Genomic DNA, 56,398 nt, shown 5'->3' with positions numbered 1-56,398 from the left:
AGACAGCCGCGCGCGGGGAGATCCAGCACCGCCCGCGGCAGGATCAGGCCATAGGCGGCAACCACCATCAGTTCGGCATCGATGGCGGCGAGCATGGCCAGGGCCTCTTCGCTCTTCAGCGTCAGCGGCTGCTCGACGCGCAAGCCGTGCTCGAGCGCCAGCGCCTTGACCGGGCTTGGCCGCAGCTTCATGCCGCGGCCGGCCGGCCGGTCGGGTTGGGTCAGCACCAGCGCGATATCGTGTCCGGCGGCGATCAGTGCCGCCAGCGCACCCGCCGCGAAGTCCGGGGTTCCTGCAAAAATCAGTTTCATGGCCTGCCTGCTATCGGTTGCCGCACTCACATCGTGCTGTGTTCACGCTTTTTCATCTTGGTACGGATGCGATTCTGCTTGAGCTGAGACAGGTATTCGACGAACACCTTGCCTTCCAGATGGTCGGTTTCATGCTGCAGACAGATCGCCAGCAAGCCACCGGTCTCGAGCTCGAAACTCTTGCCGTCCCGGTCGAGCGCGCGCACGCGCACCCTATCGGCGCGCATGACTTTGTCGTAGATCCCCGGCACCGACAGGCAACCCTCTTCGTATACCCGCTCGCCGTTTTTCTCGAGGATCTCGGGATTGATGAAGGACATCGGCTGGTTTTTTTCCTCGCTCAGGTCGATGACGATCACGCGCTCGTGTACATTCACCTGCGTCGCAGCGAGTCCGATGCCGTTTGCCGCATACATGGTCTCCACCATATCGTCGATCAGTTGCCGCACGCGGTCGTCGACAACGGCGACCGCTTTGGCCACCGTATGCAGACGTTCGTCCGGGTAATGCAGAATATTCAAGAGTGCCATGGTTATGGGTCGCTCCAAGTTGTCGTAATCGCTCCAGCACACCGATAATAGCCGTACTCGCGCCGCGGGGGTATGCGGCCGGTCGGGTGTGCGAGCCTGGTTTTGAAATATGGGGGCATTTCTGATGAGCAAAAGTAGTCCATCTCCGGCCGCGATGCCAACCGTAACGGCGCGATGAAGCAAATCGATCCCGACTGGCTGCGCCTCGCGCTCGCCCCCGGCGTCGGGCCGCGCCTGTTTCTCGACCTGATCCGGTTTTTCGGATCGGCGCAGGCCGTCGTCGCCGCCCCGCGGCGCGAGCTGGAAAACCGCCTGCCGCCCGCCGCCATCGACGCGCTGGTCGCGCGCGCCGCAGACGCGGCAGTCGAAGCCGCTCTCGAATGGGCCACCCGCCCTGGCTGCCGTCTGCTGACCCTTCTGGACGCAGAGTATCCGACACCGCTGGCCGAGGCGCCAGGGGCTCCGCCGCTATTGTTCGCCCGAGGCCGCTGCGAACTTCTGGCCTCGCCCATGCTGGCCGTGGTCGGCAGCCGCCACCCGACGCCACAAGGCCGGTCCACGGCCCGCGACTTCGCCGCCGGCCTCGCCGCCAGCGGCTACACCGTGGTCAGCGGTCTCGCCCACGGAATAGACAGCGCGGCCCACGAGGGCGCCCTCGGCAGCCAGGCGTCGACCGTGGCCGTGGTCGGCACCGGCATCGACCGGGTCTATCCGGCGGCCAACCGCGACCTCGCACACCGCATCGCCGCACAAGGGCTGATTCTGTCCGAATTCCCCCTGGGCAGCCCGCCGCTGGCCGCACATTTTCCACGGCGCAACCGTATTATCGCCGGTCTGGGGCGCGCCTGCCTCGTCGTCGAAGCCGGTATCGCGTCCGGTTCGCTGATCACCGCGCGCTACGCGCTGGAGGCCGGGCGCGAAGTCATGGCCTTGCCCGGCTCCATCCACAACCCCCAGGCTCGCGGCTGCCACCGTTTACTCAAGGAGGGCGCCCGGCTGGTCGAGAGCCTGGACGACATTATCGATGAAGTCGGCCAGGCCGGCTTCCCGGCCGCCAGCGAATCGGCCGTCGAAACGCCCCCCCTGCTCGCCGCCATGGGCTTCGACCCGGTCAGCGCCGACCAGTTGGCGCCCAAGCTCGGGTTGACGGCGCCCAAGCTTTACGAGATGCTTCTCGGGCTTGAACTGGAAGGCCGGGTGGCAAGCCTGCCGGGCGGTCGTTTCCAGCGCCTGTTCTGACAAGGGATCCAGGCGTTTCAAGCCCATGTGATGTGAGCCTCATGTTTGACGTTCTCGCTTTTCTATTTGAACAATACCGCGATCCGGAGTCATGCGACGACCGCGGCGCACTGATGCGCGAACTGACCGCCGCCGGCTTCGATGACGACGAAATCCAGGACGCGCTGGATTGGCTCGAGAGTCTGTGCAATATGTCAGATGGCCTGTTCGTTGCCATCAACGAATCGTCTGGCATGCGTCTATACAACGATTTGGAGCAGGAGCGCATGTCCATCGAAGTGCGCGGCCTGTTGCAGTTTCTGGAAGATAACGCCGCCCTGTCGCCGGCGCAGCGTGAAATGGTGATCGACCGCCTGCTGGCCCTGCCCGCGGACGAAATCACCGTCGCGTCGGCAAAACTGGTCGCACTGATGGTGTTGTGGGTCCAGAAGGCCGAGCTGCCCATTCTGCTGGGCGAGGAATTACTCGACGCCGTACACGGCGAGCCGACCATGCAATAGCTTGTCAAGCGACAGCGCGCCGCATAGTATCGCGGTCTTTTTGACTGTCTGACGCACCTTCGCCATGAGCGCCACCTTGCGCTCTTGTTTCATTTGACGGATACAGGATGTGTCAGCCCGGGACTGCCGGGTTTGCGATTGAATATAAAAATGCCCTCAAGCCTCTTGATCGTTGAATCGCCGTCCAAGGCGAAAACGCTGAAGAAATACCTGGGTCAGGACTTCGAAGTCCTGGCGTCCTACGGCCATGTCCGCGATCTGGTGCCCAAGAACGGGGCCGTCGATCCGGACAAGAATTTCGCCATGAAGTATCAGTTGATCCCGAAGAACGCCAAGCATGTGGATGCGATTCTCAAGGCGGTGGCCGAAGTCGACAACGTCTACCTGGCGACTGACCCGGACCGCGAAGGCGAAGCCATTTCCTGGCACCTGGTTCAGATTCTGACCAGCAAGAAACTGCTGAAGGGCAAGACCACGCAACGCGTGGTCTTCCATGAAATCACCAAGAACGCGGTGCTGGAAGCGATCGCGAATCCGCGCGAAGTGTTGCAGCCGCTGGTCGATGCGCAGCAGGCTCGCCGTGCGCTCGACTATCTGGTCGGCTTCAATCTGTCGCCGCTGCTGTGGAAGAAAATTCGTCGCGGCCTGTCGGCCGGCCGGGTGCAAAGCCCGGCCTTGCGGCTGATCTGCGAGCGCGAGAACGAAATCCGTGCCTTCGTGGAACAGGAATACTGGAGCGTCCACCTCGACAGCCACAAGGGCCGCCAGAAATTCCGCGCCAAGCTCAGCCAGTTCGAAGGCAAGAAACTCGACCAGTTCGATATTCCCGATACCGCGCGCCACAGTGAAATCCTGGCCCGCATCGAGGGTTGCCCGGCAACGGTCGGCCCCATCGAGAAGAAAAAGAAATCGCGCAATCCGGCCGCACCGTTCACCACCTCGACGCTGCAACAGGAAGGCGTGCGCAAGCTCGGCATGACCACCGACCGCACCATGCGCACGGCACAGCAACTGTACGAAGGGGTCGATATCGGCCAGGGTACGGTCGGTTTGATCACCTACATGCGTACCGATGCCGTTGTGCTGGCGGCAGAAGCCGTCACCGAGATCCGCGATTACATCACCGCCCAGTTCGAACCCGATTTTCTGCCGAAAAACCCGGTCACCTACAAGAATAAATCCAAGAATGCGCAAGAGGCGCACGAGGCGATCCGCCCGACCTCCATCCTGCGCACACCGGAATCGGTCAAGCCCTTCCTGACAGCCGACCAGTTCAAGCTCTACGACATGATCTGGAAGCGGACCCTGTCCTGCCAGATGTCGCCGGCCCGCTTCGACACCACCGGCGTCGACATCACCGTCGGCGACGCCGTATTCCGCGCGAGCGGTCAGGTCCAGGTGTTCGCCGGCTTCCTTGCGATCTACGAGGAAGACGTCGACGACGCCGAAGATGAAGACAATGCCAAGTTGCCGCTGCTGGAAGAAGGCGAAACCTTGCCGGTCGACAAACTGTCCGGCGAGCAGCATTTCACCCAGCCGCCGCCGCGGTTTTCGGAAGCGAGCCTGGTCAAGGCGCTGGAAGAGTTCGGCATCGGTCGCCCGTCGACCTACGCGAGCATCATCTTCACGCTGAAGGACCGCGAGTATGTCACGCTCGACAAGAAGCGTTTCATGCCGACCGACACCGGCGACATCGTCAACAAATTCCTGACCGAGCATTTCAGTCAGTACGTCGACTACAACTTCACGGCCAAGCTGGAAGACCAGCTCGACGAGATCGCCAGTGGCCAGCGTGAGTGGGTCCCGGTCATGGATGCCTTCTGGAAAGGCTTTTCCAAGCAGGTCACCGAAAAAGAGAGCATTTCACGGGCAGAAGTCACCACCGAGAGTTTGGATGAAGCCTGTCCCAAGTGCAGCAAGCCCTTGATGATACGCTTCGGCAAGCGCGGCCGTTTCGTCGGGTGCTCCGCCTATCCGGAATGCGACTACACGCGCAATATGAACGAAACCGCCGAATCGGCGGCGGAGCCGGAAGAACCGGAAGTGATCGAAGGCCGCGTGTGCCCGCAGGACGGCGGCGCACTGGTGATCAAGAAAGGGCCCTACGGCAAATTCATCGGCTGCGCGAACTATCCCAAGTGCAAGCACATAGAACCGCTGGAAAAACCGCGCGATACCGGTGTCGAGTGTCCGGAGTGCAAGGCCGGCTCGCTGATAGAGCGCAAGAGCCGCTACGGCAAGCTGTTCTACAGCTGCAACACCTATCCGAAGTGCAAGTATGCGACGTGGAATCCGCCGATCGCCGAACCGTGCCCGCAATGCGGCTGGCCGATTCTGACGCTGAAAACCACCAAGCGCCGTGGCACCGAAAAAGTCTGCCCGCAGAAGGAATGCGGCTATAGCGAAGTCGTGACCCCGCCCGAAGCCAAGGCGGAGTGAAACCCGGCGGACGGATGCCGGCCGGCGTCCGTCCGCTGCGCCCGGCCGGGCGCGCCTTCACGTCGCTGTCATCAATAAATCATTGATTTCATTCTGCAAGTCCGGACCGGCAAGAATATACTCGCTGCTTGGATGACGTGCCGGCATGGCACGGCGTTTGCATTGTGTCTCCCGTGTTCCGCCCGCCCTGCGTCGAGCGACTGTACGCAGAGGCTTCACTGCCTATTTTTCGATGATGAAACTGACAAGCCGATTTCTTTTTACCGGGGCCGCTGTGCTTGCCCTCGTCTTTTCCGTCAACGCCAGCTGGATTTTGCTGCCGCTCGCGCTGCTGGTCGCTTTTCTGGGACTGATGAGCGCCGATCGCGAACAGATAGAAGCCATGGATAGCGCAGCCATCGGCATGCTGCTTGCGCGCCACGAACGACCGCTGCTGCCGCTCGACCCTTTTTGCGGCCAGGAGTTGCTGTTCTATCAGGCAGGAACGCCGGTCTACCGTTACCTGATCGCCAGCGATTCGCGCTGGTCACTGGTGGGAGAGCAGGACGAGGTTGCCGCGGAGCGGGGGACGATCCGGGTATTTCCCGGCTTCGTCTACCGCCGCGAAGAAGAACGCGCGCCCGCCCGGCACGCCTGAGCAGCCCCGCTCAGGCGAACAGGACGATAGCCCACACCACGGCCAGATTGCACAAGCCGAGCAACTGCGCGGCGCTCCCCATGTCCTTGGCGCGCTTGGCCAGTGGATGACGCTCGAGCGAAGTATGGTCGACCGCCGCCTCGATCGCCGAATTGAGCAACTCGATGATCAGCGTGGCAAGGGACGATGCCACCAACAGGGCCCGCGCCAACGGCGCGGTATGCACGACAAAAGCCAGTGGAATCAGCACCAGCGCCAGAACCACCAGTTGCCGGAACGCATCCTCGTGGCGAAACGCTGCGCGAAAACCGTCGATGGAATATCCGAGCGCATTGATGAGCCGGCTGAGGCCGGTCTTGCCTTTGAACGGACTTTCTTGCTGCATCGTCGCTCCAGGTGGTAGCGCCCGTCCGGCAACCTGCGCGCTCAGTGTCCGCAGGCGGCCTGCAGGGCGTCGATATAGAGACCGGCGACATTGACGCCGGTCTGGTCCATGATCTCGCGAAAGCAGGTCGGGCTCGTGACATTGACCTCGGTCAGGTAGTCGCCGATCACATCCAGCCCGGCCAGCAGGATCCCGCGTTTTTTCAGCTCCGGCCCCACGGCCTCGGCGATCTCGCGGTCGCGCGGGCTGAGCGGACGGGCTTCGCCGCGCCCCCCGGCGGCCAGATTGCCGCGGGTTTCGCCTGCGCGCGGAATACGCGCCAAACAGTAATCGACCGGCTTGCCATCGATCACCAGAATTCGCTTGTCCCCATCGCGAATTTCCGGAATATACCGCTGCGCCATTACAGTTCGACTTTCGCGCTCGGTGATTGTTTCAAGAATCACGGAAAGGTTGGGATCGTCCGGGCGAACCCGGAAGATACTGTCGCCCCCCATGCTGTCCAGCGGCTTGAGGATGGCGTCCTGGTGCAGACGCACAAAATCGCGCAGACGCGGGGCATTGCTGGTGACCAGCGTGGGCGCCGTCCATTCCGCAAAGCGCAGGATGGCCAGCTTTTCGTTGAAATCGCGCAGTGCCTGCCCGCTGGTAAAGATGCGGGCGCCCTGCTCTTCTGCCAGCGTGAACAGCTGCGTCGCGTACAGATATTCCATGTCGAAGGGCGGGTCCTTGCGCATCACTACCGCGTTGAACGCCGTCAACGGCAATCGCTGGCTGTCCGTGGTACGGTACCAGTCGTTTTTGTTCCCTGTCAGCGTCACGCCGCAGGCGGAGACCAGGATGCGCCCCCCCTCCACCGACATCTGCCCTGCTTCGGCGAAGGACAGCGCGTGTCCGCGCGCGGCCGCTTCCTCCATCATGGCGAAGGTGGTGTCTTTGTAAATTTTGAAGTGCTCGAGCGGGTCGGCAATAAACAGTATTTTCATGATTTCTCCAGACGCCGGTTCAGACATTATCGGGATCGGTCGCTTCCAATTCCATCGCGCCGGCCAGCAGTGCCAGGCGGGCGATCACGCCATAGGCGTAGAAGCGGTTCGGCGGACAGTCGGGCTCTCCCTTGCGATCGGGCAGGCAAGCCGATTCGAACGATAACGGGACGAATCGGGCCCCGGGCGCGTTCAGGTTCTCATCGATGCCACGGTCGGTATGAACACGATAGAAGCCGCCAATGACATATCTATCCATCATGTAGACAACCGGCTCCGCCACGGCCTCCTCAATGGTCTCGAACGTGTAGACCCCTTCCTGCACGATGACCTCGGACACCTCCAGTCCTTCCTTGACCACGGCCATCTTGTTGCGCGCCTTGCGGTTCAAGCCGACCACTTCGGCCCCGCTCTTGACGCTCATCACCCCCATGCCGTAAGTCCCTGCGTCAGCCTTGACGATGACAAAGGGATCCTGCTCTATTCCATATTCCGCATATTTGACACGGATGCGCGCGAGCAGGGCATCCACGGTATCCGCGAGTTCCTGTTCGCCCTGGCGCGACTGGAAGTCGAGATTGCGGCACTGGGAAAAATAGGGATTGACCAGCCACGGATCGATCGAAATCAGCTCGGCGAAACGGGCCGCAACCTGGTCATAGGCCTGGAAATGGTTGGTCTTGCGCCGTACCGCCCATCCCGCATGCAACGGGGGCAACAGGCTTTGTTCCAGATTGGCGAGCAAGGGCGGCAGGCCGGCCGACAGATCGTTGTTCAGCAATATCATGCAGGGATTGAAACCGTCTTCCAGCACCAGCCGGTTTCCACGGCGCTGGACAGGCTCCAGGACCACCACGGCGCCGTTGGCCGCCACAAGTTCGGTCGGGGCCGTGATGTCCGGATTGATCGACCCCAGGCGCACTTTGAGTCCGGCCTGTTCGAAGATATGCACCAATGCGGCGACGTTTTGCAGGTAGAAAGTATTTCGAGTATGGTTTTCTGGGATCAGAAGCAGGCTGCGCGCTTCGGGACAGACTTTTTCAACCGCGCTCATCGCGGCTTGCACTGCCAGCGGCAGAAAATCGGGATTCAGATTGTTGAAGCCCCCGGGGAACAGATTCATATCGACCGGCGCCAGCTTGAAGCCGCTGTTGCGTAAATCGACGGAACCGTAGAACGGCGCCGCGTGTGCATGCCACTGACTGCGGAACCAGTGTTCGATTTGTGGCTGGGCAGCCAGAATACGGCTTTCCAGTTCCAGCAACGGTCCGGTCTGCGCGGTTGCCAGGTGAGGCACGGTCATGGTTTTCCCCTAATTGGTCGAGATTCGGCACTTTAAGCTAACAATGGTTGGGTCGCGCCCAACATATTCAAGACCACCCGTCAGTTCGGGTGTCGTTCCCACGCAGGAGGGCTTATGCAATCTGGGATTTTACGGCAACGCCTGGCGGCGTGCGCCGGTGCGCTTTGGCTCGTTTTCGCCCCTGCGCGCGCCGATGGCCTGGCTGCGCAGCGCTTCATCGACCTCGCCGGCCGCCCCGTCGCGCCGCAAGCCTTGCGTGGCCATGTCAGCATCGTCAATTTCTGGGCCACGTGGTGCGCACCGTGCCGACAGGAAATGCCGATGCTCAATGCACTGCGTGCCAAGCTGCACCCGGGAGGCACTGAAGTGGTCGGCATCGCGCTCGATGACCGCGCCGCCGTCACCGGCTTTGTCTCCGCGCTGAAGATAGGCTACCCGGTCTGGCTCGACCGCGAAGACACTCTGGCCCTGATGCGCGAGCTCGGCAACGCGCGAGGCGTTCTGCCCTTCACCGTGCTCCTGGATCGGCAAGGGCGCCCGCTGGCGCGCTTCGCCGGCACGCTCGACGAGTCTGCCCTGCGCGCGGCGCTCCGGGACGCGCGCTAGCCCGGCCTGGCGCATTCTCCATCACTCCGGATAGATACCATGGACGCTACCTCTCCACGGCTCGATTCGCATTTGCTGCGGGTGATGCAGATTCTTCTGCTCGAATGCAATGTCTCGCGGGCGGCAAGACGCCTCAATCTGTCGCAGCCTGCGGTCAGCGCCGCGCTCAAGCGGCTGCGCCATATCACGGGCGATCCCTTGCTGATCCGCTCCCGCAACGGCATGGTCGCGACCGAGTACGGGCGCGAACTGCAAATCGCGGCAAGCATCGCGCTCGAGCAGATTGAACGCATATCCGGGCGGCGGCGGCGCTCCGAAGCGGGGGCGCCACACCGTCACTTCGAACTGGCCTCGCCCGATTTGTCCATCCCCGACCTGCTCGGCGAACTGAGCGGGGACCTGCGCCGACTGGCGCCGCAATCGCGCATGACTTTTCGGGCACTGGGTCCGGACGAAGACTATGCGCAGGCACTGGAAACGGGGGAGCTCGACCTCGTACTCGGCTGTTGGCCGCACCCCGCACCCAAGTTGCGGCTGGCGCCGCTGTTTCGCGACCGCCTGGTTTGCCTGATGAGGCGCGGCCACCCGCTTGAGAAGCGCCTGGACACCCTGGCCTATCTCACCTCGGAGCATCTGGGGATGGCCGCTGGCGCGACAGCGCCGCGCGACACGCTGGACCAGTTTCTGGCGCGCGAACGGCTGCGGCGGCACGTCGTCATCCGGATATCGGCCACCGGCTACGCACCGGCCATACTGACGCGCAGCGACCTGCTGTACACCTGCCCGCTGCACTTCGCCATATCGCACCGCCACACGCTCGTCATCGTCGAACTGCCTTTTGCCTGCCCCATGATCGAATACTACCTGTTGTGGCATGAACGCACGCATGCCGACGTCGACTGCAGCTGGCTGCGGGAAAGGGTGATGGCAGGGATGGTGACGCTGATGGCGAATCGTGCCTCGCGCTGAGATGGCGGAAGCCGGGATGGCCCCGCCCGTGGCGATGCGGGCGCCGGACGGCGCCCGCGCTACCGACCGTCTTATTGCGGGACGGTGCCTTGTACGCCTTCGACGTAGAACTTGATCTGGCGCAGCTGGGCATCGGGCATGACCTTGCCGGCAGCCAGAATCACTTTGCCCTGCTGGTCTTTCAGCGGACCGGTGAAGGGATGCAGCTTGCCCGAGCGCAGCGCATCACGACGTTGCAGCACCAGTTTCTTGACATCGGCCGGCACGCGCGAACCGAAGTTCTCGATGTTCACCGCCCCCTGCTTCACCCCCCACCAGATGTCGCCCGGCTTCCAGGCATTGGCCGCCACATCCTGAACCGTCTTGTTGTAGATCACGCCCCAGTGGATGACGGCGGCGGCAAGCTGAGCCTTGGGACCGAACTTGGTCATGTCGGAATCCCAGCCGAAGCCCATCACCCCCTTCTCTTCAGCCGCCTGAACCACGGCCGGCGAGTCGGTGTTCTGCATCAATACATCGGCGCCCTGCGAGATCAGGGTCAGCGCGGCCTCGCGTTCCTTGCCCGGGTCGAACCAGCTATTCACCCAGACCACGTTGGTGCTTGCCTTGGGATTGCTGCTGCGCGCGCCCAGGGTAAAGGCATCGATATTGCGGATCACTTCGGGAATCGGGATTGACCCCACCACGCCGAGCTTGCCCGTCTTGCTCATCTTGCCGGCAACCACGCCAAGCAAGTAGGCGCCTTCATAAGTGCGGGCATCGTACAGGCCGAGGTTCTTGCCCTGCTTGTACCCGGTCGCGTGCATGAAGACCGTGCCCGGGAACTGTTGCGCCACGCGGGCTTCCTGGTTCATATACCCGAACGAGGTGCCGAAAATGATCTTGTTGCCTTGCTGGGCCAACTGGCGGAACACGCGCTCCGAGTCGGCGGTTTCCGGTACGTTCTCGACAAAGGTGGTCTTCACTTTGGAGCCTTGCGCCGCTTCGAGCGCCTTGCGCCCTTCGTCGTGGGCATAGGTCCAGCCGTGATCACCGACCGGGCCGATATAGACGAAGGCCACTTTGAGCGGGTCGGCGGCCTGCGCCACCGAGGCCAGCCCGCACAACATCAGTGCGGGCAGTAATTTAAGCAGACAGCGGTATTTTTGCATGGGAGAAATCTCCTGGCTTTAGAATGGATGCGTATTTGTTCATTAAAATCCGGAATACAGCTGCCATTCTAGCAAGAGTTATGCTATCTGCCGTATCTCAATGATAGCAAAGCGGATTCTTATCCCGCCAAAACGCAAAATATATTTTAACGTAGAGATAATTATATTCTGGGCCCTGCCCGTCATATCTCCACATAAAGACAAACCATAATCAGGCATAAACCACAAACATATGCACCAGATTATGGCATTGGCGCGATAATGGGCACCCCGACGGTGCACACAGACATCCGCTTCGTTCTTTCCCGATTAATGCGTGACGCCACCCCTGCCAAACGCTAAGATGCGGGCGCGGTGCAACCGCGCTGTGCCGCGCCCCATACCGCACGGCCCGAATATTGCTACAGGCAGCCTGTCGCGCTCGAACCTTCGATACGCCGCCCCACCATTTCGCATTGGAGTCCATCGATGAGCATCCCCAGACTGGAGCTCCTCAATATCAGCAAGCGCTACCCCACCGTGGTGGCCAACGACGATATCAGTCTAGCGGTCGCGCCCGGCGAGATTCACGCGATTCTGGGCGAGAACGGCGCCGGCAAGAGTACGCTGATGAAGATCATTTACGGCGCGGTCACGCCGGACAGCGGCAGCATCAGCTTCAACGGCAAAGAAGTCGCCATCGCCAATCCGGCCGCCGCGCGCGCGCTCGGCATCGGCATGGTGTTCCAGCACTTTTCTCTGTTCGAGTCGCTGACCGTGGTCGAAAACATCGCCCTGACCCTGGGTGGCCGTCAAGACATGAAGAGCCTGGGGCGCAGGGTCAGCGAAGTGTCGCAACGCTATGGCCTGCCCATCGACCCCGCGCGTCTGGTACACCACCTCTCGGTCGGCGAACGCCAGCGCGTCGAGATCGTGCGCTGCCTGCTGCAGAACCCGCAGCTGCTGATACTGGACGAGCCGACCTCGGTACTGACTCCACAGGCGGTGCGGCAACTGTTCCATACCTTGCGGCGTCTGGCCGACGAAGGGGTCAGTTTGCTGTACATCAGCCACAAACTGCATGAAATCCGCGATCTGTGCCATAGCGCGACGGTGCTGCAAAGCGGGCGCGTCACCGGTACGGTCGACCCGACACGCGAATCGCCGCAGAGTCTGGCGCGGCTGATGATAGGCCGCGATCTGCCCGTGTGCAGCGCGCCGCCGTACCAGGGCGTGATCCGGCCGCGGCTTGAGATCTCCGGCTTGTCGCTCACGCCGGACGACCCGTTTGCCCCCAGCTTGAAAGATATCCGCCTGACACTGTCGGCCGGCGAGATCATTGGCATCGCCGGTGTGTCCGGCAATGGCCAGGCCGAACTGCTGGCTGCGCTCTCGGGCGAGACCACGGTCGCGCCCGAAGCCATCCGTCTCGACGGACGCCCCATAGGCCACTACCACGCCGGGCGCCGCCGCAAGATCGGGCTGGGTTTCGTCCCGGAAGAACGTCTCGGCCGAGGCGCCGCCGCCAATCTCAGTCTGGGCGACAATTCGCTGCTTACCGCGCACCGCCGCGGACTCGTGCGGCACGGCCTGATCGATCACAAGGCCGTGCGGGCCTTTGCCGCCGCCGTGATCGCACGCTTCGACGTGCGCGGCGCCAGCCCCGCCAGCGCGGCGCGTCGGCTGTCGGGCGGCAACCTGCAGAAATTCATCGTCGGACGTGAAGTCGCGCAGAACCCGCAAGTCATGATCGTTGCGCAACCCACCTGGGGCGTCGACGTCGGGGCGGCGGTCTTCCTGCGTCAGACCCTGCTCGACCTCGCCCGCAGCGGGGTGGCGATTTTGGTGGTTTCGGAAGAACTGGAGGAACTGTTCGAAATCTGCGACCGCATCGCGGTCATGGCCGACGGACGCCTGAGCGAGGCCATCCCAACCCGTGAAACCGATAGCGAGAAGATCGGCCTGATGATGGCCGGCGCGCAAGAACCCGCTTCGAACGAGGAAGTCCCCCATGTCCCTGCTTGAACCGCGCCCGGCACCCTCGCAATGGATGCGCCTGCTCTCGCCCTTGCTGGCCTGCGTGCTGACCTTGTTCGGCGGCGCCATCCTGTTCTGGCTGCTTGGCCACAACCCCGTACTCGCCTTCCGTGTTTTCTTCATCGATCCGCTGAATAGCGCCAACGGCTTGAGCGAATGGCTGCTCAAGGCTTCACCTCTGATCCTGATCGCGCAAGGCCTGGCCGTCGGTTTTCGCGCACGGGTCTACAATATCGGCGCCGAGGGCCAATTGATCGCCGGCGCCACGCTGGCAGGGGGAGTCGCCTTGTGGCTGGATGGCAGCGGCAACCCTCTCGTCGCGCATATCACACTGCCGTTGATGATCGTCGCCGGCGCCGTCGGCGGCGGCCTGTGGGGCGCCCTGCCCGCCCTGCTCAAGACGCGGTTTCGCGCCGACGAGACGCTGACCACATTGATGCTGACTTATATCGCCAGCCTCGGGCTTGCCTGGCTCGTCAACGGCCCCTGGCGCGATCCGAACGGGATGAACTTCCCGCAGACCATCCTGTTTTCTGACAAGGCCTTGTTCCCTTTGCTGTTCGAAGGCCTGCGGGTCAACGCATCCGTGTTCATCACGCTGTTCGCCATCGTCGGCTTCTGGTTTTTCAATGCAAGAAGCTTCCTGTCCTACCAGCTGACGGTAGCCGGACAGGCGCCTCATGCCGCGCGCTACGCCGGCTTTTCCGGCGCGCGCACCGTCTGGTTCAGCCTGGTGATATCCGGCATGTGCGCGGGTCTGGCCGGTGTCGGCGAGGTCGCCGGCCCGGTCGGGCAGCTCAACCTCAATCTATCCCCAGGCTACGGTTTTGCGGCCATCATCGTAGCCTACCTCGGTCGCCTCAACCCGATCGGCATCGTCGTTTCCGGGCTGCTGATGGCACTGATCTATCTCGGCGGCGAAGCCGCCCAGGTGACGCTGCAGTTGCCCTCCGCCATTACCGGCCTGTTTCAGGGAATGCTGCTGTTTTTCCTGCTCGGCGCCGATGTCCTTGTCGATTTCCGACTACGCCGTCCGCGGCGCCATCCAGCCTGAGAAAGCAACCCATGATCGAATATCTGGTTCCCATCCTGGCCGGCACGCTGCCCGCCGCCACACCGCTGGTACTGGCCGGACTGGGCGAGCTCGTCACCGAGCGCGCCGGCGTACTGAATCTCGGCGTCGAAGGCATGATGCTGATGGGGGCGATCGCCGGCTTCGCCTGCGCGGCCACCACCGGCACAGGCGTAGCCGGCGCCCTGATCGCCGGCGCGATCGGTGGCGCGGCGGGCAGCGCCATTTTCGCCGTGCTGGCAGTCTGGCTGGCCGCCAACCAGGCCGCTTCCGGCATCGCGTTGACGATTTTCGGCACCGGTCTGTCGGCTTTCATCGGCCAGCATTTTGTCAGCTACAGTCTGCCCGGCCTGCAGCCGGTCAACCTCCCCCTGCTGTCGGGACTGCCCTTGCTCGGTCCGGTACTGTTCCATCAGGATCCGGTCGTCTACTTCACCCTGGCCTTGTTCGCTGCGGTGTCATGGATACTTGCGCGCACCCGGGTTGGTCTGGTGCTGCGCGCCGTGGGCGAAGCGCCCGAGGCCGCTCACGCGCTCGGCTACCCGGTACTGTGGATACGCACGCTGGCGGTACTGGCTGGCGGCGCGCTCACCGGCATGGCGGGCGCCTACCTCTCGACGGTCTATACGCCGCTGTGGGTCCAGAATATGACGGCGGGTCGAGGCTGGATCGCTGTGGCGCTGGTGGTATTCGCCGCCTGGAAACCGGGTCGGCTCTTGCTCGGCGCCTGGTTGTTCGGCGGCGTCACCATCCTGCAGTTGCAGGCGCAAGGGCTGGGTATAGCCCTGCCCTCGCAACTGATGTCGGCCTTGCCCTACCTGGCCACCATCGTGGCGCTGGTGCTGATGTCGCGCAAGCAGCGCTTGTTGCAGACCAGCGTGCCGGCCGCGCTCGGCAAGCCCTACCTTCCCGGCGCCTGACAGGGTCTGCGGCAAGCCGGGCGCTTGCCGCAGCGGCTAGATTGCCGCGGCCAGGCGCGTGCCCTGATCGATCGCCCGCTGTGCGTCGAGTTCGCCGGCCTCAGCCGCTCCGCCTATCAGGTGGACCTTGACCCCGCGAGCGAGCAGGGGGGCCAGCAATTCGCGCTCCGGCTCCTGCCCGGCGCAGACGACCACGCTATCCACCGCTAGCCGGCGTTGCACGCCATTGTGGCTAATCAGCAATCCCTCGTCATCGATGCGGTGATACTCGACTCCGCTCAGCATTTCCACGTTTTTCTTCGTCAGACTTGCCCGATGTATCCATCCCGTCGTCTTGCCGAGATTCTCGCCCGGGCGCGTGCTCTTGCGCTGCAAGAGGTAAATCTTGCGGGCGGCAGGCGCCGGCGCGACACCGGCCGCAGCGAGCCCGCCGCGCGCGCCTAGGGTCATATCCACCCCCCACTCGCGCATGAAGGCAGCCAGCTCGTCCCCGGCCCCGACCGCAGCATGAGCCAGGAATTCGGCGGTATCGAAGCCAATGCCGCCAGCGCCGATGATCGCCACGCTGGCGCCCACTTGGCGTCCATGCTGCAATACATCAAGGTAGGACAACACTTTGGGATGCGCGATACCGGCAATCGGCGGCCGCCGCGGGACGATTCCGGTCGCCAGGATGACCTCATCGAAACCGGTCAGCATCCCGGCGTCGACGCGACGTCCAAGCCGCACCTCGACGCCGGTGCTTGCCAAGCGGTGCCGGAAGTAGCGCAGCGTCTCCGCGAACTCGCCCTTGCCCGGAATCTTGCGCGCCACATTGAATTGTCCGCCGACCTCGTCTCCGGCATCGAACAGCGTGACCCGGTGCCCGCGCGCCGCCGCCGTCGTTGCAAAGGCCAGTCCGGCCGGTCCGGCCCCGACCACGGCCAGCCGCCGTACAGCGGTGCTGGCCGTCCAGTTGAGTTCGGTCTCGCGCCCGGCGCGCGGATTGACCAGACAGGATACGGACCGTCCCTCGAAGATCGCATCGAGACAGGCCTGGTTGCAAGCGATGCACACGTTGATATCGTCTCGCTCTCCTGCCGCCGCCTTCGCGACAAAGGCCGGGTCGGCGAGAAAGGGGCGGGCCATGGAAACCATGTCGGCGGCCCCCGAAGCCAGTATCTGCTCCGCGACTTCCGGGGTATTGATTCGGTTGGTGGCGATCAGCGGGATGCCGACCTCGCCCATCAGACGCTGCGTCACCCAGCTGAAAGCCGCCCGCGGGACCCGGGTCGCGATGGTCGGCACCCGCGCTTCGTGCCAGCCGATGCCGGTATTGATCATCGTCGCGCCCGCCTGTTCCACCGCACGCGCCAACGCCACCACCTCTTCCCAGTTGCTGCCGCCGGGCACCAGATCCAGCATCGACAGCCGGTAGATCACGATGAAATCGGCGCCGGCGGCGGCGCGCACCGCACGCACCACGTCCAGCGGAAATCGGATGCGATTTTCGAAGCTGCCCCCCCACTCGTCCTGGCGGCGATTCGTCTCGGCGGCGATGAATTCATTGAGCAGATAGCCTTCCGAGCCCATGATCTCCACGCCGTCATAACCGGCCTCGCGCGCCAGCGCCGCACAGCGGGCAAAGTCGGCCACCGTGCGCCGGATGTCGTCGCCGCTCATCTCGCGCGGTCGGTACACATTGATGGGAGCGGTCAACGCCGAAGGCGCAACGCAGTCTGCCTGAAAACTGTAACGACCGCTGTGCAGGATCTGCAGGCAGATCTTCCCGCCGTGGGCATGCACGGCCGAACTCACCAGACGATGACCGTCCAGGTGTTCGGCACGGTCCAGCATGGCGGCCCCGTCGGCCACCCGCCCGTCGCGATTGGGGGCGATGCCGCCCGTCACGATCAGGCCGACGCCGCCGGCCGCACGTTCGGCATAGAAGGCGGCCATTTTCTCGAAACCCCGTTCGGCCTCTTCCAGGCCGGTATGCATCGATCCCATGAGCACGCGGTTTTTCAGGGTGGTAAAGCCGAGATCAAGCGGTGCCAGCAGATGCGGAAAGGCGGTCATGGAGTCTCCAGGCGTGTGGATGGCGGCAGTCACGACCATACTTACCAATAGGTAAGTTGTCAATGGCATGGGCGCTTCGCGCATCGCCTGGCCGCCTGATTGACAGAATCGCCCGCACGCGCGACAGTGCCGACGACCTGCTAGCGTAAAGGAATCACGATGAACGACCTCCTCTCCCTCGCCCTGACGAAACTGGAAAGCGGCCTGCTCGAGCGTGGCTTCGCCATCGGCAGCGACTTGCTGCTGGCGGTGCTCTTTCTATGGGTCGGCTGGAAACTCGCGCACCGCATCGAGCGCGCGCTGGAAAAGATGATGAATCTGTCGGGCCGGGTCGATGCCACCTTGCGGCCCTTGTTGCTGAGCCTGGCAGCCTGGTCGCTCAAGATACTGGCGCTGGCCATGGCACTGGCCCAGATCGGTGTGCAGATGGCGACCATCGCCGCCGTGCTCGGTGCGGCCGGCCTCGCCGTCGGCCTCGCCTTGCAGGGGACGCTGCAGAATATCGCCGCCGGCATCATGCTGGTCCTTCTGCGTCCGTTCAAAGTCGGGGATTACGTCGAATGCAGCGGCACCCTTTCCGGCACCATCCGCGAAATCGGACTCTTCAGCACGCTGATAGAACGCTTCGACGGCATCCATCTGTTTGTCCCGAATAACCAGATATGGGGCAGCACCATCGCCAACTTCAGCCGCAATCCGACGCGAAGGCTCGATCTGCCGCTGCGTCTGGCGCCGGACAGCGACACGATGCACGCGCTGGCCATATTGCGCGGCTATGTCGATACACTAGAGCCGGTGCGGCACGATCCGGCGCCCCAGGTTTTCGTCAGCGAACTCGGCAGCAACGGCCCCGAATTCACGCTGCGGCTGTGGAGCGATACGGCGGACTACTGGGACCTGCGCTGGCGCATCGCGGCCGAGCTTCCGCAGCTACTGCTCGACGCCCACCTCGAACTGGCCCGCCCGCTGTGGCCCGAAATACCGGCCACGGCACGTTGATACGCATGCTGGCAGTGCTGCCGCTGATCGCCGCCGCCGCCTGGATGGCCGCGCAGGGAAACCCGTGGCCGGCCGCCGTCTATCTGGCGGCAAGCCTTGTCGCGGCCGGGCAGCAATGCAGCGACAAGCGGCGAGCGCGCGAAGGCGGCTTCCGCATCGCCGAAACGGCCCTGCATGGCGTGGAATTGATGGGGGGCTGGCCGGGCGCGCTACTGGCGCAAGCCGTGCTGCACCACAAAACCCGCAAGTGGAGCTACCGCATTCCCCTATGGGGCATCGTCGCGCTGCACTACGCGGCCTGGGCGTTCTGGTTAGCACGCTGATCGAGCCAGGTCGCCAGGTCGGCCATGACTTCGTCCCGGTTCAGTTCATTGTGCATCTCGTGGCGACCGCCGCGGTAGACTTTGACCGTCACATCGCCAGCGCCCGCGCGGCGGTAACGACGCGCGAGCTGCTCGAGGCCGAAGCGGCCCAGGCTGACCGGATCGCGGCTGCCCGCCAGCAGCAGCAGCGGGCAGTGCTTCGGCAGCCGCGAGCCGTTTTTCTCGGCCCGTTCCATCTCGATCACGCCATCGAAGAGATCTATCCACATGGCCGACGTCGGCGGAAAACCGCACAAGCGGTCAGCCAGATAGCGATCGACCTCGGCAGTATCCCGGGTCAGCCAGTCGACCGGGCTACGCGACGGGATGAAGGTCAGATTAAAGCTGCCGAACACCAGACAGCCCATCACGCGGCTCGGGTCTTCCTTGTTGCCGAAGCGCGCGGTCAACCGCGCGATCTTGCGCATTGCGCGCGCAACCACCCCCTGCCGATAGCCGGTCGCGGACAGAATCAGTCCGGCCAGGCCGTCGCCGTGGCGTACGACATAACTGCGAGCGATGAAAGAACCCATGCTGTGGCCGAACAGAAACACCGGCAGCCCCGGATGCTGCGCGACGGCCCATTCGCGCACGGCATGCAGATCGTCGACCACCCGCTCCCAGCCGTCGCGCTCGGCAAACCAGCCGCGAATGCGCGCGCCAGCTCCGTGGCCGCGGTGGTCATGGGCGTAAACGATCCAGCCCGCCAGAACCAGAGTCCGGGCGAAGGTATCGTAGCGGGCCCCATGCTCCGACATGCCGTGTGACAGCAGAACCACGCCGCGAGCGGCGGCGTCGGGCATCCAGCCGTGTAGAGTGATCGCTTCGCCGTCGCCGGCGGTCAATAGTCTGGTCTGCATGGGGCCTCTTTCATGCCGCCTCACGTCATCAGACGTGCGCCGGCAAATTCGGGATTGAGCCGTGCGGTGAGCACATGATCGCGCCAGGCACCGTTGAGATAGAGGTAATCCACCGCATAGCCTTCGACATGAAAACCGAGGCGTTTGAGCAGGCCTGCGCTGCGCACATTGTGGGGCTGGTAATTCGCCTGGACCCGGTGCAGGTTCTGCTCGCGGAAAGCGAAGTCGAGCACGGCCTCAAGCGCCTCGCGCATCAGCCCGCGGCCCTCGTGGCGCTCATCGATGGAATAACCGAGATAGGCGGACTGAAACACGCCGCGCACGATATTGGAAAGTGAGGCCACGCCGATGACCGTGTCCGGCTCGTCCGCCATGGTCAGCAGAAACGACATGCCGCGCCCGTCGTCCCATTCGCGGCTGCGCTGATGCAGGCGCGCATTCCAATAATGTTCGGTGAAAAAAAGATCGCCAGGCGCGGGATCCCACTCGGTAAAATGGGCACGGTTGCGACGCTGATAATCGAGCATCGCAGCCGCCCATCCCGAGTCGGACGGCATCAAGCGCAGGCGTCCGGTAGACAGGGGGGTCTGACCCCGGGTCAGCTTCATCGTTGTTCTCCCTATAGCGGCACACCGCATTCTAAGCCGCGGACACGGACGATGTCACCGCCCCCCCGGGGCCGCTGGACGTCAGACTGCGGTAAGGCGGGTCAGGGCCTCGCGGTACTTGGCCGCCGTCTTTTCGCGTACATCGAGCGGAACCTGCGGCGCGGGCGCCTGCTTGTTCCAGCCGCTGGCTTCCAGCCAGTCTCGTACGAACTGCTTGTCGAAGCTCGGCGGATTGCTGCCGGGACGATAGCTGTCTGCCGGCCAGAAACGGCTGGAATCAGGCGTCAGCACTTCATCCATCAAGGTCAGCGTACCGTCTTCGTCCAGACCGAACTCGAACTTGGTGTCGCAAATGATGATCCCGCGCGCGGCGGCAAATTCGCTGGCAGCGCGATAGAGAGCGATCGCCGTGTCGCGCAGCCGTACGGCCAGATCGGCGCCGATCAGCTCGCTGCAGGCGGCAAAGCTGATGTTTTCGTCGTGGTCGCCAACGGCGGCCTTGGTCGACGGGGTAAACAGCGGCTGCGGCAGGCGGTCGGCCTCGCGCAAGCCGGCCGGCAGCGCAATGCCGCAGACGCTGCCGACCTGGCGGTATTCCTTCCAGCCCGATCCGGCCAGGTAGCCGCGCACGATCGCTTCGATCGGCACCGGTCGCAAGCGTTTGACCACGACGGCGCGGCCTTCTACCAGCGGCAGATCGGCGGCGGACACGACATCCTCGGGACGATCTCCGGTCAGGTGATTGGGTACCAGCTCTCCCAGCGTCTCGAACCAGAAATTGGAGATCGAGGTCAGGATCTGCCCCTTGCCGGGAATCGGATCGTCGAGAATCACATCGAAAGCGGACAGGCGGTCCGAGGCAACCATCAGCATGCGTTTATCGTCGATGGCGTACAGATCGCGAACTTTGCCGGAGTAGATTTTCGGCAGGCTCTGCAAATAAGGAGTGGTGCTGGCGGTCATGAATTCGGTCCTTGTCGATAATCCTGCGCCGGGCCCGACCGGGCCCGGCTTACAACGTATCCTGCAATGCCTCGGCCTGCTCGAGCGCGGCATCGGCGCTGGCGGCCAGGACGGTGAAATGCCCCATCTTGCGACCGGGCCGCGCCTCGCGCTTGCCGTACAAATGCAGATGGGCATTGGGAGCCTCCATCAGCACGGCCCACTCGGGCTGACCTCCGTCCTCTCGCCAGGAATCGCCGAGCAGATTGACCATCGCGGCCGGGCGCAGCAAGGAGCAGTCGCCGGGCAACAGCCCGCACATCGCGCGCACCTGTTGCTGGAATTGGTCGGTCACGCACGCATCGAGCGTATAGTGCCCGGAGTTGTGCGGACGCGGGGCCATCTCGTTGATCAGCAAGGAGCCGTCGGCAAGAACGAAGAACTCGACCGCCAGCACGCCGACATAGTCCAGCTCCTCGGCCAGGCGCACGGCCATCTGCTGCGCGCGCGCGGCCAGCGCGGCGTCGATGCGCGCCGGCACCAGGCTGATGTCCAGGATGCCCGCGCGATGCCGGTTTTCCGCGACGGGGAATACGGCACACTGGGCCGTGCTCACGCGCGTGACAATCGCCGAGATTTCGCAAGCCAGCTCCACCCGCTTCTCCAGCACGCACGGCTGGCCGCCGAAGTCGGCGAAAGCGGCGCGCGCCTCGGCCGGGGTGGCCACCCGGACCTGTCCCTTGCCGTCATAGCCAAGGCGGGCGGTTTTCAGAATTCCGGGCAGATACGGCTCCAGCCGCACATTGAGATCGCTGACGCTCTCCAGCGCCAGATACGGTACCGTCTCCAGGCCGGCGCGTCGAATGTGCGCTTTTTCCACGATACGGTCCTGGGCAATGGCGACACTGTCCCCGGAAGGGGACACCCGCACCCGCTCGGCCAGCCAGCGCATGGCATCGGCATTCACGTTTTCGAATTCGGTCGTGATCGCCGCACACTGCGCGGCCAGGGTCGCCAATGCTTGCGGATCGTTGAAAGCGGCGCACACATGCAGATCGGCAAACGCCGCCGCCGGGGCTCCGGCATCGGGGTCGAGCACTGCCACGCGATAGCCCATGGTGCGCGCGGCAACAGCAAACATGCGGCCGAGCTGGCCGCCACCGAGAATTCCCAACATGGCAGGGGGCAGAATGGCCGGCATGCTCATTCGACCTCCGGCAACGTCATGGCCAGCACCGCGCGCTCCTGTTCCTGACGGAAGGCACTCAGCTGCGCCGACAGCGCCGGCCGCGTCAGCGCAAGCTGAGCGACGGCGAACAGTGCGGCATTGGCCGCACCGGCCTCGCCGATAGCAAAGGTGGCGACCGGAATGCCTTTCGGCATCTGAACGATGGACAGCAGCGAGTCTTCGCCGCGCAGATAGCGGGAAGGGACCGGGACACCGAGCACGGGAACGATAGTCTTGGCCGCCAGCATGCCAGGCAAGTGCGCGGCGCCGCCGGCGCCGGCGATGATGGCCGCCAGGCCACGCCCGGCGGCAGCGGATGCGTAGTCGAACAAGAGATCGGGAGTCCGGTGCGCGGAGACCACACGCGTCTCGAAGGCAACGCCGAAGGTCTTCAACACGCGAGCAGCGTGCTGCATGACATCCCAGTCGCTGTTACTACCCATTACGATACCGACTTCGATCATGGGGAAAGCCCGTCAAATTGCGAAAACGGGATTTTACCCGATCCGTCACCACCGCCGGAAACGTTTTATCTCTCGACTTGAAGCGAATCAGGCACTTAGCGCCTCAAGGCCCCGCATCACAAATGGGCGAGCATTTCCTTGGCCTTGATCGCCGCCGAGGTCTTCGGATACAGCTTGATCAGACGCTTGAGCGTTGCCCGGGCCTGGTCGACCTGGCCCAGGTCGCGCTGGCAGTTGGCGATATTGCGCATGGCGTCCGGGGCATGCGGGTTCTCCGGGTGCGCTTCGACAAAACGGCGATGGATGTCGATGGCGGCATCGTACTGGCGCTGGGCCGCGTGCGAGACACCGAGCCAGTAAGTCGCATCCAGCGTCTGCGGCGACTCCGGGTTCTGCTCGATATAGCGCTGCAAGGCGACGCTGGCATTGGCAAAATCGCGGTTGCGCAACAGATTGAGGGCACGATCATAATCGGGGCTGGCCTGTGCGGCTCCGGCCGCAGCGGCAGTCTGGGCGGCGGGTGCCGAGGCGCCGGCAGGTACGGGAGGTGCGACCCGGGCTAGCGGAGCCGATGCGGATTCAAGCTTGGCCAGGCGCGAATCGAGGTCGTTGTACAGATCGTTCTGCCGCTTTTGCGTCGTCTGCACAGTGTAGTTCTGTTCTTCCAGCTGGCCGCGCATATGCGCGACTTCGGCCTTCAGCTTGTCGATTTCGGTTACCAGATCCAGCAGCTTGTCGTTGGACAACTTGCTTTCGACATCGCTCAGACGCCGATTGGCCTGCTGGGTGACCTGGTCGAGCTGTTGACGGGTCGCGTCGAGGTCCGAGCTCGTCGCGCACCCGGCCAGGGAGACCACGAGCAGACTGCCGATGGCAAACCGTTTCATATCGAACTCCGGAGAAAAAGGCGTTGCCCGCCAGTGTAGCAGGCCGGGTTGATGCCGACAGCCCCTCGGCCGTCGGCGAAAGACTTACTGACCCTGGTAGACGATATCGTCGCGACGGTTCTCGGCGTTGGCCGCATCGCTATTGCCTTCGGCGCGCGGTTTTTCCTTGCCGAAGCTGACCGCTTCAAGCTGCTTGCCGTTCACACCCAGGACTTCCATCGCCTTCTTGACGGTTTCAGCGCGGCGCTGACCGAGGCCAAGGTTGTATTCGCGGCTACCGACGGCATCGGTATTACCCTGAATCACGATCTTCTGTTCGCCATGCTGTTTCAGATAATCGGAATGCGAGGCCACCAGCGGCTTGAACTCGTCCTTCAACTCGGACTTGTCGAAATCGAAGTAAACACTGCGCTTGGCCAGCGGGCTGTTCGGGTCTTTCAAGGGATCGAGCACGGTCTTGCTGCTATCGGCGGCCGCGGCCTGGGAGGTGCCGGCGGCGGAGCTGGCGGTCGTCGGGGCCACCGGCGCGGGAACCGGCTTGGTGCTGGCGCAAGCGGCCAGCAGGGTGACAGTGGCGGTTCCGATGAACAACTGTTTCAAATTCATTTTTCTGACTCCAGATTGGAAAATCGATCAACAGCGCCTGGTCTCGCGGCCAGCGCAATACTCAGGGATTATTAAACGGCCCCCATGCCGGATCTTGCACATCGCCGTTGATGACGGCGAGTTTCACCTTGCTGCCACCATCCTGGGTGGCGGCATACAACACACTCTTGCCCCCGACCACACTGGCGTACAAAACCATGCGCCCGTTCGGGGCAAAACTCGGACGTTCGTTATACCCGGTCGACAGGACACGCCCTTCGCCGCCAGCGATATCCTGGATCACGACCCTGAATTCGCCGCCATTCTTGCGGATATACGTAAAGCTCTTGCCATCCGGCGATATCCGCGGCGACACGTTGTAGCTCCCCTGCCACGTCAGGCGCCGCGGCGTCCCGCCCTCCGTGTCGACGCTGTACACCTGCGGCCCGCCGCTGCGATCGGAGACGAACAGCAGCGTGCCGCCATCGGGTGCCCAGACCGGTTCGGTATCGATGCCATCGCTATAGGTAAGCCGGCGCGGCGATCCGCCAGCCGCCGGAACCAGATAAATCTGCGAGTTGCCGCTGGTGGTCAGCACCACCGCCAGCCGCTTGCCATCCGGCGACCATGCCGGTGCCGAATTGCTGCCCTTGAAGTTGGCGACGGCCCGGCGCGAACCGGTCGCCAGATCCTGCACCCACACCACCGGCTTGTGCGTTTCGAACGACACATACGCGAGAAAGCGCCCATTGGGCGACCATGCCGGCGACATGATGGGTTCTCGCGAGCGCAGGATGGTCTGCAGGTTGGAACCGTCGACATTGGCGACCTGCAGCTGGTAGCTGCGACCCTGCTTCAGCACATAGGCGATACGGGTATTGAATATCCCCGGCTGCCCGAGAATCGCCTGATAAATCATGTCGGCGATCGTGTGCCCGACCTCGCGCACCCGCTCCTGCGGCACGGTAAACTGGCCCGATGTCAGCTCCTTCTTCCTGCCCACGTCCATCAAACGAAAGCTGATGGTGGATTGACCGCCGGCGCCCGCCACCACTTTCCCCACGGCAATGGCCTGCGCTCCGGCAGCCTGCCATTTGGCATAATCGATCTGCGTCGGGTCGAACGGCACATTGGCCACACTGCTGCCATCCACCATGCGGAACTCGCCGGACAAGGCCAGATCCGTTCGCACCACGGGCGTCGGGGCGGTGGGCAATGCAGCCTCGTCCTTGAAGGGAACGATCGCGATCGCATAGCGCCCGGCGCTGCCATCGACACTGAACTCGACGTTCATCTCGGCGCGTGCGCCGCTGACCACACCCAGTACCAGTGCCAGGGTCATCAGACCTTTTACTAGAGTCTGCAACTTGAGCATTAGTTCCCTCTAATATCCAAATATTTATTTATACCACTATCACGTATCTAGTTTGCCGTAATGGTGAGCTTGAGATCGCGGATATCGTCGAACGCCATCCCCGGCAGCAGGTGCGGGAAACTGCCTGCGTCGAGGACGGCCTGCCGCACCGCATTATCAAACGCAGGATTGCCGCTCGAACGCAACACCGTCACCGACCGCACTTCCAGCGAAGGCAGCAGATGAATCCCCATCACCACCTTCGGATTGCCCTGAGTGCCGGGCGGAACCGCCACCAGCGGTTTCACCCGCGAAATCACCAACTGCTCATAGCCTTTGCCCGCGCGCGCGCTACCGTTTTGGCTCCCGCCGACCACGCCGCTGCTTTTGCCGGCCTGGGTCACTTTGCCGGTGGCCGGGTGGTTGCCACTGCCGAGATCTGCCAGCATGTCATCGGTCGCCGGATCGGCGTGCGCGGCTTTGTCCCTGGGCAGGCGCGCCGGTTTGGGCGTTGGGGCGGGCGCGGCCGCCGGTCTTGTCGCCGCGGGCGGCGCTTTCGGAACGGCAGCGGGCTTGGGCACCGGCTTGGGCACCGGCTTGGGCACCGGCTTGGGCACCGGCTTGGGTGCGGGCTTGGGTTCCCGTTTCGGCACAGGCGTGGGCGCGACTCTTGCCGGCGCGGGCTCGGAGGCGACTTTCTTCGGCCTGACGGGATGGCGGACATGGCCGAGGTTGACATCGGCCGGAGCTTCCGGCGGCGACACCGCCTGCAGTTGCGGCCGCGGCGTTTCGACCGGAGCCGGAGCGGGTGCGGCGGGCGACGGCAGTGTCGGCGCACTACTCCACAATTCAACCGCAACCGGTGGCGGCTCGCGGGTCACACGGCTTTGCACACCGGCCCACAGCAACAAGGCGGCGACACCGGCATGCAACAAAACGGACAGGACGGCAGGGGCGCCCAGGCGGCCACGACTCATTGCTTCACCGTCAAGGCCACGCGTTTGATGCCGGCCTTGTGCAAGGCATCCGCGACTTTGATCACGTCTGCGTATTTAAGCTCCCGGCTGGCCGAGATCGCGAACGGCTGATCGTTCGCAGCCATGCTCCGTACGAGATCGGCCAGTTCCTCGGCCGATGCGACAGTCGCATCGGGCGCGCTGCCGCTACGCACGACGATGCGATCGGCACGGTCCATTACGATTTCAACGGGATGCGAATCCATCGCTCTGGCGTGCGATACGCTGGGAACGTCGACGACGCCGGGGGAAAACATAGGCGTCGTCACCATGAAGATCACCAGCAAAACCAGCATGACGTCGATATAAGGCACAACGTTCATCTGGTTCATTTGGCGGCGGGGTCTACGATTGAGCATGTCTGGGGAAAATTCCGACGGGGAGAGTGCTCCGCGGCCGTAAAGAATTCGATTGAAGGCAAGGTTCTTTGAGTTGCGAGAACCGGGAAAAGTTCCGCAGCACGCGGATGCGCGTCACAATCTCGTCGCCAGCGTCATGCCGTCGCCCATGGGCAGCACGCACAGCCGCACTCGCGGATCGCGCACCAACTCGGCGTTGAACGCATGGATCAGATGAACGCCGGGCGGGTCCTGCGGCTGCGGCGCCATCGCACGACCGGAGAGAAAGACATTATCGATGGCGATCACGCCACCGCGACGCACCAGCTTCAGGCAGGCTTCGAAATACGCACGGTAATTCGGCTTATCGGCATCGATCAACGCAAGGTCGAAGCTGTCTGCCTGCCCCTCGGCCAGCAGGGCATCCAGCGTATCGAGCGCCGCCTGCAGCCGCAATTCGATACGGTCGGCCACCCCTGCCCGCTGCCAGTATTCGCGCGCGATGTCGGTAAAGGCCGGCGTGATGTCACAGGCCACCGCCGTTCCGTCGGCCTGCATCGCCTGCGCCACGGCCAGGGTGCTATAACCGGTGAAGACACCGATTTCCAGGTAGCGGCGCACGCCGGTCAGTTGCGCAAGCCAGCCGAGAAACTGCCCCTGCTCCGGGGCGATCTGCATCTTGGCCTGGCGATGCGTCGCCGTAAATTCGCGCAGTTCGCGCATCACCGGCGTTTCGGTCAATCCGATTTGCAACAGGTATTCACTCAGGGCGCCATCCAGCGCCACGGTACGACGGGTCATGGCAGCGTTCAGTCGGGCTGATAGACGTAGGGCTTCTGCGCGACGCGCGATTCCTTCCAGCGGCGCTGATCGTCCAGGTCCAGCGTCGTATCCCACAGCTTCAAACGCAGCTCGCGGCGCTCGCTGTCGACGGCCGGGTGCTGCTCAAGGTACTCATCCATGAACTTGGTGAATTCCGAAACGTACATCCGATTCTCCTTCTGTTTTCGCTAGTGTAACCGATGCACGGCCATTCAGAGCACAATGACCGGCTCGTGCCGGTCGCCGTACATGGCGCGATCGGCGGCCGTCAGCAATTCTTCGACCCGTTCTCCGTCGTCGGGGTAGTAGGCCGTCCCGATGCTGACCCCCAATTGCAGCGAGCGGCCATCTTCCAGCGCATAGGGACGTTCCAGTTCCTGCTTCAACCGCGCCAGCACGCGTTCGACCTGCTGATAACCGCCGATATCTTCAAGCATGACCACGAATTCGTCGCCGCCGAAACGGGCCACCGTGTCCTCGCCGCGCAAACACGTCCGCATCCGCCCGGCGACCGAACGCAACACCTGGTCTCCGCCCGCCTGGCCGAGCGTGTCGTTGACGGCGGTGAAGCGGTCAAGATCGAGAAACACGATCGCCAGCTGACGTCCGTTGCGCTGCAGACGCGCAATGGCATGCTGCATGCGGTCATAAAACAGATTGCGATTGGCCAACCCCGTCAAGCGGTCGTGGTTGGCCTGGTAAAACTCGCGCATCTCATGCTCGAAACGGTCGCCGCGGCAGTGGCGACGTACGGCGGGTGCGAACACCAGCAGACCGGACAGCGCCAGCGACAGGCAACTCATCGCCGCCCACTCGAAGCCGTCGACAATCTCGAAGCCCGGCTGCCAGTCCAGCCGCAGCATCGGGGCGGTCATCGCGGGATGGCGTTCGGCCTCGAGCCGTGGCAGCAAGCGGCGCGCCAGCCAGCCGCCATCGAATGCGCGACGCTCGAAAAAGCCCGCCCCGGCAGCCGCGTGCGCGCCCGGCGCCAGACTCAGACGCACGCCAGCCCCGGCCGGCAGGGCCTTCAGGTCCGGCGTCAAGGCGTCGGCCGCAGCCAACACCGCGATGACGGCTCGCGGCCCCTGAGCCGTCGCAGCCGCTCGTGGCCGCAGCCGCAGGTAAACGCGCCGGCCGCCAGCCGCGACAAAAGGCGGCGAGACGGCAACACCCGCGCCTCGCACCAGGGCGCGGCCGGTCGCGCGCACCATCGCGCCGACAGCGGGGTCGGGGCGGACCGACCCATCCACGGAGGCCACCGCGACATAGTCGGCTGTCGCGAAATCCTCTGCCCGCAGCAAAGCGAGACCGGCCTTGCCGCTTCCGCGCAACAGGTCTCCGCCAGCGTCGCGTCCGGTCTTTCCGCGCGGCGCGCCGCTCATCCCGTCGAGAATGGCATAGCTATCGAGTAGCGCCGACCCGCTCTGCCATTGCAGCGCCAGCTCGCCGCCAAGCCGGTCGGCGAGAGACTGGAGACGCTGATCTGCGCGGGACACGGCGCGATTGACGAAGGCCTGCGCGATCAGGCCGCTCAACACCAGCCATAGCAGCGCAGAGGCAAGATGGAGCGGCTTCATGCGCATGGGCAGACCTCGTTCGCGCCGGGAAATGAGAAAAACGGGGGACGCACCGGTTCAGACGCCCCAGTGCGGCTTGCCCAGTTTTTCGGTCAAAATACGCCACGACTGCAGCATTTTCTGGAATTTGTTGTTCGCTGGCGCGACTTCGCGCACGCGCTGCAACATCTCGCTGGCCCGCCGCATATGGCTCTCATGCCAGCCATTGCGATGAACATAAGCCATCGTGGCATTGACTAGATTGAGCATCACCTGAATGTTGTACGGCATTTCGGTATGCGCACGCGCGAAGCGTTCAAGCGCGGCATCCAGCTGCCCCGCCTGCGCCTCGCGCACCGCCACGTTGTTGAGATCGACCACCGACTGCACGTTTTCGGCGATCAGTTGGCGGCCGTTTTCGCCGCGCCCAACCTGCTCGAACACATCGCCCATCCGCGCCAGCAGGCTCTCGTCATCGTGATGGTTGCGCACGAGGGCGCGCATCGTCTCGTCGCCGGCCGCGTGTTTCCCCTGCTGGTAACAGGCGCGCGCGAACTCCATCTGCGCCTCGGGCGTCAACTGCCCCGTCAGCCCGGCCAGCCTTTCCTCGGCCAGCCCCAGCAACTGCTCCGCCCGGTTGCGATTGCCCGCCTTGAGCTGGATCTGGCTGTCGACGACATCGGCCATCCATGCGCCGGCCTCGTTGTAGCGATAGTCTCGCCGCAGATTGGACAAGGTGCGTCCGGCACTGCCGGCTTCGCCCAGCTCGAGCTGGACCCGGGCCACCATCGCATACTGGGTCGGGCTGCGATGCCAGGTATATTTGGCGATTTCCAGCGCCTCGCTGCTCGCCTTGAGCGCGGTATCGAGATCATTGTTCAACAGCGCCACTTCGGCCAGTTGCTGCTGACGGCGGATCACCACCGGCGACAGCTCGGTTGCGCGCGCCAGCACGTCCTGCGCGCGCGCCAGATCGTGACTGCCACGCGCGAGTTGCGCGAGCCAGTCATATGCCTCCATAACCCTGTCGTTGTCGGCCAGCACCTCTTCGAACAACATGCGCGCTTCGTCGTACTGTCGCAGACCGGTCAGAGCCTTGGCCAGGCCCAGCTTGGCCCAGGCCACACCCTTGATGCGCAGCACGTCGAGGTAGAGTCCGCGCGCCGTGTCGAAGTCGCCGATTTTCAGCGCGAGCGAGCCTTTCAGCTTCATGAAATCGAGGGTGAATTCGCCGCGCTCGGCGATCTTTCCGTCGCAGGTCTCGATCGCGAGCAGGTATTCGTTGCGCATGATCGCTTCGTCGATGGGCCGGAATGCCTCGCGCCGGCGCATCGCTTTATTCAGTCGCAGCCGCAGCACCTCGCCGGTGAACGGCTTGAGCAAATAGTCGTCCGGAGCCAGTTCGGCAGCGGAAATCACGCGCGGCGCGCGCCTCTCGCCGGTCACGATCATGAACACGCAGGACTGTTTGATCAGATTGCGTTCCTTGACCTCCTCGAACAGATAGAGCCCGTCGTAACCACTGCCGAGGTCATAGTCGCACAACACCACATCGAAATCGTAACGGCTCATCTTGGCCAGCGCGTCCCCGGCCTTGCTCGCGAACTCGACCTTATCGGCGCCGAACGACGACAGGGTCATCGCCAGCGCGCGCTGCATCTCCGGCACGCTGTCCACAACCAGAAACAGCCGCCGGGAATACGGATCCTCGTGTGCGGCATGGCCGGATTGCTCGCCGCTACCCGGCAGGGGAAACTGTTGTTCCATCGCGCTCCGTTCGAATGATTCTGTCCCGCGACCGCTTATTCGGCCGTGAGTCGCGCATATCTAAGATCCAGCCACTTCAATCCCTGCTCGGCGAAGTTGATTTGCAGCCGCACATCGTCCCCCGCGCCTTCCGCATTCACCACCACACCCAGTCCGAACTTGGCATGGCCGACCGACTGCCCGATGCGGAAACCCATATAGTCGTGCGAACTCAGCGGCGCGGCCGTATTGTGCCACGGTGCTCGCGCAGGCGGCCGCGGCGGCGCTTCGGGACGCGGTTTCGGCGACAGCTCGTGCACCAGTTCTTCCGGTATCTCGTCGAAAAAGCGCGAGCGGATCGGAAAACGGCTCTGGCCATGCAGCATCCGTGCCTGAGCACAACTCAGGTATAGCCGCTTGCGCGCGCGCGTGACTGCAACGTACATCAGCCGCCGTTCTTCTTCCAGCCCTTTTTGATCGTTGAAACTGTTTTCATGCGGGAACAGCCCTTCTTCGAGTCCGGTGACGAACACGGCATCGAATTCCAGCCCCTTGGCCGCATGCACCGTCATCAACTGCAGCGCGTCCTGTCCGGCCTCGGCCTGGTGTTCGCCCGCTTCGAGCGATGCGGCACCGAGAAACTCGATCACCGCCATCTCGCGTTCGTCGGCGATGAAGCCGGCAGCCGCATTGACCAGCTCATCCAGGTTGGCGATGCGCTCCTCGCCATCCTTGCGATCCTGTTCGTACATTTCGCGCAAGCCGGAATCGGCAATGGCCAGGCTCACGCACTCGGCCAGAGACAAGCCTTCCGCACGCTGCCGCATCGACTCGATCAACAGCACGAAGCGACCGAGGCTGGCCGCACTGCGGCCGCCGCCTGCGGCGCAGGCAACCTGCCACAGCGGCAAACCCTGCTCGCGCGCATTGACCTGCAACGTTTCCACGGTGCGGGCACCGATGCCGCGTGCGGGAACGTTGATCACGCGCAGCAGGGCATTGTCGTCTTCGGGGTTCGCAATCAGGCGCAGATAGGCAAGCGCGTGCTTGACCTCCTGGCGCTCGAAGAAACGCAAGCCGCCGTAGACGCGATAGGGCAAGCCCGCGTTGACCAGCGCGTGTTCAAGCACGCGCGACTGCGCATTGGAACGATAAAGCAGGGCGATGTCGACCAGAGAAGCGCCTTCGCGTTTCAACGCGCGCACTTCGTCGACGATGAACTCGGCCTCGTCGCCATCGGACCAGGCCTGATACGTGCGGATCGGCTCGCCCTCTCCCGCCTCGGTCCACAGGTTCTTGCCCAGACGGCCGTCGTTGCGCTCGATCAGCGCGTTGGCCGCCTTGAGGATGGTCCCCATCGAGCGGTAGTTCTGCTCCAGCCGCACCGGTTCGCCGATGCCGTAATCGGAAAGCAGCGACCGCATATTGCCGACTTCGGCCCCCCGGAAGGCGTAGATGGACTGATCATCGTCGCCGACGGCGAATACCGCGTTGTCACGCCCGGCCAGCAGGGTCAGCCACTTGTATTGCAGGCGATTGGTATCCTGGAATTCGTCGACAAGAATGTGATGGAAACGCTCGCGATAATGCTCGCACAAAGCCTGGTTGGCGCTGAGCACCTCGTAGCTGCGCAGCAGCAACTCGGCGAAATCGACCACGCCTTCGCGCCGGCACTGGGCGTCATAGGCGGCGTAGACTTCGACCAGCTTGCGCGTATACGCGTCCGCCGCATCCAGCGTGTCGGCGCGGCGTCCGGCCTCCTTGTTGCCATTGATGAATTGCTGCACGGCGCGCGGCGGGAATTTTTCGTCGGAAAGCTCGAGGCTCTTCAGCAGCCGCTTGACGACCGCCTGCTGATCGGCGCTGTCCAGAATCTGGAACGTCTGCGGCAAGCCGGCGTCGCGGTGATGGATGCGCAAAAACCGGTTGCACAAACCGTGGAATGTCCCGATCCACATGCTCTTGATGTTGACGGGCAATTGCGTGGACAGCCGGGTCTGCATTTCGCGCGCGGCCTTGTTGGTAAACGTCACCGCCAGCACGCCGGCCGGGCTGACCTGCCCGCTCTGGATCAGCCAGGCGATGCGAGTCGTCAGCACCCGGGTCTTGCCGCTTCCGGCCCCTGCCAGCACCAGCGCAGAACGCGCGGGCCACGTTACGGCGCGGAGTTGTTCGGGATTGAGACCTGCCAGAAGATCTGAGCTCATTGTCGCCACGGAAGAATCGTCGAAACCCCGATTTTAACAGAGCGGGAGCCCGATCCGTGCGTTTTGCGCAGCAGGCGGGCCGGCACTCGGCGTGCCGTCCGCTAAACGCGCTGATCCATCTCCAGTGCAGGCGTACCCGGCACGTCCTGGCGCACGATGCGCGCCGGCACCCCGACCACGGTGCAATGCGCAGGCACATCTTCCAGCACCACGCTGCCAGCGCCGACCTTCGCACAGCGACCGACGCGGATATTGCCCAGGATGGAGGCGCCGGCCCCCAGCATCACGCCGTCGGCGATCTTGGGATGGCGATCGCCGGATTCCTTGCCCGAACCGCCGAGCGTCACCCCTTGCAGAATGGAAACGTTATTGCCGACCACCGCCGTCTCGCCGACCACGATGCCGGTGCCGTGGTCCAGCATCACGCCTTCGCCAAAGCGCGCCGCCGGGTGGATATCGGCGCCGGTCACTTCAGAAATGCGGTTTTGCAGGAAATAGGCCAGCGTGCGCCGGTCGTTATTCCACAGCCAATGCATGATGCGCTGGCTCTGCAAGGCGTGGAACCCTTTGAAGTAGAGCAAGGGGATCGAATACAGATCGCAGGCCGGGTCGCGATCGTAGCAGGCACGGATATCGTTGCGCATCGCAGTACAGATGGAGGGCTCGCTGCGCAGCGCCTCGCAGAACAGTTCCATCAACGCACGGGCATCCATCACCGGGCTGGCCAGTTTGCTCGACAGGTGGAAGGCGAGCACGTCTTCCAGCGAGCCGTGGCGCAGCACGGTCATATGCAAGAAGCTGGCCAGCAGGGGCTCGGTGCGGGCCGCTTGGGCCGCCTCGCACCGTATGGTTTCCCACAAGGGATCTTGGTCGGTATCGGACATCGATTTACTCCGCAACGGCATCGGACGCCTCATAGCAATACTACGTCAAACTGTTCCTGCGAGTACGTGGCTTCGACCGACAGGGAAACCGGCTTGCCGATGAAATCGACGAGCAGGGCCAGGCTTTGCGACTCCTCGTCCAGAAACATGTCTATCACCGGCTGCGCGGCCAGGATGCGGAAACCCTTGGCATCGAACTGCCGGGCCTCGCGCACGATTTCGCGCTGGATTTCGTAGCAGACGGTCTGCGGCGTCTTGATCTCGCCGCGGCTCTGGCACATGGGACACGGCTCGCACAGCACATGGGCCAGGCTTTCGCGCGTCCGCTTGCGGGTGATTTCGACCAGCCCCAGGCTGGTGAAGCCGTTGAGCGTGACGCGGGTACGGTCGCGCGCCAGCGATTTGGCCAGTTCGTTGAGCACGGCCGAACGGTGCTCCTCGCTGTCCATGTCGATGAAATCGACGATGATGATGCCGCCCAGATTGCGTAGCCGCAGCTGGCGCGCAAGCGCGTGCGTGGCTTCCAGGTTGGTCTTGAAGATGGTCTCGTCGAAGTTGCGATTGCCGACGTAGCCCCCGGTATTGACGTCTATCGTGGTCATCGCCTCGGTCTGGTCGATGATCAGGTAGCCACCGAACTTCAGATTGACCCGACGCGCGAGCGCGCGGTCGATCTCGGCTTCGATGCCGTGCAGTTCGAACAGCGGACGCTCGCCGCTATAGCGCTGGATCTTGCTCGCCGCCGACATCACGTATTGCTCGGCGAAATCGACCATGCGGCTGTAATTCTCGGTCGAGTCGACGATCACCTGTTCGGTGGACTCGCTGACCATGTCGCGCAGCACGCGCACCGACAAGGGCAGATCCTCGTACAGCAACGACTGCGCCGGCAGCGTGTTGGCCCGGGTGCGGATGTCGGACCACAGCCGCGACAGGTACTCGATATCGGCCGCCAGTGCCGCATCGTCGGCGGTCTCGGCGCTGGTGCGGATGATATAGCCGTGCGGCGCATCGGGCGACAGCAGCTTTTCCATGCGCGACCGCAGCGACAGGCGATCTTCTTCGTTGTCTATCTTCTGCGAGATGCCGATATGTTCTTCCTGCGGCAAATGCACGAGGAAGCGGCCGGCCAGGCTGATCTGCGTGCTCAGCCGAGCCCCCTTGGTGCTGATCGGGTCCTTGATCACCTGCACCAGCACCGTCTGCCCTTCGAACAGCATTTTTTCGATGCGCTGCGGCTCGCCGGGGTGCTGCCGCTGCTCGAGCACGTCGGCGATGTGAAGAAAGGCCGCGCGTTCAAGCCCGATTTCGATAAAGGCGGATTGCATGCCGGGCAGCACGCGCTTGACCTGCCCCAGGTAGATATTGCCGACGATGCCACGGCTGGCCGCGCGTTCCACGTGCAGCTCCTGCACGATCGCGTCCTCCAGGACAGCCACCCGCGTCTCCTGCGGCGTGATATTGACCAGAATCTGTTCTTTTGGGCGCGGCAGATCGCGCGGCAAAGCTATCGATTGATGCAGCATGACGTGTCTTTTCACGGGAAGGAGAAGCCGAACTCGGCGAGCAGAGCGGCCGTCTCGAACAGCGGCAGGCCCATCACTCCAGTGTAGCTCCCCGCGATGCGTTCGATAAACACGCATGCCTTGCCCTGGATGCCGTAGGCGCCGGCCTTGTCGAAGGCTTCCCCGCTATCCAGATAACGGTCGATCTCATCCGCGCTCAAGGCGCGGAAGCTGACATCCGTGATCGAAGTCCGCTGCAGCATCCGCTCACCTTCGCGCACGGCCAGGGCCGTGACCACCTGATGGGTGTTTCCGGAGAAGGCGAGCAGCATGCGCCGCGCGTCGGCGGCGTCGACGGGTTTACCGTAGATCACCCCATCGAGCACCACGGTGGTATCGGCAGCCAGCAGCGGACGCACCGGCAGGCCGCTCTCGACCACGGTGCGCCAGCCTTCGACCGCCTTCTCGCGCGCCATGCGTTCGGCATAGGCCACGGCCTCTTCTCCCGGGCGCGGGGTCTCGTCGATCTCGGCATGGATGCGTTCGAAATGCGGGCACAGTTGCGCGAGCAGCTCGCGGCGGCGTGGGCTGGCCGAAGCCAGATACAGAGTCGTGGTCATGAAGGATTCCCTAGTGTCCCCGCCCCGGCGCCAACATCAGAGGCCCGCCGCGGGCAGGGGAGGGAAAGGTTCCGCGGCGGGACCGGGGGCAGGACTCAGCCCAGACGCCCGTGGCACTGCTTGTACTTCTTGCCGCTGCCGCACGGGCAGGGATCGTTCCGGCCGACACGCAGACCCTGCGCGGCCAGCGTTTCCGGAGACAGGGGATTATCGGCATCGACCGCTTCCGGCTCCGCGTGGCTCATCTCCATGCCCGCCGGTTCGTGCTGCTCGATAACCGCGTCTTCCTGGCTGCGCACCTGTACCGTCAGCAAAACACCGACCACACCGCGTTTGATGCGCTCGAGCATGTCGGCGAACAGTTCGAAGGCCTCGCGCTTGTACTCCTGCTTCGGGTTCTTCTGCGCATAACCGCGCAGATGGATGCCCTGGCGCAGATGGTCCATCGCCGCCAGGTGCTCGCGCCAATGGTTATCGAGCATCTGCAGCAGCAGCGAACGTTCGAACTGGCGCATGCCCTGCTCTCCGGCCAGCGCGACCTTGGCCGCGTACGCATCGGCCGCGATCTTGATGATGCGCTCGCGCACGTCGGGAATATCGAGCGTCGGTTCCGCCTTCAGCCATTCGCCCACCGGCGCGCTCAGCAGATACTCGGACGTCAGCGCCTTTTCCAGCCCGGCGACGTCCCACTGCTCTTCCATCGACTCGGGCGGCAAGTGCTCGTCGACCATATCGGAGAGCACGCCCTCGCGCATATTGATCGCCATCGCACTGACATCCTCGTCCTCGAGAATCTCTGCGCGCTGCTGGTAAATCACCTTGCGCTGGTCGTTGGCGACATCATCGTATTCGAGCAGCTGCTTGCGGATGTCGAAGTTGCGGCCCTCGACCTTGCGCTGGGCGTTTTCGATCGAACGGCTGACCCACGGATGCTCGATCGCCTCGCCTTCAGGCATCTTGAGGCGGTCCATGATGGCCGCCACGCGATCGGAGGCAAAGATGCGCAGCAGCGGATCTTCCAGCGACAGGTAGAACCGCGAGGAGCCCGGGTCGCCCTGACGGCCGGAACGACCGCGCAGCTGGTTGTCGATACGGCGCGATTCGTGACGCTCGGTGCCGACGATATGCAGGCCGCCGGCGGCCAGCACCGCATCGTGGCGCAACTGCCACTCGCTGCGCAATTGCGCGATGCGCTCGGCGCGAGCGGCATCGGTCAGCGAGGCATCGTCCTCAACCGCGCGGATTTCGGGTTCGGGATTGCCGCCGAGCACGATATCGGTGCCGCGCCCGGCCATATTGGTGGCCACCGTGATCACGCCGGGACGGCCGGCCTGGATGATGATGTCGGCTTCCCGCGCGTGCTCCTTGGCGTTGAGCACGTTATGCGCAAGCTTGGCCCGGGTCAGCAGTTCCGCGATCAATTCCGAGTTTTCGATCGACGTGGTCCCGACCAGCACCGGCTGGCCGCGCTCCTGGCAATCCTTGATGTCGGCCAGGATGGCCTCGTATTTCTCGCGCGCGGTCCGGTAGACTTTATCCTGCGCGTCCTTGCGCACCATCGGCTTGTTGGTCGGGATCACCACGGTCTCGAGGCCGTAGATTTCCTGGAACTCGTAAGCCTCGGTATCGGCGGTACCGGTCATGCCCGACAGCTTGCCGTACAGGCGGAAATAGTTCTGGAACGTGATGGAGGCGAGCGTCTGGTTCTCGCGGTTGATCTCCACCCCTTCCTTGGCCTCGACCGCCTGATGCAGACCTTCTGACCAGCGGCGGCCGGCCATCAGCCGGCCGGTGAATTCGTCGACGATCACCACCTCGTTGTCCTGCACGACATAGTGCTGGTCGCGGAAGAACAGCGCATGCGCCTTCAGCGCGGCGGACAGGTGGTGCATCAGGGTGATGTTGGTCGCGGAATACAGGCTGTCGCCTTCGCGCAGCAGCCCCAGCTCGCTGAGAATCTGCTCGCTGTGCTCGTGCCCGGCTTCGGACAACATGACCGAATGCGCTTTTTCGTCGACCCAGTAATCGCCTTCGCCCTCTTCGGTCTCCTGACGCTTGAGGCGAGCCGGCAATTCGTTGATGCGGCGGTACAGATCGACGTTATCTTCGGCGGGGCCGGAAATGATCAGCGGCGTGCGCGCCTCGTCGATCAGGATGGAATCGACCTCGTCGACCACGGCGAAAGACAGCTTGCGCTGCACCTTCTCGCCCAGCGAGAACACCATGTTGTCGCGCAGGTAGTCGAAGCCGAACTCGTTGTTGGTGCCGTAGGTGATGTCCGAGGCATAGGCGCGCTGCTTGTCGTCATGAGCCATCTGGCTCAGATTGACGCCGACGGACAGGCCGAGGAAGTTGTACAGCCGTGCCATGATGCCGGCATCGCGGCTGGCCAGGTAATCGTTGACCGTCACCACATGCACGCCGTTGCCGGCGAGCGCGTTGAGGTAGACCGCCAGCGTCGCCACCAGGGTTTTGCCTTCGCCGGTGCGCATTTCGGCGATCTTGCCGTCATGCAGAACCATGCCGCCGACCAGCTGGACATCGAAGTGTCGCATTCCCAACACGCGGCGCGACGCCTCGCGGCAAACGGCGAACGCTTCGGGCAACAGATCGTCGAGCGTCTCCCCGCCGGCCAGGCGTTGTTTGAATAGGGCGGTCTGGCCCGCAAGCGCCTCGTCGGACAAGGCGAGCATGCCGTCTTCCAGTGCGTTGATACGCAACACCACCTGCCGATACTGCTTCAGGAGCCGATCGTTGCGGCTGCCGAACACTTTTTTGAGTAGCGTGGAAATCATCTATCGAATCCAGAAGCCCTGCGGGCCGGGAAAAATGGAGAAAAGTGTAGCACATCCAATGGAAGGGGGATGGGGGCGAGCACAATCTGCGTCAAGTCCCTGTGCAAAAACATCGTGCGCCACCCGTGCGGCTTTCGTAGGAAAGCGGGCGTCCGTGGGCTAGAATGGGGACGTTTTCATCATTCCGGCCGCAGCAGCGCATGAGTTGTCTATCGTTCAAGGATATAGCGGGCAAGGACCAGATGCTGGCCCGTCTGACGACGGCCGCCAGGGCGATGCTGGAGATGGATCGCGCCTTCCGCTCCCTGCTGCCGGCCGGACTCGCTCCCAGTTGCCGTGCCGTATGCATCCGCGACGGCGAGCTTCAATTGCTCGCGGACAGCGGCATGGTCGCGGCCCGGCTGCGCATCCTCTCCCCGGGTCTGTTGCCGGCGCTGGCCGCGCTCGGTCACGAAGCGGTGCGGGTCAAGGTGAAGGTCGACATCCGCCTCAGGCAGGCCGCCCCGCCCCGGGCCGCCGGGATCAGCCCGCACGCGCTCGACGAAATGGAACGGGCCGCCGCACGGGTCGGCAATCCGCTGGTCAGCGCCGCGCTGGCAAGGATGGTCGCCAACCAACGCAAACGCTGACCCTCAGATCACGTAATCGGATGCATCGCCGTTGAATACCGACAATTTTTTCGGTCGGACGAACGCGGTATCGCCTGGCGTCAGCCCCAGCTCCCGATAGCGCTCCTTGCTCAAGGCGACATCGATGACAGAGCCGTCGTCCTGGCGAAGTTCGAGCCTGACCACGGGACCCACCGCATGGATATGCTCGATCCGTCCCTGTGCCAGCGCCTGCGCAGCCGACATAGAAACATCCAGATCGTGCGGCCGCACATAGGCCAGCGCCTGATCGCTGTCGTCGTGCCCCGCCAGCGGATGGGCGAAGTCTCCCACCCTGAACAAACCCCTCTCGACCCGCCCGTGGAACAAATTGACGTCGCCGAGGAACTGGGTAACGAAGGGCGAAGCCGGATTTTCATAGATTTCATCGGGCCGCCCGACCTGTTCGATATGGCCGTGATCCATCACGACCACCCGGTCGGAAACTTCCAGCGCCTCCTCCTGGTCATGCGTGACGAAGACGCTGGTCAGATGGATTTCATCGTGCAGCTCGCGCAGCCAGCGGCGCAGATCCTTGCGCACGCGCGCATCCAGCGCCCCAAAGGGCTCATCGAGCAATAACACGCGCGGTTCGACCGCCAGCGAGCGCGCCAGGGCGATGCGCTGGCGCTGGCCGCCGGACAGTTGCGGCGGATAAGCGTCGGCCAGCCATTCCAGCTGCACCAGCCGCAGCAGCTCCATCACCCGTTCGCGTATCGCCTCCGGCGACGGTCGCGTGCGCCGCGGTTTCACCGTCAGCCCGAAAGCGACATTGTCGAAAACCGTCATATGGCGAAAGAGGGCGTAATGCTGGAACACAAAGCCGACCTTGCGCTCCGCGACGTGGCGATGGGTGGCGTCCTCCCCTCCGAACAACACCTGCCCGCCATCGGGACGTTCCAGGCCGGCAATGATGCGCAGCAAGGTGGTCTTGCCGCAGCCGGACGGCCCGAGCAAGGCCAGCAACTCGCCATCGTTGACCGTGAGATTGACGTCATCCAGCGCCACGAAGTCGCCGAACTGCTTGCGGATATTCTGGATCTCAATGCTCATGCGTGCTCTCCCGCGCGACGGACCCGTGCCAGTTGCACCCGTCCCGACGCCTGGTTCTGCTCCCTGGCCTGACGCCATTCGATCAGCGACTTGATCACCAGCGTCAGCAGGGCGAGCAGGGCCAGGATCGAAGCGCAGGCAAAGGCGCCGACAAAATTGTATTCGTTGTAGAGGATTTCCACGTGCAGCGGAATGGTATTGGTCTCGCCGCGAATATGGCCCGACACCACGCTGACGGCGCCGAACTCGCCCATTGCGCGGGCATTGCACAGGATCACGCCATACAGCAGGCCCCACTTCACATTCGGCAGCGTGACGCGCACAAAGCTCTTCCAGCCGGATGCGCCCAGCACCAGCGCCGCCTGCTCCTCGTCCGCGCCTTGCGACTGCATCAAGGGAATCAGTTCGCGTGCGACGAAGGGAAAGGTCACGAACACCGTCGCCAGCACGATGCCGGGCTCGGCGAAGATCACTTTCATCCCGTGGGCCGCGAGAAAGGCGCCGACCGGCGAATTCACACCGAACAGCAGCACGAACATCAGGCCGGCCACCACAGGAGACACCGAAAACGGCAGGTCGATGAGCGTAGTCAGCAGGGTCTTGCCGCGGAACTCGAAACGCGCGATCGCCCAGGCCGCCGCGATACCGAAGACCAGGTTGAGCGGCACCGCGATCGCAGCCGAACGCACCGTCAACCCGATCGCCGCGCGGGCATCGGGCTCGGTCAGCGCCGCCAGGTACAGGCCGACGCCGTGCGACAGGGCCTGCTGAAAGACCGACAACAGCGGAATCAGCAGGAACAGAAACACGAATGCCAGAGCCACACCGCACAGGCTCCAGCGCACCCAGCGCGCCTCGGCGGTGGCGCTATACGAATCGGACATGGCGGGCTCCTCTCATCAGCGCTGCGCGCCGTTACGCCGTGCAGACCACCATTGCAGGGAATTGATCAGCAGCAGCAACGCAAAAGAAATAAGCAGCATGACAACGGCTACCGCGGTCGCGCCGTTCTGGTCGTACTGATCGAGTTTGGATACGATGATCAAGGGCGCGATCTCGGACACCAGCGGAATGTTGCCGGCGATGAAAATCACGGAACCGTATTCGCCTGTCGCGCGGGCAAATGCCAGGGTCGTACCGGTGATCAGCGCGGGCAGCACGGTCGGGAAAATGACCCGGCGCACGGTCTGCCAGCGATTCGCGCCCAGGCAGCTGGCCGCCTCCTCCAGCTCGCGCTCGAGTTCCTGCAGCACCGGCTGCACCGTACGCACCACGAAGGGCAGGCCGATGAACGTCAATGCCACGACGATGCCTAGCGGCGTATACGCGACCTTGATCCCCAACGGGGCCAGATACTGTCCGACCAGGCCATTGGGCGCGTACAAGGTCGTCAGGGCGATCCCGGCCACCGAGGTGGGCAAGGCGAAGGGAAGATCGACCATCGCGTCGATGAAACGCTTGCCGAACAGGCGGTAGCGAACCAGCACCCAGGCCAGCAACAGACCGAATACCGCATTGATGGCTGCCGCGATGGCCGCCGCGACGAAGGACAGCCGCAAGGATGCGAGCACGCGCTCGTCGAGGACCGTACCGAGAAAGGCCGGCCATCCCATGCGGCTGGTCGCGACGATCATCATCGCGAGCGGCAGCAGCACGATCAGCCCCAGCCAGGCCAGGCTGATGCCGAAGCCGAGGCGGAAACCCGGCAAGACGCTGTAACTCCGGTTCAATAAACTCATGCCGCCCCCGTCATTTATGCGCCATCAAGCGATCGAACTCGCCGCCGTCGGCAAAATGCTTCTGCATGGCCGACTGCCAGGAGCCGAACACGGACGGCACATCGAAGGTGCGGGCATAGGGAAACTGCGCGGCGTAACGGGCCGCGACCTGCGGATTCGCCGGACGCAGGAAATAGCGCGCGGCAAGCGCCTGCGCTTCCGGGCTCCACAGATAGTCGAGATAGGCCTGCGCCTGGCGACGGCTGCCCTTCTTGTCGACCACGCTGTCGACCACGGCAACCGGGTTATCGGCGCGCGCCGACAAGGTCGGGTAGACCAGTTCGAACTGACCGCGACCGAACTCGCGCGAAATCATCTCCGCCTCGTTTTCGAAGGTGATCAACACATCGCCGATCTGGCGCTGCATGAAGGTGGTGGTCGCGGCGCGACCGCCGCCATCGAGCAAGGGAACGTTGGCAAGGATATGTCCGACCAGCTGCCGCGCGCGGGCGTCGCTGCCTCCGGGCTGCCGCAAGGCCCAGGCCCAGGCCGACAGGTAGCCGTAGCGGCCGTTGCCCGATGTTTTCGGATTGGCCAGAATCACTTGCACACCGGGCCGGGCGAGATCGGGCCAGTCGCGGATATGCTTGGGATTGCCCTTGCGCACCAGCAAGACCATGGTCGAGGTGAACGGCACGGAGTGATCGGGGAAGCGTTGCGCCCAATTGGCCGCCAACAGATGGCGTGTGGCCAGGACGTCGATATCGGAGGCCTGGTTCATGGTGACCACATCCGCCGGCAGGCCGTTGACCACGGCCAATATCTGCTTGGAAGAGCCGCCGTGCGACTGCTGCACGGTAACCGTCTCCCCGCTCTTCGCGCGCCATGCCTTCTGGAACAGCGGGTTGTAATCCTTGTAGAAATCCCGCATCACATCGTAGGAGGCGTTGAGCAATACCGGCGCCCCCAGTGCGCCACGCGCGAGCAGCATGACCGCGGTCAAAATCAGGAGGCGACGCTTCATGAACAATCCTTTCCCCGTTACGGGTTGACGATTTGCTCACTATACCGCGCCAGGTTATTCCCATTAATACTAATGTGAAATACATTAATATCATATCGTTATATAGGCAGAATGTTCCGTTCCATCCGGCATTCCCTTTAAAATCGTGCCGCCGGCATTAACAGCCACGCCATGCTTAACCTGGCTGTTACGGAAATGAAACAATCGCCCGCTAGACTGCGGTGATCTTGTGAATGTCAGGAGTTCGGATCATGCCTCTGGACAGTAGCGCCCCCGCCGGGAGCAGCGGTCATGTCGCCGGCGACCTGCTGGAAAGTCCCATTACTGTCGCCTCCAGCAACACCAACTACGACATTCTTGAACTTTTCACTGCCACACCCGAGCTCGGCAATATCCCGGTCGTCAACGATGGCCACCCGATCGGCATCATCAACCGCAATACCTTCATGAGCACGCTCGCGCGGCCGTTCCACCGCGAAATATTCGGCCGCAAGTCCTGCACCGCCTTCATGAATCCGTCGCCCTTGATCGTCGATTACCACACTCCGCTGACCGAACTGTCCTACCTCGTGCTCGATATCGGCGAAAAAGGCTTGTCCGATGGTTTTCTGATCACATCGGAGGGGCGCTATCTCGGCATCGGCCAGGGGGTGTCCCTGATGCAGGCGCTGGCCGACCAGCAAGCGGCAAAGCATCGCCAGATGATGGAAAGCATCCACTACGCCTCGGTGATTCAGCAGTCTTTTCTGCAAAGCTCGCGCCGCGACATGGCCGGCGCCCTGTCCGACTATTTCATGTTCTGGGATCCGCGCGATATCGTCGGCGGCGACTACTATTACTTCGTCAAACGCAACGACGGCTTTTTCGTCGCGGTCATCGATTGTACCGGCCACGGCGTGCCGGGCGCCTTCATGACCCTGATCATGGCATCCGCGCTGAAGCAGGTGCTGACCACGCACGATTTGCAGGAGCCGGCCGAACTGCTGGCCGCGATCAACCGCCAGGTCAAGGAGTCGCTGGGCCAGCTGGCTCGCGACGACCTCGGCGGCGAGGATGTGCGCAACGAAGACATGCATTCCGACGATGGCATGGACTGCGCGTTCTGCTGGTACCACGCCCCCAGCCGCACCTTGTCCTATGCCGGGGCCAAAACGCCGATTTTCCTGCTTGAAGAAAACGGGGACGGCATCATTACCATAGACGGAAACCGCAAGGGCGTCGGCTATGTCTCCACCGCGCTCGACTATCGCTGGGACACGCATCGCGTCCAGCTGCAGCCGGGGACCCGCCTCTACATCTGTACCGACGGCATCATCGACCAGATCGGCGGCGCCAAGCGCATCTGCTATGGCAAGAAACGTTTCAAAGAATCGCTGCTCACCCATCGCCATCTGCCGATGGCGGAGCAGCAACACAAGCTGATCCAGGCCTTCCGTCAGTGGCAAGGCGAAAATGCCCGCCGCGATGACGTGAGCCTGTTCGGCGTCCATATCGCCTAAGCGCCTCCAGTTCCGGCCCGGGAATCCAGCATGCAATTGAACGTCTTCAACGAGTTTCAGAAAAGCGCCATCGATCAGGGCGTCCTGTTCTACTACAGCGGCTATTTTTCTCAGACCATCATCACGGCCATGGGCGATGCCCTGCGCCAGCGCCTGAACAACCACCTCGACGCCAGCAATGTGGCGCGCCGACGCCTGTTTTCCACTTTCGTCGAGCTTGCGCAAAACGTCGTGCATTACTCGGCCGAACACCTGACGCCCATGAATGCGTCCAACCACGAGATCCGCCGTGGCGCGGTATGGGTGGGAGAACGCGACGGCCGGTTTTTCGTCGTCTGCGCGAATCCTCTGCAACGCTCGGAACAGGAGCGGATGCGCGAAAAGCTGGAGCCGCTGCGTCAGATGAGCAACGAGGAAATCAAGTCGCGCTACCGGGAACAGCGTCACCTCGACAGCGAAGCGCAGAGCAAGGGAGCCGGCCTTGGCTTTCTGACGGTGGCGCGGGATGCGTCGGAACCGATCGAATTCGAGTTCGTCGATAACGGCGACAGCGAAAACATCATGTTTTATCTGAAGGCGACCATCTGATCATGAACAGAATCCAAATCGCGGCCACCGCGGCCACCCCTGAAATCGATTTCGACTTCGCGGCTCATGTCCTCTCGCTGCGTGGCGAGAGTTACCCGGAAAACGCCCAGGCATTTTACGGCCCCGTGCTGGCCGAGTTGGAAGCGTATCTGGCCACCCATACCGACCGCCGTATCACCGTCAACGTGCAACTGGCCTACTTCAACAGTTCCAGCACCAAGCTGCTGATGAGCCTGTTCGAGCGGCTGAACACCGCAGCCCTTGCCGGCAACAGCATCACCCTGAACTGGCACTATGACGAGGACGACGACACGATTCTCGAATTCGGACAGGAAGTCGCGGACGACAACGCCGCGCTCGACTTCCATGCGATGGCGCTGGCCTGACGCTCAGCGCGCAGCGCGCGGGATCGGCAAGCAGAGTGGTCGTTTTTCGGTTAATCTGATCTAATCAACTGCCACCACAACGACTCAGCAGAGCCCGCAATGGACGTGAAAGACTATATGCAGCGGGTCGGCCTCGCCGCCCGCCAGGCCAGCCGCGCGATGGCGCGCGCCGAGACCTCCCAGAAGAACCAGGCCTTGCTGGCCATGGCCGAAGCCATCGAGCGCGAACAGGCGGGCCTGCTGGCCGCCAATGCCCGCGACCTCGAAGCGCCCCGCCGCGACGGCCTCGACAGCGCCCTGATCGACCGTCTGACCCTCAGCGCAAAGACGGTAGCCGGCATGGCGGAAGGACTGCGCCAGGTCGCCGCGCTGCCCGATCCCATCGGCGAGATGAACGATTTCAGTTACCGCCCCTCCGGCATTCAGCTCGGCAAGATGCGGGTTCCGCTCGGGGTCGTCGGCATCATCTACGAAGCCCGTCCCAACGTTACCGCCGATGCCGCCGCGCTCTGCCTGAAATCGGGCAACGCCACCATACTGCGCGGCGGCTCCGAAGCCTTCCACAGCAACCAGGCCATCGCCGCCTGCGTGCACGAAGGCCTGGCCCGTGCCGGCTTGCCGCAAACCGCGGTCCAGGTTCTCGCGACGACCGACCGCGCCGCCGTCGGCGAACTGATCACCATGCCCGACTATGTGGACGTGATCGTCCCCCGCGGCGGCAAGGGCCTGATCGCCCGCATCAGCGCAGAAGCGCGCGTACCGGTCATCAAGCACCTCGACGGCAACTGCCATGTCTACATCGACGATACGGCCAATCCCGACAAGGCGGTCGCGATCGCCGTCAATGCCAAGACACACCGTTACGGCACCTGCAACACGATGGAAACGCTGCTGGTGCACAGCGCCTTCGCCGAATTCATCCTTCCGCGCGTGGCCGCGGCGCTGGCCCCGCATCAGGTCGAACTGCGCGGCTGCGAGCGCACCCGCGCCATCCTCGGCGACAGCGTGACTGCCGCCAGCGATGACGACTGGTACACCGAATATCTGGCACCGATTCTCGCCGTGCGCGTCGTGCGCGACCTCGACGAAGCGATCGAGCATATCAATCGCTACGGCAGCCACCACACCGATGCCATCGTCAGCGAGGACTACAGCCGCAATCGCCGTTTTCTGCGCGAGGTCGACTCGTCCAGCGTCATGGTCAATGCCAGCACCCGGTTCGCCGATGGCTTCGAATACGGCCTCGGTGCCGAAATCGGGATCTCCACCGACAAACTGCATGCGCGCGGCCCGGTCGGCCTGCATGGCCTGACCAGCCAGAAATGGATAGTCCTCGGAGACGGCCAGGTGCGTTCCTGAACAGTCTTTTACCTGCCGCCCGGCGCTGCGCCGGAACTTGCGCCATCGGGCACGGACAAACTCCCACCTGCCATTGTGGATGAGAGTTCGATGATCAAGCGCTTCCTTGCCCCGCTCATGCTCGCCGTGGCGTTCTCGGCCTCCGCCTCCGAGCCGCCGTATACTCTGCAGGGCCCGCGTTCCCCGGCCGCCGTTGCCGACTGCCTCGATGCCGGCCTGCATCGTCTGAAGCTGCCGGCTTCCTTTATCTCCCCGCTGCGCCGCGACGACAGCAGCGCCTCGCTCGGCCTGATCAATCCGCTGACCGGCAGCGTCGGGCTCGGCATCGCTATCGTCGCACACGAACCAGGCAGCCAGGTCACGGTCACCTCCAACGGAATGCCCCTGTCGCCGAGCTGGCGTCAGATGATTCAGCGCTGCATGGACTGACGCTGTGGATAAGTGCGCTTCATGACGCGAAGCGGTGGATAGTGTGCACACTCCGGGATAACTCTGTGGATAAAGCGGCAGGCGGCGTTGTGGACAAACCGGCTGTCGCGCGGGTCGCTGTGCATGGTGTGCATAAGCTGTGCAGCGTTTTGTGCATAAGTTGCGGGCGGATTCCAAAGGCCTAAGTAGTATCACCTATCACAACTGTTTAACCTTGCGCCGGCGCTTCCGGCTACATACAAAGGAAGTGAGCATCTACTGGATTGCTCATTGGCCCCCGCAAGCCAGTTTCCTGCCCGCGCTCACGCGCGGGCATTTTCTTGTTCCGGTCGCACCGCGCTGCCGCGAGGCGGTAGAATTCCCGTACTCACGCTACAGGAATCGAACATGGCCGCAGACCACCCGTTGTTTGCCGAGTATTACGCCAAGGGCAAGGCCCGCCGTCAGATCTGTCACCGCGTCGATCAGGCAGAGGTTGTCCTGGCACCCGGGCGCGATCCGGTGGCCGTTCTGGCCGCCAGCTCGCAGGGCCGCGTCCCGGAACTGATACCCTTGCGCTATGGCCGGATGCAGGCCTCGCCTTTCGCCTTCTTCCGCGGCATGGCCATGATGCAGGCCGCCGATCTCGCGAACCGCCCGTCCAGCGGCATCGTTCTGCAGCTCTGCGGCGATGCGCACTTGATGAACTATGGCTTCTACGCTTCGCCCGAGCGCAATCTCGTCTTCGATATCAACGATTTCGACGAAACCCACCCCGGACCATGGGAATGGGATGTCAAACGGCTCGCCGTCAGTCTGGTACTGGCCGCCCGCTCGCGCGGATTCAGCGAGGTCGCCGCAGCCGAGGCGGTGCGCCTCGCGGTACGGACCTACCGCCATCGCACCCACCATTTCGCCTGCATGGGGCAGATGGATATCTGGTACAGCCGCATCAGCTATGGCGATCTGCTCGACATGGCACAGGACCCGGCCTTGCGCGAGACTCTGCTCAAACTGGCCGAACGCGCGCGCAACCGTACCAGCGAGCGCTTGCTCCCCAAGATTACTGCCGATGAAAATGGATTGCTGCGCCTGAAGGACAACCCGCCGGTGCTATTCCATACCGGCGATACCACGCTGATACGCTCGGTCACCTGGCCCGCCGGTTCCGACTGGCGCGAACAGGCCGAAGCGATGCTGCAAACGTATATCGGAACGCTGAAAGAAGACCGGGCGGAACTCGCACGCCGGTTCCGTCTGGTCGATCTGGCCTTCAAAGTGGTCGGCGTCGGCAGCGTCGGAACGCGCTGCCTCGTCGCGCTGCTGCAGGACAGCTATGATACGCCGCTGTTTCTGCAGCTCAAGGAAGCGCGCGCCTCGGTACTGGAACCCTTTACCCAGGGCTGTATCCATGGCAATCAGGGCAAGCGCGTGGTCTTCGGCCAGCGCCTGATGCAGGCGGCCAGCGACCTGTTTCTCGGCTGGACGCGCGGCCCGGACGGCTGCGACTACTACGTGCGCCAATTGCGCGATATGAAGGTCACCATCGCCGCGGAAGATTTCAGCGTCGAAACGCTGACCGCCTATGGGCAAGCCTGTGCCTGGGCGCTTGCGCGCGCGCATTCCAAGTCGGGCGGACGTGCGGCCGAGATCGCGGGCTATCTCGGACAGACTTCGCGTTTCGAAGATGCGCTGGCCCTGTATGCCACCCGCTACGCCGACCAGGCCGAAGCCGATTACGAGAGCTTCCGCCGGGCCGTGCGCGACGGCGTGCTGCCCGCCAGCGATTGACGGCGCCAGAACCCGCCGCGACGCGTTCGCGACGGCACAACAGACATGTGGGGGCAATTATGTATCGTCATATCATCGCCGCCGTCGACGGCAGTCATAACGCAGACAAAGCCTTGCTGCAGGCGGCCGGACTGGCCGCCCAGTGCCATGCGGCGCTCACGCTGGTGCATATCGCCAACCTGCGCGATCTGGCGGAAGAAGAAGTCAGCCTGCTCGGCAGCCACGAACTGCACGAGCGCGCGCACCGCCATGGGCATGAAATCCTCGCGCGCGCGCGTGACATGCTGGTCGAGCACGGCCTGCCGGGCGGCAAGGACCATGTGGGCGAAAGCTGGGAAGGGGGCAAGGAGATGGCCCGGGTGCTGCTGCAATACGCGGCCGCCCACGACGCCGACCTGATCGTGCTTGGCACCCACGGGCGCAGCGGCATCAGGCATCTGTTGCTCGGCAGTTTCGCCGAGAACGTGCTGCATCATGCGCACTGTCCGCTGCTGGTGGTCACTCAGCGGCAAGATGAGCCGCCGCACGCGCTGCGCGCGCCGACCCTCTAGTCGGCGCCGGCGCGCCGGGCGAGCACGAAGAACTCGCGGTTGCCGTCGCCGCCGCGAATGGGGCTGTCGAACCAGGCGCACTCTGCCCAGCCGGCGGCGAACAGGGCATCGCCTATCTTTTCCCGCACCCGCGGGTACAGATTTTCATTCTTGACGATGCCCCCCTTGCCCAGGCCCTCGCGTCCGACCTCGAACTGGGGCTTGACCAGCGACAGCAGGCAGCCGTCGCGCGCGAGCAAGGGCAAGGCGGCAGGCAGAACCAGCGTCAGCGAAATGAAGGAGACATCGCAGACCATCAAGTCGAAGGCTTCCCCCCCGTTGGCCTGCAACAGGGTGGCGGCATCCAGCGCACGCGCGTTCACACCCTCGAAATAGCGCAGCCTCGGCTCATTGCGCAGACGGGCTGCCAACTGGTCGTGCCCGACATCGACGCCGACGACATGCCGCGCACCGGCCTGCAGCAGACAGTCGCTGAAACCGCCGGTCGACTGCCCCACGTCGAGCGCGCTCATGCCGCTTACATCGAGCCCCGCCTGCGCCAACGCGCCCTCCAGCTTCAGCCCGCCGCGCGACACATAGCGATCGGCCGCATCGGGTCTAACCCGCAGACAACTGCCGGGGTCGAGTTTCAGACTGGGCTTGCTCACAGGCTGCAGACGCCCGTTGCATTCCAGGCTGACGCGCCCGCAGGCGATCAGGTTCTGCGCCGCGGTACGAGATGCCGCCAGCCCTTGTTCAACAAGCAATAGATCGCATCGAATCATGGTCGTCATACGGAAGAAAAATCGCCTGCAAGCGTGGCGCTCGCCACTCGCGCTGTCAAGTCCGTTGGCCCTGGAGCGTAATGATGCGATCATGATCGCCTGATGGAGTCCGTCGCCGCGGTCTCCTGTGCATTCACCCGGAGAGCCGCCAATGGATACGTACGAATTTTCCCCCGCCGAAGTCCGCGTACTGGGGGTTCTGGTCGAAAAGCAAGCGCTGACACCAGACGCCTATCCGATGACGCTCAACGCCATCATCAACGCCTGCAATCAATTGACGAGCCGGGAACCGGTCCTCCAGCTGGACGAGCCGGACGTCGTCGCCGCGATCGACGCGCTGAGCGCGCGCCGTCTGATCGCCGAGCGTCAGCCCTCCGGCAGTCGCGTGGTGAAATACGAGCACCGTCTGCCTTACGAATGGAATATAGAAGGCGCGCGCTCGGCCACGCTCGCGCTGCTGATGCTGCGCGGCGCGCAGACCGCGGCCGAAATCCGGGCTCGCAGCGGTCGCCTCTACCCGTTCTCCAGCGTTGCGGAAGTCGAAAACGCTCTGCAGCAACTGGCGGACAAATACCCGCCACTGGTGCAGTTGATGGAGCGGCAACCCGGCGCCCGCGAAGCGCGCTGGGCCCACCTGCTGTACGGCGAAGCGCAGATCGCAGCCACGGCACCCGCCGCCGAAAGCGGACTGGCGGCGCGCGTAAGCAGTCTGGAGGCCGAAGTCGAAGCGCTTAAAGCGCGTATCGCCGAACTGGAGAGCCGCTAGCGGCCCGGCCGCCCATCAATCGTCCATCAGTTGCTGGTAGAGATAGACCAGCACGCGCGCGAGTTCCTGCGCCGTCTGTTCCTGTCCGGCGTTGCCACCGTGGCCTCCGCTTCCACTTTCGTAAAACAGGGCCTGATAGCCGAGCTCGTTGAGACGGGCCACCATCTTGCGCGCGTGGCCGGGATGCACGCGATCATCGCTGCCGCTGGTCGTGAACAGCGCCTTCGGATAGCGTTGACCGGGCTGCAAACGGTGATAGGGCGAATACGCCTCCAGATGCGGGCGCTGCTCCGGATCGTCGGGATCGCCATACTCGTCGATCCAGCTGGCTCCGGCAGACAGCCGGGTGTAGCCCAGCATGTCCAGCAGCGGCACCTCGCACACCACGGCCTGAAACAGCTCCGGGCGCTGCACCATCGCCGCCCCGACCAGCAGGCCGCCATTGCTTCCGCCCTCGATGGCCAGCCGGCGCGGCCGCGTCACGCCACGGGCGATCAGATCCTCGGCCACGCAAATGAAATCGTCGAAGCCGACCTGCCGGCGCACGCCTTGTGCCGCCTGATGCCAGGCAGGGCCGAATTCGCCTCCGCCGCGGATATTGGCCAGGACGAAGGCCCCGCCTCGTTCCAGCCACTGCGGGCCGAAATTATCGACATAGTAGGGCAGCATCGGGACTTCGAAACCGCCATAACCATATAACAGCGTCGGCTGCTCGCCATCGAAGGGGGCATCGCGTCGCCGCACCAGAAAATACGGGATCGCCGTGCCGTCCGCCGCGATCGCCTCGGCTTGCTCGACGCAGAACGGCGCGGCGTCGAAACTGGCGGGCTGCGAACGCAGGCATTCCGGTTCGCCCGCGGGCAGCGTCAAGCGGTACAAGCCGGTCGGCGTCAGAAAATCGCTGAAACTGTAATACAGCACATCGCTCGCCCATGGCTGATCGACCCACTCGATCACGCCCCCGCGCGGCGCGGCCGTCTCGAACCGCTGCCAGCATCCGTCGCGCCGCTCGAAACCGATCAGCCGGCTGTTGACGTTTTCCAGCAAGCCGACCAGGATGAAGGAAGCGCTGGCCTCGACGGTTTCGATGGAAAGACGGGCATCGGGGGCCACCAGGCATTGCGCGGCGCCCAGCGCGCCGCCAGGATCGACGGCAACCGCCAGTAGCGAACCGGCCGCGTAGTCCTGCTGCTGCCAGCGCCAGTTCTCGGCCAGCTTGACCACCAGGTCGCCATCCAGCCACGCTTCCACGTCACAACGCGCGGGCAGCGGCAAGGCGCTCGTCCGGCCGTCGCCGTCGATGCGGTAGTAGGTCTTGCGATAGAAGCTGTCCGAAGCCTCGATCATGTCGAGCACCCCGCCGTCGCGCGCGAGAAAACGCCAGGCGGCGACCATCATGCCGGCTTGCGCGGCGCGAAACAGGTGCCGGGCATCGCTCAGCGCCTGGCCGCGTTGCAGCAGCCACACCTCGCGCGGATAGCCGGCGCGGCTGAGTTGGCTGGCCTCCCATGCCGGGCAGACGAACAGACTGTCGCGATCGCGCCAGGCGAAATGATTCTTGCCCAGCGGCAAGGAGAATCCGTCTGCGACGAATTCGCCACGCTCGAGATCGAATTCACGCGCGACCGTGGCGTCCCCGCCGCCCGGGGTCAAGCTGACCAGGCAGCGCCACGGTTCCAGCGTGTAGTGGGAAACGCCGTCCAGATACCAGTCCTGCCCTTCGCTTGCGGCCAGCGCATCGATATCGAGCCGCATTTCCCATTCGGCATCGGCCGCGCGGTAGCTGGCCAGACGAGTGCGGCGATAGATCCCGCGCGGGTGCTCGGCATCCTGATGAAAGTTGTATAACCAGCCGTCGTGTTCGCTGAAGAAAGGAATCTGCCGCGTATCGCGCAGCGTGGCAAGGATGTCGGCGCTTAGCGACTCGAATCGGGCGTCGCCGTCCAGGCGAGCCTGGCTGAGCGCATTCTGGCCTTCGACCCAGCGCCTGGCATCGTCGTCGTCAAGGTTTTCCAGCCACAGATAGGGATCCAGAATTTCGGACATGTTGAACCCGGGTTTGATCGTTTGCGCCGAGCTTAACACAGCTTCACCTTTCGCGCGGCTCCGCGCGCGCAGGGCTGTCAGGGCAGCGCATGCGGCGCTTTGATCCAGTCGGCCGCATCGCGCACGACACGCTCTTCTATGCCGTTGTAACCGTGGTAGGCGAACGCCTCGCACGGCTCGCCGCGGCTGATGCCGCCTTCTTCCGCGATCCTGGCCTTGACCGGCGCGGCAGACAGGGCACGCACAATCTCTTCGGCGCCGGCCGGCGGCGTCGCCTTGCAGCTGTCGTCGCGGTGATACATCAGCAACACCGGCCGGGCCAGGCGCCCGAGTTCCAATCCGGCGACATTGCCGCGACCGCGGGCGACGGTGGACGTCAACACGACGCCCGCGATGCGCGATTGCAGGCGGATGCCCGCAGCGGCAGCCGAGGTCGTGCCGCGGCTGGTCCCCACCAGCCATACCGGCACATCCGCCCGTTGCCGCAGGAAATCGACAACGGCCGCAATATCGGTCGCATGCTCCGCGCTTTCACGAAATGTGGCGATGCCGTCCTGATCGGATGGCGTATCCGGCACCGCGACCAGAAACCCCTGCTGCGCCCACGCCTCTCGCGTGCGCACCAGAAAATTGCCGCCACGCTCGAGACGGCCGTCGTCGCCGATGCCGATATGCCCGTCCCCGCCGGCAAACAGCACCACGCTCGCGACCGCCGGCTGCGATGGCGTCAGCAGCAGAAAGCGCTGCGTGACACCGGGACGGGTAGGCAAGGTCACGACCCCGCTGACGGGCGCGGCGCGAGCGGAACCGGCCAGCAGCAGCAACAGGCAAAACAGCCGTCGCACCATGGTCATCATCCCTACGGATTGCGATCAGAGAGCAGTCTGGGCGGCGAAGACCGCCGCCACGCGCTCGATCTCGGGCGCTCCGATCTGCCAGTGGGTCACCAGCCGCATGCGCCCGCCCTCGGGCGGGTTCGCGCGGATACCGGCGGCGGCGAGAGCCGCCATCAGACGCGCCTGATCGATGGCGGCGGATAGCGTAAACCAGACCATATTGATATGCACCGCCGAGCAGTCGACATCGATGCCGGGCAGCGAGGCCAGACGCTGCGCGAGTTCGCGGGCATGGGCATGGTCTTCGCCGAGCCGCACGCTCATCTCGGACAAGGCGAGCCGCCCCGGCGCCGCCAGCACGCCGGCCTGGCGCAAACCTCCGCCGAGCAGCTTGCGTTTGCGGCGCGCGGCGGCGACGAAGGCAGAAGAACCGGCCAGCAGCGAGCCGACGGGGGCCGCCAGCCCCTTGGACAGGCAGCACATCACGCTATCGGCATAGCGGGTAATCTCGCGCACATCGACCCCGAGATGCGCAGCCGCATTGAATACGCGTGCGCCGTCCAGATGTAGCGGCACGCCGGCCTCGCGGGCGAGCTGCCACACATCGCGCATCGCGGCGAGTGGCAGCACCCGGCCGTTGGAATGCGCATTCTCGACGCAGATCAGCCCGGTGCGCGGACAGTGGATATCGTCGCCACGGCGGATGGCCGCGTCGAGCGCGCGCGGGTCCAGCGCGCCGGACAGGCTGGCCTGGGTCCGCAATTGCACGCCCGCGATCACTGCGGCGGCACCCGCCTCGTGCCAGACAATATGGCAATCGTCGGTCAGGATCACTTCGTCGCCGCGCTGGCAGTGCGTAAACAGCGCCAACTGATTGCCCATGGTGCCGCTCGGGACAAACAAAGCCGCTTCCTTGCCCAGGCGTTCGGCCGCCTCGCTCTCCAGGCGCAGCACCGTGGGATCGTCGCCATAGACATCGTCCCCCACTTCGGCCTCGGCCATCGCGCGGCGCATTGCCGGCGTGGGCTGGGTCACGGTATCGCTGCGCATATCGATCCACTGCATTGTTTTCTCCATTGCTGAAATGACGAGCGGCGGCCCGTGGGCCGCCGCTACAACTGCGCTCCGCCTCGGCGGCAGCGCTCGGACCCGAGTCCGATCATGCCAGCTTGGCGCGCTGGCGGGTAGTCATTCAGGATTCGGCGTTCAAACCCGATAGGCCTGCCTGATTTCGGCCGCGCGTTTCTGCGCGGCCATGATGGAATGAGGGGTCAGCGTGATCGGCGCGCCGCACTGGCACGTCATACTGGTGTCCGGCTTCAGTGTTTTCAGCGTCATCCTGTGTTCGTGCCCGCACACCGCGCAGGCGATGACCATGGTGGCGTTGTAGTGCTTGTCGAGATCGATATCGAAACGGGGCTGCTTCATGGGTCTCTCCCAAAAGAAAGCACCCGGCCGCGGAAACACAAGCGTTCCCGCCCCGGGACACCTTGGCCGCGCAGAGGAATCCGGCCCCGGATTCATACGCGATCCTTATCCATGATAGGCAGTCCCAACCACGACCCCAAGCGATTTTGACTACCGCGCGCGCCCGAGCTCGCGTATCCTGTCGGGTTCGATCCCGACCAGTTTTGCGACCACCCGATGACCGTTACCGACCCTGAACTCGAACGCCGTTTCGGCGGAATCGCCCGCCTGTACGGGGCGCGCGCCCTTGAACGCTTTCGCGAGGCCCACGTCTGCGTGATCGGCGTCGGCGGCGTCGGATCCTGGGCCGTCGAGGCACTCGCCCGCAGCGGCGTCGGCCGGCTGACCCTGATCGATCTGGACAATATCGCCATCTCCAACGTCAACCGGCAACTGCCGGCGCTCGATCCCTTTTTCGGGATGGCCAAGGTGACCGCGCTGGCCGAGCGCGTACGTGCCATCAATCCCGCCTGCCGCGTCGACGAGGTCGAGGACTTCATCGCGGAAGACACGCTCGATACCATGCTGGGCGCGGGCTTCGATTGCATCTTCGATGCCATAGACAATGTCCGGGTCAAGGCCGCGCTGGCGGCCT

56 protein-coding genes (2 of these 56 running past the window's edge) are annotated in these 56,398 nt (G+C 63.8%); 21 read left to right on the top strand and 35 right to left on the bottom strand.

The annotated features are described in order from the left end of the window. Positions 1-311, bottom strand: the start of a protein-coding gene (gene fmt / locus G520_RS0117485) for a methionyl-tRNA formyltransferase (protein ID WP_028536787.1). 610 nt of this gene lie to the left of the window's left edge; only the first 311 of its 921 coding nucleotides appear in the window; it begins with the start codon at positions 309-311; its stop codon lies beyond the left edge, outside the window. A 26-nt stretch (positions 312-337) separates the two neighbouring features. Further along, positions 338-841: a peptide deformylase gene (def, locus tag G520_RS0117480; RefSeq protein WP_028536786.1), complete on the bottom strand. Its 504-nt coding sequence runs from the start codon at positions 839-841 to the stop codon at positions 338-340. A 174-nt stretch (positions 842-1,015) separates the two neighbouring features. Between def and dprA the strand changes: the two genes are divergently transcribed. The 4 genes from dprA (at position 1,016) to G520_RS0117460 (ending at position 5,656) form a co-directional block, all read left to right on the top strand. After that, the gene (gene dprA, locus G520_RS0117475) at positions 1,016-2,080 is read left to right on the top strand and encodes a DNA-processing protein DprA (protein WP_028536785.1); all 1,065 of its coding nucleotides are present in this window, start codon (positions 1,016-1,018) and stop codon (positions 2,078-2,080) included. 41 nt (positions 2,081-2,121) lie between these two features. Continuing rightward, on the top strand, positions 2,122-2,580 hold the full coding sequence (locus tag G520_RS0117470) for a Smg family protein (RefSeq protein WP_028536784.1): 459 nt from the start codon (positions 2,122-2,124) through the stop codon (positions 2,578-2,580). Between the two features lie 150 nt (positions 2,581-2,730). Continuing rightward, on the top strand, positions 2,731-5,019 hold the full coding sequence (gene topA / locus G520_RS0117465; protein ID WP_028536783.1) for a type I DNA topoisomerase: 2,289 nt from the start codon (positions 2,731-2,733) through the stop codon (positions 5,017-5,019). Positions 5,020-5,293: 274 nt separating this feature from the next. Continuing rightward, positions 5,294-5,656: a hypothetical protein gene (locus G520_RS0117460; protein ID WP_246542695.1), complete on the top strand. Its 363-nt coding sequence runs from the start codon at positions 5,294-5,296 to the stop codon at positions 5,654-5,656. 10 nt (positions 5,657-5,666) lie between these two features. Here G520_RS0117460 and G520_RS0117455 read toward each other — a convergent pair whose 3' ends face one another. From G520_RS0117455 to gshA, 3 genes are read right to left on the bottom strand one after another with little or no spacing between them, the layout of a single operon-like run. Continuing rightward, positions 5,667-6,041 (bottom strand): diacylglycerol kinase, encoded by a 375-nt coding sequence (locus tag G520_RS0117455; protein ID WP_028536781.1) that lies wholly within the window; start codon positions 6,039-6,041, stop codon positions 5,667-5,669. A gap of 41 nt (positions 6,042-6,082) precedes the next feature. Continuing rightward, on the bottom strand, positions 6,083-7,027 hold the full coding sequence (gshB, locus tag G520_RS0117450) for a glutathione synthase (RefSeq protein ID WP_028536780.1): 945 nt from the start codon (positions 7,025-7,027) through the stop codon (positions 6,083-6,085). A 19-nt stretch (positions 7,028-7,046) separates the two neighbouring features. Further along, positions 7,047-8,330 carry a glutamate--cysteine ligase gene (gene gshA / locus G520_RS0117445; RefSeq protein ID WP_028536779.1) on the bottom strand — a complete coding sequence of 428 codons (1,284 nt, stop codon included), beginning with the start codon at positions 8,328-8,330 and terminating at the stop codon, positions 7,047-7,049. A gap of 114 nt (positions 8,331-8,444) precedes the next feature. Here gshA and G520_RS23335 point away from each other — a divergent pair, with 114 nt between their 5' ends. Together G520_RS23335 and G520_RS0117435 are read left to right on the top strand one after the other, a co-directional pair. Further along, on the top strand, positions 8,445-8,936 hold the full coding sequence (locus G520_RS23335; RefSeq protein ID WP_084637695.1) for a TlpA family protein disulfide reductase: 492 nt from the start codon (positions 8,445-8,447) through the stop codon (positions 8,934-8,936). Between the two features lie 39 nt (positions 8,937-8,975). Further along, entirely contained in the window at positions 8,976-9,905 is a 930-nt protein-coding gene (locus G520_RS0117435; protein WP_036666489.1) for a LysR family transcriptional regulator, read from the top strand. A gap of 71 nt (positions 9,906-9,976) precedes the next feature. Here G520_RS0117435 and G520_RS0117430 read toward each other — a convergent pair whose 3' ends face one another. Next, the gene (locus tag G520_RS0117430) at positions 9,977-11,056 is read right to left on the bottom strand and encodes a BMP family ABC transporter substrate-binding protein (RefSeq protein ID WP_028536777.1); all 1,080 of its coding nucleotides are present in this window, start codon (positions 11,054-11,056) and stop codon (positions 9,977-9,979) included. A 468-nt stretch (positions 11,057-11,524) separates the two neighbouring features. Here G520_RS0117430 and G520_RS0117425 point away from each other — a divergent pair, with 468 nt between their 5' ends. From G520_RS0117425 to G520_RS0117415, 3 genes are read left to right on the top strand one after another with little or no spacing between them, the layout of a single operon-like run. Next, entirely contained in the window at positions 11,525-13,060 is a 1,536-nt protein-coding gene (locus G520_RS0117425) for an ABC transporter ATP-binding protein (protein WP_036666488.1), read from the top strand. Then, positions 13,047-14,126, top strand: a complete 1,080-nt coding sequence (locus G520_RS0117420) for an ABC transporter permease (protein WP_028536775.1) — start codon at positions 13,047-13,049, stop codon at positions 14,124-14,126. Before G520_RS0117425 ends, G520_RS0117420 begins: the two co-directional genes overlap by 14 nt. Before the next feature lie 11 nt (positions 14,127-14,137). After that, positions 14,138-15,064: an ABC transporter permease gene (locus G520_RS0117415; RefSeq protein ID WP_028536774.1), complete on the top strand. Its 927-nt coding sequence runs from the start codon at positions 14,138-14,140 to the stop codon at positions 15,062-15,064. 36 nt (positions 15,065-15,100) lie between these two features. Here G520_RS0117415 and G520_RS0117410 read toward each other — a convergent pair whose 3' ends face one another. Next, positions 15,101-17,122: an oxidoreductase gene (locus tag G520_RS0117410; protein ID WP_028536773.1), complete on the bottom strand. Its 2,022-nt coding sequence runs from the start codon at positions 17,120-17,122 to the stop codon at positions 15,101-15,103. A gap of 159 nt (positions 17,123-17,281) precedes the next feature. Between G520_RS0117410 and G520_RS23330 the strand changes: the two genes are divergently transcribed. Both G520_RS23330 and G520_RS0117400 read left to right on the top strand, forming a co-directional pair. Beyond that, on the top strand, positions 17,282-18,121 hold the full coding sequence (locus G520_RS23330; RefSeq protein WP_051229498.1) for a mechanosensitive ion channel family protein: 840 nt from the start codon (positions 17,282-17,284) through the stop codon (positions 18,119-18,121). 5 nt (positions 18,122-18,126) lie between these two features. Beyond that, on the top strand, positions 18,127-18,444 hold the full coding sequence (locus G520_RS0117400) for a DUF1294 domain-containing protein (RefSeq protein ID WP_036666487.1): 318 nt from the start codon (positions 18,127-18,129) through the stop codon (positions 18,442-18,444). On the opposite strand, the gene G520_RS0117395 is transcribed toward G520_RS0117400, so the two are convergent. The 19 genes from G520_RS0117395 to secA form a co-directional block, all read right to left on the bottom strand. After that, entirely contained in the window at positions 18,411-19,343 is a 933-nt protein-coding gene (locus tag G520_RS0117395) for an alpha/beta hydrolase (protein ID WP_028536771.1), read from the bottom strand. The genes G520_RS0117400 and G520_RS0117395 overlap by 34 nt on opposite strands. A gap of 20 nt (positions 19,344-19,363) precedes the next feature. Then, positions 19,364-19,951, bottom strand: a complete 588-nt coding sequence (locus G520_RS0117390; protein WP_156877011.1) for a GNAT family N-acetyltransferase — start codon at positions 19,949-19,951, stop codon at positions 19,364-19,366. A gap of 81 nt (positions 19,952-20,032) precedes the next feature. Next, the gene (locus G520_RS0117385) at positions 20,033-20,914 is read right to left on the bottom strand and encodes a phosphoribosylaminoimidazolesuccinocarboxamide synthase (protein ID WP_028536769.1); all 882 of its coding nucleotides are present in this window, start codon (positions 20,912-20,914) and stop codon (positions 20,033-20,035) included. Between the two features lie 49 nt (positions 20,915-20,963). Then, on the bottom strand, positions 20,964-22,100 hold the full coding sequence (locus tag G520_RS0117380; RefSeq protein ID WP_028536768.1) for a 5-(carboxyamino)imidazole ribonucleotide synthase: 1,137 nt from the start codon (positions 22,098-22,100) through the stop codon (positions 20,964-20,966). Beyond that, on the bottom strand, positions 22,097-22,585 hold the full coding sequence (gene purE, locus G520_RS0117375; RefSeq protein WP_028536767.1) for a 5-(carboxyamino)imidazole ribonucleotide mutase: 489 nt from the start codon (positions 22,583-22,585) through the stop codon (positions 22,097-22,099). The genes G520_RS0117380 and purE overlap by 4 nt, the downstream gene beginning before the upstream one ends. Before the next feature lie 116 nt (positions 22,586-22,701). Continuing rightward, positions 22,702-23,472, bottom strand: a complete 771-nt coding sequence (gene ybgF / locus G520_RS0117370) for a tol-pal system protein YbgF (protein WP_028536766.1) — start codon at positions 23,470-23,472, stop codon at positions 22,702-22,704. Between the two features lie 84 nt (positions 23,473-23,556). Next, the gene (locus tag G520_RS0117365) at positions 23,557-24,078 is read right to left on the bottom strand and encodes an OmpA family protein (RefSeq protein WP_028536765.1); all 522 of its coding nucleotides are present in this window, start codon (positions 24,076-24,078) and stop codon (positions 23,557-23,559) included. A 61-nt stretch (positions 24,079-24,139) separates the two neighbouring features. Then, positions 24,140-25,432, bottom strand: coding sequence for a Tol-Pal system beta propeller repeat protein TolB (tolB, locus tag G520_RS0117360; RefSeq protein WP_028536764.1), 1,293 nt, complete (start codon positions 25,430-25,432; stop codon positions 24,140-24,142). Positions 25,433-25,479: 47 nt separating this feature from the next. Further along, entirely contained in the window at positions 25,480-26,388 is a 909-nt protein-coding gene (locus G520_RS25735; RefSeq protein ID WP_028536763.1) for an energy transducer TonB, read from the bottom strand. Next, entirely contained in the window at positions 26,385-26,786 is a 402-nt protein-coding gene (locus tag G520_RS0117350; RefSeq protein ID WP_028536762.1) for a biopolymer transporter ExbD, read from the bottom strand. Before G520_RS0117350 ends, G520_RS25735 begins: the two co-directional genes overlap by 4 nt. Before the next feature lie 114 nt (positions 26,787-26,900). Beyond that, positions 26,901-27,566 (bottom strand): class I SAM-dependent methyltransferase, encoded by a 666-nt coding sequence (locus tag G520_RS0117345; RefSeq protein ID WP_028536761.1) that lies wholly within the window; start codon positions 27,564-27,566, stop codon positions 26,901-26,903. A gap of 8 nt (positions 27,567-27,574) precedes the next feature. Then, positions 27,575-27,754, bottom strand: a complete 180-nt coding sequence (locus G520_RS0117340; protein WP_028536760.1) for a DUF3460 family protein — start codon at positions 27,752-27,754, stop codon at positions 27,575-27,577. A gap of 45 nt (positions 27,755-27,799) precedes the next feature. Next, positions 27,800-29,170 (bottom strand): GGDEF domain-containing protein, encoded by a 1,371-nt coding sequence (locus G520_RS24120; protein ID WP_028536759.1) that lies wholly within the window; start codon positions 29,168-29,170, stop codon positions 27,800-27,802. 51 nt (positions 29,171-29,221) lie between these two features. Next, positions 29,222-30,910 (bottom strand): response regulator, encoded by a 1,689-nt coding sequence (locus G520_RS0117330; protein ID WP_028536758.1) that lies wholly within the window; start codon positions 30,908-30,910, stop codon positions 29,222-29,224. Positions 30,911-30,945: 35 nt separating this feature from the next. Further along, positions 30,946-33,096 carry a UvrD-helicase domain-containing protein gene (locus G520_RS0117325; RefSeq protein ID WP_028536757.1) on the bottom strand — a complete coding sequence of 717 codons (2,151 nt, stop codon included), beginning with the start codon at positions 33,094-33,096 and terminating at the stop codon, positions 30,946-30,948. A 101-nt stretch (positions 33,097-33,197) separates the two neighbouring features. Beyond that, positions 33,198-33,980: a serine O-acetyltransferase gene (gene cysE / locus G520_RS0117320; protein WP_028536756.1), complete on the bottom strand. Its 783-nt coding sequence runs from the start codon at positions 33,978-33,980 to the stop codon at positions 33,198-33,200. A gap of 29 nt (positions 33,981-34,009) precedes the next feature. Continuing rightward, complete coding sequence (gene rng / locus G520_RS0117315; RefSeq protein ID WP_028536755.1) at positions 34,010-35,506, bottom strand: ribonuclease G; 1,497 nt, start codon at positions 35,504-35,506, stop codon at positions 34,010-34,012. A gap of 11 nt (positions 35,507-35,517) precedes the next feature. After that, entirely contained in the window at positions 35,518-36,105 is a 588-nt protein-coding gene (locus tag G520_RS0117310) for a Maf family protein (RefSeq protein ID WP_028536754.1), read from the bottom strand. A gap of 95 nt (positions 36,106-36,200) precedes the next feature. Continuing rightward, complete coding sequence (gene secA / locus G520_RS0117305; protein ID WP_028536753.1) at positions 36,201-38,900, bottom strand: preprotein translocase subunit SecA; 2,700 nt, start codon at positions 38,898-38,900, stop codon at positions 36,201-36,203. Positions 38,901-39,100: 200 nt separating this feature from the next. Here secA and G520_RS0117300 point away from each other — a divergent pair, with 200 nt between their 5' ends. Further along, on the top strand, positions 39,101-39,529 hold the full coding sequence (locus G520_RS0117300) for a DciA family protein (RefSeq protein WP_028536752.1): 429 nt from the start codon (positions 39,101-39,103) through the stop codon (positions 39,527-39,529). 3 nt (positions 39,530-39,532) lie between these two features. Here G520_RS0117300 and G520_RS0117295 read toward each other — a convergent pair whose 3' ends face one another. The 4 genes from G520_RS0117295 to G520_RS0117280 are packed head-to-tail and all read right to left on the bottom strand — an operon-like array spanning position 39,533 to position 43,342. After that, positions 39,533-40,600 (bottom strand): sulfate/molybdate ABC transporter ATP-binding protein, encoded by a 1,068-nt coding sequence (locus G520_RS0117295; protein WP_028536751.1) that lies wholly within the window; start codon positions 40,598-40,600, stop codon positions 39,533-39,535. Next, entirely contained in the window at positions 40,597-41,484 is an 888-nt protein-coding gene (gene cysW, locus G520_RS0117290) for a sulfate ABC transporter permease subunit CysW (protein ID WP_028536750.1), read from the bottom strand. Before cysW ends, G520_RS0117295 begins: the two co-directional genes overlap by 4 nt. 15 nt (positions 41,485-41,499) lie before the next feature. Continuing rightward, positions 41,500-42,339 carry a sulfate ABC transporter permease subunit CysT gene (cysT, locus tag G520_RS0117285; RefSeq protein WP_028536749.1) on the bottom strand — a complete coding sequence of 280 codons (840 nt, stop codon included), beginning with the start codon at positions 42,337-42,339 and terminating at the stop codon, positions 41,500-41,502. Positions 42,340-42,349: 10 nt separating this feature from the next. Further along, positions 42,350-43,342, bottom strand: a complete 993-nt coding sequence (locus G520_RS0117280) for a sulfate ABC transporter substrate-binding protein (protein WP_028536748.1) — start codon at positions 43,340-43,342, stop codon at positions 42,350-42,352. A gap of 251 nt (positions 43,343-43,593) precedes the next feature. On the opposite strand from G520_RS0117280, the gene G520_RS0117275 reads away from it, so the two are divergent. From G520_RS0117275 to G520_RS0117245, 7 genes are all read left to right on the top strand, one after another. After that, on the top strand, positions 43,594-44,841 hold the full coding sequence (locus G520_RS0117275) for a SpoIIE family protein phosphatase (protein WP_028536747.1): 1,248 nt from the start codon (positions 43,594-43,596) through the stop codon (positions 44,839-44,841). 30 nt (positions 44,842-44,871) lie between these two features. Next, the gene (locus G520_RS0117270; RefSeq protein ID WP_028536746.1) at positions 44,872-45,429 is read left to right on the top strand and encodes a SiaB family protein kinase; all 558 of its coding nucleotides are present in this window, start codon (positions 44,872-44,874) and stop codon (positions 45,427-45,429) included. Between the two features lie 2 nt (positions 45,430-45,431). After that, positions 45,432-45,815, top strand: a complete 384-nt coding sequence (locus tag G520_RS0117265) for a DUF1987 domain-containing protein (protein ID WP_028536745.1) — start codon at positions 45,432-45,434, stop codon at positions 45,813-45,815. Positions 45,816-45,914: 99 nt separating this feature from the next. After that, positions 45,915-47,174, top strand: a complete 1,260-nt coding sequence (locus G520_RS0117260; protein WP_028536744.1) for a glutamate-5-semialdehyde dehydrogenase — start codon at positions 45,915-45,917, stop codon at positions 47,172-47,174. A 90-nt stretch (positions 47,175-47,264) separates the two neighbouring features. Next, the gene (locus G520_RS0117255) at positions 47,265-47,603 is read left to right on the top strand and encodes a hypothetical protein (protein WP_028536743.1); all 339 of its coding nucleotides are present in this window, start codon (positions 47,265-47,267) and stop codon (positions 47,601-47,603) included. 387 nt (positions 47,604-47,990) lie between these two features. Beyond that, positions 47,991-49,373, top strand: a complete 1,383-nt coding sequence (locus tag G520_RS0117250) for a DUF2252 domain-containing protein (RefSeq protein WP_051229497.1) — start codon at positions 47,991-47,993, stop codon at positions 49,371-49,373. 59 nt (positions 49,374-49,432) lie between these two features. Further along, a complete protein-coding gene (locus G520_RS0117245) occupies positions 49,433-49,924 on the top strand; it encodes a universal stress protein (RefSeq protein WP_028536741.1) in 492 nt (163 codons plus the stop codon). On the opposite strand, the gene G520_RS0117240 is transcribed toward G520_RS0117245, so the two are convergent. After that, positions 49,921-50,697 (bottom strand): TlyA family RNA methyltransferase, encoded by a 777-nt coding sequence (locus tag G520_RS0117240; RefSeq protein ID WP_246542697.1) that lies wholly within the window; start codon positions 50,695-50,697, stop codon positions 49,921-49,923. The two genes, G520_RS0117245 and G520_RS0117240, sit on opposite strands and share 4 nt — an antisense overlap. 142 nt (positions 50,698-50,839) lie before the next feature. On the opposite strand from G520_RS0117240, the gene G520_RS0117235 reads away from it, so the two are divergent. Next, positions 50,840-51,454, top strand: coding sequence for a YceH family protein (locus G520_RS0117235; protein WP_028536739.1), 615 nt, complete (start codon positions 50,840-50,842; stop codon positions 51,452-51,454). Between the two features lie 15 nt (positions 51,455-51,469). Here G520_RS0117235 and G520_RS0117230 read toward each other — a convergent pair whose 3' ends face one another. The 4 genes from G520_RS0117230 to G520_RS0117215 form a co-directional block, all read right to left on the bottom strand. Next, entirely contained in the window at positions 51,470-53,500 is a 2,031-nt protein-coding gene (locus G520_RS0117230; protein WP_028536738.1) for a prolyl oligopeptidase family serine peptidase, read from the bottom strand. 77 nt (positions 53,501-53,577) lie between these two features. After that, on the bottom strand, positions 53,578-54,348 hold the full coding sequence (locus tag G520_RS0117225; RefSeq protein ID WP_036666484.1) for an alpha/beta hydrolase: 771 nt from the start codon (positions 54,346-54,348) through the stop codon (positions 53,578-53,580). Positions 54,349-54,372: 24 nt separating this feature from the next. Beyond that, positions 54,373-55,401, bottom strand: a complete 1,029-nt coding sequence (gene ltaE, locus G520_RS0117220) for a low-specificity L-threonine aldolase (RefSeq protein WP_028536736.1) — start codon at positions 55,399-55,401, stop codon at positions 54,373-54,375. A gap of 141 nt (positions 55,402-55,542) precedes the next feature. Then, on the bottom strand, positions 55,543-55,764 hold the full coding sequence (locus tag G520_RS0117215; RefSeq protein ID WP_028536735.1) for a hypothetical protein: 222 nt from the start codon (positions 55,762-55,764) through the stop codon (positions 55,543-55,545). Positions 55,765-55,980: 216 nt separating this feature from the next. Between G520_RS0117215 and tcdA the strand changes: the two genes are divergently transcribed. Further along, on the top strand, positions 55,981-56,398 hold the 5' portion of the coding sequence (gene tcdA / locus G520_RS0117210) for a tRNA cyclic N6-threonylcarbamoyladenosine(37) synthase TcdA (RefSeq protein WP_028536734.1). It continues 362 nt past the right edge of the window; only the first 418 of its 780 coding nucleotides appear in the window; it begins with the start codon at positions 55,981-55,983; its stop codon lies off the right edge, out of view.

This window comes from Paludibacterium yongneupense DSM 18731 (genome assembly GCF_000422925.1).
GTDB lineage: Bacteria > Pseudomonadota > Gammaproteobacteria > Burkholderiales > Chromobacteriaceae > Paludibacterium > Paludibacterium yongneupense.
This window is presented reverse-complemented; position numbering and strand designations above follow the sequence as displayed.

Coding starts and splice junctions, on each gene's coding strand:
- G520_RS0117425 (WP_036666488.1), top strand. CDS start 11,525: ATGAGCATCCCCAGACTGGAGCTCCTCAATATCAGCAAGCGCTACCCC.
- G520_RS0117345 (WP_028536761.1), bottom strand. CDS start 27,566: ATGACCCGTCGTACCGTGGCGCTGGATGGCGCCCTGAGTGAATACCTG.
- G520_RS0117435 (WP_036666489.1), top strand. CDS start 8,976: ATGGACGCTACCTCTCCACGGCTCGATTCGCATTTGCTGCGGGTGATG.
- G520_RS0117260 (WP_028536744.1), top strand. CDS start 45,915: ATGGACGTGAAAGACTATATGCAGCGGGTCGGCCTCGCCGCCCGCCAG.
- G520_RS0117245 (WP_028536741.1), top strand. CDS start 49,433: ATGTATCGTCATATCATCGCCGCCGTCGACGGCAGTCATAACGCAGAC.
- G520_RS0117270 (WP_028536746.1), top strand. CDS start 44,872: ATGCAATTGAACGTCTTCAACGAGTTTCAGAAAAGCGCCATCGATCAG.
- G520_RS0117330 (WP_028536758.1), bottom strand. CDS start 30,910: ATGGAACAACAGTTTCCCCTGCCGGGTAGCGGCGAGCAATCCGGCCAT.
- G520_RS0117385 (WP_028536769.1), bottom strand. CDS start 20,914: ATGACCGCCAGCACCACTCCTTATTTGCAGAGCCTGCCGAAAATCTAC.
- G520_RS24120 (WP_028536759.1), bottom strand. CDS start 29,170: ATGCGCATGAAGCCGCTCCATCTTGCCTCTGCGCTGCTATGGCTGGTG.
- G520_RS23330 (WP_051229498.1), top strand. CDS start 17,282: ATGAACGACCTCCTCTCCCTCGCCCTGACGAAACTGGAAAGCGGCCTG.
- G520_RS0117430 (WP_028536777.1), bottom strand. CDS start 11,056: ATGCAAAAATACCGCTGTCTGCTTAAATTACTGCCCGCACTGATGTTG.
- G520_RS0117415 (WP_028536774.1), top strand. CDS start 14,138: ATGATCGAATATCTGGTTCCCATCCTGGCCGGCACGCTGCCCGCCGCC.
- G520_RS0117280 (WP_028536748.1), bottom strand. CDS start 43,342: ATGAAGCGTCGCCTCCTGATTTTGACCGCGGTCATGCTGCTCGCGCGT.
- G520_RS0117310 (WP_028536754.1), bottom strand. CDS start 36,105: ATGACCACGACTCTGTATCTGGCTTCGGCCAGCCCACGCCGCCGCGAG.
- G520_RS23335 (WP_084637695.1), top strand. CDS start 8,445: ATGCAATCTGGGATTTTACGGCAACGCCTGGCGGCGTGCGCCGGTGCG.
- G520_RS0117225 (WP_036666484.1), bottom strand. CDS start 54,348: ATGGTGCGACGGCTGTTTTGCCTGTTGCTGCTGCTGGCCGGTTCCGCT.
- G520_RS0117380 (WP_028536768.1), bottom strand. CDS start 22,100: ATGAGCATGCCGGCCATTCTGCCCCCTGCCATGTTGGGAATTCTCGGT.
- def (WP_028536786.1), bottom strand. CDS start 841: ATGGCACTCTTGAATATTCTGCATTACCCGGACGAACGTCTGCATACG.
- ybgF (WP_028536766.1), bottom strand. CDS start 23,472: ATGAAACGGTTTGCCATCGGCAGTCTGCTCGTGGTCTCCCTGGCCGGG.
- gshA (WP_028536779.1), bottom strand. CDS start 8,330: ATGACCGTGCCTCACCTGGCAACCGCGCAGACCGGACCGTTGCTGGAA.
- dprA (WP_028536785.1), top strand. CDS start 1,016: ATGAAGCAAATCGATCCCGACTGGCTGCGCCTCGCGCTCGCCCCCGGC.
- ltaE (WP_028536736.1), bottom strand. CDS start 55,401: ATGCAGTGGATCGATATGCGCAGCGATACCGTGACCCAGCCCACGCCG.
- G520_RS0117300 (WP_028536752.1), top strand. CDS start 39,101: ATGAGTTGTCTATCGTTCAAGGATATAGCGGGCAAGGACCAGATGCTG.
- G520_RS0117255 (WP_028536743.1), top strand. CDS start 47,265: ATGATCAAGCGCTTCCTTGCCCCGCTCATGCTCGCCGTGGCGTTCTCG.
- G520_RS25735 (WP_028536763.1), bottom strand. CDS start 26,388: ATGAGTCGTGGCCGCCTGGGCGCCCCTGCCGTCCTGTCCGTTTTGTTG.
- cysW (WP_028536750.1), bottom strand. CDS start 41,484: ATGTCCGATTCGTATAGCGCCACCGCCGAGGCGCGCTGGGTGCGCTGG.
- G520_RS0117365 (WP_028536765.1), bottom strand. CDS start 24,078: ATGAATTTGAAACAGTTGTTCATCGGAACCGCCACTGTCACCCTGCTG.
- G520_RS0117265 (WP_028536745.1), top strand. CDS start 45,432: ATGAACAGAATCCAAATCGCGGCCACCGCGGCCACCCCTGAAATCGAT.
- G520_RS0117235 (WP_028536739.1), top strand. CDS start 50,840: ATGGATACGTACGAATTTTCCCCCGCCGAAGTCCGCGTACTGGGGGTT.
- G520_RS0117470 (WP_028536784.1), top strand. CDS start 2,122: ATGTTTGACGTTCTCGCTTTTCTATTTGAACAATACCGCGATCCGGAG.
- topA (WP_028536783.1), top strand. CDS start 2,731: ATGCCCTCAAGCCTCTTGATCGTTGAATCGCCGTCCAAGGCGAAAACG.
- rng (WP_028536755.1), bottom strand. CDS start 35,506: ATGCTGCATCAATCGATAGCTTTGCCGCGCGATCTGCCGCGCCCAAAA.
- G520_RS0117250 (WP_051229497.1), top strand. CDS start 47,991: ATGGCCGCAGACCACCCGTTGTTTGCCGAGTATTACGCCAAGGGCAAG.
- G520_RS0117230 (WP_028536738.1), bottom strand. CDS start 53,500: ATGTCCGAAATTCTGGATCCCTATCTGTGGCTGGAAAACCTTGACGAC.
- cysT (WP_028536749.1), bottom strand. CDS start 42,339: ATGAGTTTATTGAACCGGAGTTACAGCGTCTTGCCGGGTTTCCGCCTC.
- secA (WP_028536753.1), bottom strand. CDS start 38,900: ATGATTTCCACGCTACTCAAAAAAGTGTTCGGCAGCCGCAACGATCGG.
- G520_RS0117215 (WP_028536735.1), bottom strand. CDS start 55,764: ATGAAGCAGCCCCGTTTCGATATCGATCTCGACAAGCACTACAACGCC.
- G520_RS0117420 (WP_028536775.1), top strand. CDS start 13,047: ATGTCCCTGCTTGAACCGCGCCCGGCACCCTCGCAATGGATGCGCCTG.
- G520_RS0117295 (WP_028536751.1), bottom strand. CDS start 40,600: ATGAGCATTGAGATCCAGAATATCCGCAAGCAGTTCGGCGACTTCGTG.
- cysE (WP_028536756.1), bottom strand. CDS start 33,980: ATGTCCGATACCGACCAAGATCCCTTGTGGGAAACCATACGGTGCGAG.
- G520_RS0117455 (WP_028536781.1), bottom strand. CDS start 6,041: ATGCAGCAAGAAAGTCCGTTCAAAGGCAAGACCGGCCTCAGCCGGCTC.
- G520_RS0117325 (WP_028536757.1), bottom strand. CDS start 33,096: ATGAGCTCAGATCTTCTGGCAGGTCTCAATCCCGAACAACTCCGCGCC.
- G520_RS0117340 (WP_028536760.1), bottom strand. CDS start 27,754: ATGTACGTTTCGGAATTCACCAAGTTCATGGATGAGTACCTTGAGCAG.
- G520_RS0117395 (WP_028536771.1), bottom strand. CDS start 19,343: ATGCAGACCAGACTATTGACCGCCGGCGACGGCGAAGCGATCACTCTA.
- G520_RS0117275 (WP_028536747.1), top strand. CDS start 43,594: ATGCCTCTGGACAGTAGCGCCCCCGCCGGGAGCAGCGGTCATGTCGCC.
- gshB (WP_028536780.1), bottom strand. CDS start 7,027: ATGAAAATACTGTTTATTGCCGACCCGCTCGAGCACTTCAAAATTTAC.
- tolB (WP_028536764.1), bottom strand. CDS start 25,432: ATGCTCAAGTTGCAGACTCTAGTAAAAGGTCTGATGACCCTGGCACTG.
- G520_RS0117400 (WP_036666487.1), top strand. CDS start 18,127: ATGCTGGCAGTGCTGCCGCTGATCGCCGCCGCCGCCTGGATGGCCGCG.
- G520_RS0117390 (WP_156877011.1), bottom strand. CDS start 19,951: ATGAAGCTGACCCGGGGTCAGACCCCCCTGTCTACCGGACGCCTGCGC.
- purE (WP_028536767.1), bottom strand. CDS start 22,585: ATGATCGAAGTCGGTATCGTAATGGGTAGTAACAGCGACTGGGATGTC.
- G520_RS0117410 (WP_028536773.1), bottom strand. CDS start 17,122: ATGACCGCCTTTCCGCATCTGCTGGCACCGCTTGATCTCGGCTTTACC.
- G520_RS0117240 (WP_246542697.1), bottom strand. CDS start 50,697: ATGACGACCATGATTCGATGCGATCTATTGCTTGTTGAACAAGGGCTG.
- G520_RS0117350 (WP_028536762.1), bottom strand. CDS start 26,786: ATGCTCAATCGTAGACCCCGCCGCCAAATGAACCAGATGAACGTTGTG.